Genomic DNA, 57,671 nt, shown 5'->3' on the forward strand with positions numbered 1-57,671 from the left:
GGCTTTCCCTAAATAACCAACCAAACTTTAAATTATGAAAAACCAATACTTAAAGTTAATAAGGGAACCACCCCTTATTTGATAACAAATTTAAAACAAAGCTTGAAATTAAAAATGCTTTTAACGTACTTTAACTATAGTCTTAACAGTATTTTATAGATTGGTATTAGAATTTTAATTTTTAATTAAGATTTGTATCATTCTTAAAGGGTGCCTCTCGCGGCCTGTTCTCTTTCAATCGCTTCAAAAAGTGCTTTAAAATTACCCACTCCAAATGACTGCGCCCCTTTACGCTGAATAATTTCAATAAATAAAGTGGGCCTGTCGACGATGGTTTTGGTAAATAATTGCAATAAATATCCTTCTTCATCTCTATCGATAAGAATACCGTGTTTTTTTAGTACTTCAACATCTTCATCGATATCTCCAACACGTTCTAGTAAATCGTCATAATATTCTTCTGGTACGTACAAAAACTCTACGCCACGATCTCGCATAGCACTTACCGTAGCCACAATATCATCTGTCGCCAAGGCCATGTGCTGCACTCCAGGGCCGTTGTAAAAATCTAAATATTCTTCAATTTGTGACTTCTTTTTGCCCTTTGCGGGTTCATTTATCGGAAATTTTATACGTCCGTTGCCATTACTCATCACCTTACTCATCAAGGCAGTATAATCAGTAGCAATATCATCATCTACGAACGAAACTATTTGTGCAAAACCCATTACTTCACCATAAAATTTACACCAGGTATTCATTTCATTCCAACCAACATTGCCCACCATGTGGTCTATAAACTTTAAACCTGTTGGTTCTGGATTATAATGTGATTCCCATTTTCTGAATCCTGGTAAAAAAATACCATTATAATTTTTACGTTCTACAAATATGTGCACCGTTTCACCGTAAGTATAGATACCTGAACGAACCACGTAGCCATTTTCATCTTCCTCTTTGGTAGGTTGCAAATAAGGTTTGGCCCCTCTTTTGGTGGTTTCTTCAAAAGCTTTGGCAGCATCTTCTACCCATAAAGCAACTACTTTAACCCCATCTCCATGTTCGTTAATATGTGCATTTATTTCTCCGTCTTTTAACAATGGAGTCGTCAATACTAAGCGTATTTTATCTTGTCTTAAAACATAGGACACCCTGTCTTTTACACCGGTTTCTAAACCGGCATAGGCCTCAGATTGAAAGCCAAAGGCCGTTTTATAAAAATGGGCGGATTGCTTTGCATTCCCTACGTAGAGCTCTACGTAGTCCGTACCAAGTAATGGCAAAAAATCCTCCGCCTCTTTGAATAATTTTTTTAAAGAATATTCTGTATTTTTTAAATCTTTTAAGTTTTTTATTTCTGCTGCCATGATGTTTTTTTGAATTAAATTTTAAGGATGTTTTGATGTCTTTTACATTTGTGGTATTAAGGGCCAATGCGACCTTACCACATGGCTCGAAGATGGGCTGTAATATCAACTCTACATTGTAACATGTTACAAATATCGTAATTAAAGTATGATTTTTCTGTTACTCTAATAGTAAATCCTTGAAAAAAACACTTAAAACCAATAACCAACACTAATAAATAAATTACCATCTGAACGTTCTGGGGACCACGAATAGTTAAATTGTACAGGCCCGATGAAAGATTCCCAGCCATAGCCTATTCCATAGCCTGAAAAATCAGGTGCGGTAAACCATTCTCCTGTTCTAAACAAATCATCATCTACATTGGCATAATTAGCTGCAAAAATTAGATGATGTTTTGGCACAAATTCATAATCTAATTTAGCTAATCCTTTTACAAAACTATTCCCAGGCAAACTAAGAAAGTCATATCCAAAAAAGGGTGTAAAGTTATTTATTTTAACTGCACCAAAACCTCCTAAAACAAAATCAAAAGAGGTCACGGGTGATGTTCCTAATTTAAAACCACCTTCTGTTTCTATGTTTAAAGAAATATTCTTAAATACTGGGAATGCTGCGCCCATTCTAGCTTGTGCCACAGAAAACTCCTTAAAATTATCATTAAAATCAGATGAAGCTAGATATAAGTGAAAATCGCCCTCAAAATACAGTCCAGTACTTGGGAAAAATTTATCATTATAGGTATCTAACTTTAACTTTCCATAGGTGCTATAAAAGCTGCTATTCTCAAAATACAGCCTGTCATTATTAAGGCCATTATTGGTGTTGGGCACACTAGGGTTCAACAATTGACCGATAGTTCTAGTGCTAAATTTTAATAATTTATGTTCAAGCCCTAAAGCAAAAGCAAATTCTTCTTTTATGACTGTTTGTGCGTAAATTTGATTGGTTAAATCTGATACATCTAAATTAATGAAATTGATATTCGGATCATTAGGCACATCAAAATTAGATTCTAATATGCGATAGTTTAGCCGCTGATTAAAACCCACAAACCTAGAATTAAAACCATAGCTCCAATAGCTTCCTTTGTCTATATAATATTGTAAATTATACCTTAAATTATCTCCAATAATAAAATCGAATGAAACAACATCATCATCTACTAGAATGTTTTTTTTTGTTAAATTTATAAGTCCTGCACTATTGAGGAGGTTATCATAGTGCACTCCCATCTTAATAAATGTTTTGTTTGGATTTTCATTAAGGTTTAAAATAAGATCCGTTTTGCCTTCGTTAGATTTTAAGGTATACCTGATACTTTTAAAACTGCCACTCGCAGATAAATTACTAAATCCTTTTTGTAATTTTTGAAATGAAATTACATTGTCTGACGGAAATCTTAGTTTGCCTTTAATAAAACCTCTAGAATAATTTTCGCTTCCATTGATGATTAAGTCATTAATCACTATAGTATCTTGAATTACTATAGCAGGTTTAGCGCTTGTTGTTCTATTTTGCTGAATGGCCAACTTTTTGAGTGCTGCATAATGTTCTCTAGTTGCCAATTCACCTTTGTTGATGATTTCATCAAACAAATTAAAATCAATTACGGAATATTTCTCAATATCTGGTTTTATATAAATATCTGTTTTTTCAGCCTTCGAAACCATGTCTTTTACGGTTCTATAATTATTTATTTGAAGTAAAATTTCTGTTGCTGATGATAGGTTTTCACGACTTGAAAGGCCATGTTGCACATCGATTCCTATAATATGAGTTGCCCCCATTTTAAGCACCCTATCTACAGGGTAATTATTGATGACACCGCCGTCGATTAAAATCTGACCATTTATTTCAGAGGGTTCAAAAAGGGAAGGAAACGTTCCACTAGCCATTATCGCTGCTGGTAAATATCCTTTATTTAACAATACTTCATCTCCAGTTTCAACATTGGTGGCAATACAAAAAAACGGAATTGGAAGCTTGTTGAAATCCTCTATTTCATGAACGTGATACAACATTTTTACCAATTTATTATAGATGTTTTGCCCACTAGATATCGCCGATGGAAATGATATTTTAAAATTATTAAAGGGTAATGTTAAGGCATATTTTTCTGAGTTTTCTTTCTCATAAAAGGTTTTTGCATCTCGGGGCAGATTGTCTTGAATGAGCTCGGTAAAATTTGTACTTCTAAAAATAGAATCTAACTGATTTGCAGAATATCCAGAAGCATATAAAGCACCGACGATGGCTCCCATACTAGTGCCTCCAATAAAATCGATCTCTATTCCAGCCTCTTCAATCACTTTTAAAGCACCAATATGCGCAAAGCCTTTAGCCCCACCACCACTTAAAACCAAGCCTACTTTTACAGGTTTATCGGTTTTATCGTTTTGAGCAAACGCACTCCAACTACACAAGGCATATAAGAGAAGAAATATTAATTTTTTATTGCACATAGTGTATCACTTAACGCTTTAATGAAAGGCATCATAAATTTTTTTTGCCCTTGCCATCCCTATTTCAGCAGACAAGTTTTCAAGGGAGGCTTCTTTGACCCTTTTTACCGATTTAAACTTTTTAAGAAGCTCATCAATTGTTTTTTCACCGACACCTTCAATAGTAGATAACTCTGATGTTATCGCCCCAGTACTTCGTTTATTTCGGTGTAGTCTAATCCCAAACCGGTGTGCTTCATTACGTAATTGCTGAATTATTTTTAAGCTTTCAGATTTTTTATCTAAATATAAGGGAATTGAATCACCTGGAAAATAAATTTCTTCTAATCGTTTCGCAATACCAATAATGGCAATTTTTCCTCTTAAACCCAAGACATCTAAACTTTTTAGGGCTGACGACAACTGTCCCTTTCCACCATCAATAACAATAAGCTGTGGTAACGGCTCCTCTTCTTCTAGCAATCTTTTGTACCGCCTAAAAACTACTTCCTCCATAGATGCAAAATCGTCAGGACCAACCACTGTTTTTATCGTGTAATGTCGGTAGTCTTTTTTAGATGGCTTTCCATCCTTAAAAACTACACAAGCCGCCACCGGATTAGAGCCTTGAATGTTCGAGTTATCAAAACACTCAATGTGCCTAGGTTCTTGGGATAAACGAATATCTTTTTTCATTTGAGCCATTAGCCTATTCGTATGCCGATCAGGATCTATAATTTTAATTTGATTAAAGCGCTCCTGCCTGTATAACTTTGCATTGCGTTCTGATAGTTCTAAAATTCTTTTTTTATCCCCTAATTTAGGAACAGTAACCTTTAAGTTTAAGTCTGTAACTACTTCAAATGGAACATATATTTCCTTCGAATCAGATTGAAATCTTTGGCGAATTTCTACAATAGCCAACTCCAGCAGTTCCTCATCTGTTTCATCGAGTTTTTTCTTTATTTCTAAGGTGTGAGATCTAACTATAGAGCCATGTGATAGCTGAAAGAAATTTATATAGGCAAAGGCTTCATCTGATATTATTGAGAATACATCAACATTATTAATTTTTGGATTTACGACCGTAGACTTCACTTGATAATTCTCAAGAACATCAATTTTTTCTTTGATGAGTTGCGCCTCCTCAAACCGCATATCGTCAGCCAAAGCCTTCATTTGATGTTTAAAATACTGTACCGATGATTTAAAGTTGCCCTTTATAATTTCTCGAATATCTGCGACCTGTTTTTGATACTCTTCTAAACTTTGATCACCTTCGCAAGGTGCTTTGCAATTACCTAAATGATATTCTAAACAGCGTTTATATTTACCCGCCTCAATTTTTTCTTCAGACAAGTCATAAGAACAAGTTCGCAGGGGATATACACTCTTAATTAAATCGAGTAAGGTACGCACGGTTTTCATACTGGTATAAGGGCCGTAATATTCTGAGCCATCCTTTATATGTCTTCTCGTTGGAAAAATTCTAGAAAAACGCTCGTTTTTTATGCAAATCCATGGGTAAGATTTGTCATCCTTTAATAAAACATTATAACGAGGTCTGTATTTTTTTATAAGGTTATTTTCTAACAACAAAGCATCGGACTCCGTAGGAACAATAATATGTTTTATAGCCTTAATTTTTTTTACCAACACACGAGTTTTGCCTGTGTCATGGTTTTTAGTAAAATAAGAACTTACCCTTTTTTTTAGATTTTTTGCTTTACCAACATATAAAATTTTATCATCCGCGTCATAAAATTGATACACCCCTGGGTTATCTGGCAGTGTACTCAGCTGTATTTGTAAAGAAGGTTCTTGCATTAATCAGGTTATAAAAAAAACAAAATTTGACTCCGTTAAATTACTGCGTTTTTATGAAAGGCGATAACTTTTAAGGCACTTTAACGTGAACTATTGAGGCTGAAACTAAAAAATAAATATTCCAAAACCTATGAAAAAGTATTGGGCACTTTCTTCAGAATGTCAAAGCTTAAAGATTTAATTTTTAAAAATTCCACAGGTCTACGTTTCACCTTGGCTTAGCTGCAAATTCAAGTTTTTAGTGTGTCTTTTACTGTTCTATAGTCTTAAAATTCATAAACTTTTGCTAAAAACGTGCATTTCAACGATTAAATGATGCACTTTGTAGATGTCTTATTGTTTTTTTATTTACATTTAGGTCAAATAAAATTACCCTTGCTATGGAAAATTATATCATTACTTTAGGAACTTATGTGATTTTAATGATTTTTTTTAAAATTTACGTTGCTGTTGCTGGAAAAGAATAAGCACATTGGCTATACCAACAAATTTTTAAATCATTATTTTTAAGCAAAAAATATGCTTAAAAAAAATCTACGCATAAACTTTTCTTCCTTACGCTCCGCCTTAACTCCTGAAAATATATCAGATCTAAGTATCGCTATTGCCAATAAAATACTCGACCTACCAATTTGGCAATTTACAAACTACCATATTTTTTTAAGCATTACAGAAAAAAAGGAAATTGACACTTCCTATCTCATGAGCATTTTACAGGGTAGAGACAAAAATATTATACTATCGAAAATGGTCGCTGATCAACAGCTAAAACATTTTTTACTCACCGATAATACCTTGATCAAAAAAAATAAATGGAATGTTCCAGAACCTGTAGATGGTTTTGAAATTGACGCAAACAAAATAGACGTTGTTTTTATTCCTTTGCTTGCTTTTGATGAACGTGGCCATAGAGTAGGCTACGGAAAAGGATATTACGATGCTTTTTTAGCAAGCTGCAAACCAGATGTCATCAAAATAGGGGTGTCTTTTTTCGAATCAATTTCTAAAATCGATGATGTTTTTGAGGCAGATATTCCCTTAGATTATTGTATTACTCCTAGTAAAATCTACTCATTTTGATCCTCTTCTTCGGACTTTGCGAAAGCTTTTTTATTAAAGACTAACAAAATACCTACCCCCGTACTTATGGCCATGTCAGCAATATTAAAGACGGGTTCGAAAAAACTAAAAGTTTTGCCTCCAAAGTAAGGCACCCAAGCAGGCCATATTGCATTTTCTATAAACGGAAAGTGAAGCATGTCGACTACTTTACCATGAAAAAGACTCCCATAAGGCTCATCGGAAAACATAGTGGCCACAGGACCTCCATAAACACTTTCACTAAAAATAGTTCCATAAAAAACAGAATCAATAATATTGCCGATAGCTCCTGCAAAAATTAAGGAGATAGCAATAGCTAAAGTCTTGGATAAATTTTTACGTACGGTGTCAAAAAGCCAATAGCCTATACCAATAACCGCAAAAAGTCTAAATACCGTTAATATCAACTTGCCAGTTTCTTCCGAAATTGGTAAAAAATCACTTAATTTAGTTCCCCAAGCGGCTCCAGAATTTTCTATAAACACAAACTTAAACCAAGAAAAAACCTCCACACTTTCATTCATGGTAAAGTGTGTTTTTACATAGATTTTACTTACTTGATCTATGACTAATATGATGGCAACAAGTATTAATGATTTCTTTAAATTCATCCCGTATTATAATAAAAGTTGTAAAAATAGGTATATTATTCGGTTTTATAAATATGTATATTTCCAGTAACAGAATTCAAACTATATTGATGTATACCGTTAGCAATTTTTTCTGAAATTACCTTTCCATATTTTGAAATCGCAGTTACACTTCCACTTTTAGTATATACTTCTATTGTTCCACTTTGGGTTGTTACTTGTGCATTATAACTAACATTCCTCAAGACACAATTTCCATCATTTAAAGCAATAGTAATATTTTGGTATTTTCCTGTAGCATTAACCGTACAATGAGTGCCATAGAGCTCAACTTTCATGTTTTCGGGAATAGTAATCTTTAAAGAAATTGAGAGTACTTTATGCGCTGCTAATTTATCATTAGGCAATTCAAATACGGGGCTAAATGAAGTATTCACCAATAAGGTTTTACCTTCTTCATGAACATTTAATAATAAATCATTGCTGTATTCCCCATCCATTTGGGCTTCTACTGAAATTTCATTGGTTTTAGCTGTGGTAATAGTTACTAAAAAACAATTATTAGCATTTATTTCAATAGCCGTATCCTGCGTATCAAAAATTGTTTTTTGCACTTTTTTTTGAGCATTCATTCCCTGAATACAGAAAAAAATAAAAAAAAGCACAAAACTCTTCATGGCTTAAAGCTTACATTTAGGTACAAAAAAAGATCTTTGAAAATACAATGCAAAGACTAAGCATTTATCATCAGAGATCTTTTTTGATTTAATTTATGAATTTATTGCATATTTTTTGCCTCAATACTAAGGGTAGCATGCGGTACTAATTTTAAGCGTTCCTTATTGATTAATTTACCAGTAACTCTACAAATACCATAGGTTTTGTTCTCAATACGCAGTAAGGCATTTTTTAAATCGCGAATAAACTTTTCTTGCCGAATAGCCAACTGCGTATTTGCTTCCTTACTCATCGTTTCAGAGCCCTCTTCAAAAGCCTTAAATGTTGGTGAGGTGTCATCTGTACCGTTATTACCATCATTCATATACGAGCTTTTCAAAAGCTCCAAGTGGCTTTTTGCCTTTACTATTTTTTCCTCAATAAGAACTTTAAATTCTGCTAAATCCTTATCAGAAAATCTAACTTTTAAATCATCAACCATAATCTTAATGTTTTTGAATAAACAATTTGGTATTCACATCATCAAAAGCAATATCCATACCATTTTCTAATTTCTCTTCGAAATTTAATTCTGCGGTTAGCGTTTCAGTTTTAATATACTCTATATTACTGGCAACGGCATCCTCTACAAAACCATCTTTCAAAATTTTAACGTCAATTTTGTCTGTGACTTCAAAACCAGAATCTTTTCTTAAATTCTGGATTCTATTGACCAACTCTCGTGCAATCCCTTCTTTTCTCAAGCCTTCGGTTATGGTAACATCTAAGGCAACTGTAATATTTCCTGAGCTTGCTACCAACCAACCTTCAATATCTTGAGAAGTAATCTCTACATCTTGTAACTGTAAAATACTACTTTTATTTTCAATTTCAATAGAAATTTCTCCCTCTTGTTCAATTTTTTGGATGTGTTCCTGAGTGAAATTTGCTACCACACTGGCTACCAGCTTCATATCCTTTCCAAATTTAGGACCTAAAACTTTAAAATTAGGCTTAATTTGTTTTACCAAAATTCCAGAGGCGTCATCTAAAAGTTGAATTTCTTTTACGTTTACTTCAGATTTAATTAAATCGGATACCGCTAAAATTTCTTCTCTCTGATTTTCATCTAAAATAGGAATCATTATCTTTTGCAATGGCTGACGTACCTTTATTTTTTCTTTCTGACGTATGGACAAAACTAAGGAAGAAATAGTCTGTGCTTTTGCCATTTTACTTTCCAATTCCTTATTTACAATAGTTGCATCGTAGACAGGAAACTCAGCTAAATGAACACTTTCAAAGTTTTCCTTATGTGTGGTATTGTTTAAGTCTTTATAAAGTCTGTCCATAAAAAACGGAGCAACAGGAGCTGACAATTTAGCTACGGTAACCAAACAGGTATATAATGTTTGATAGGCCGAAATTTTATCTTTTTGATAGTCGCCTTTCCAGAAACGTCTCCTGCTTAATCGCACATACCAGTTACTTAAATTTTCTTGTACATATTCTGATATGGCTCTTGTTGCGCGGGTGGGCTCATATTCAGCATACGCCTCGTCTACTGTTTTAATTAACGAATGTAGTTCCGATAAAATCCATTGATCTATTTCTGCGCGTTCCTGTAAAGGAATTTCTGCCTCTGTATATTGAAATTTATCAATATTGGTATACAGTGCAAAAAACGAATAGGTATTGTATAATGTTCCAAAAAACTTACGTTTTACTTCTGCAATGCCTTCAATATCAAATTTAAGATTGTCCCAAGGATTAGCATTAGAAATCATGTACCAACGTGTTGCATCCGCACCATGTTCATTCATCGTTTCAAAAGGATCTGCAGCATTACCTAAACGCTTCGACATTTTTTTACCTTCTTTATCCAAGACTAAGCCGTTTGAAACGACATTCTTATAGGCCACTGAATCAAAAACCATGGTTGCAATGGCATGTAAGGTGTAAAACCATCCTCTAGTCTGGTCTACGCCTTCAGCAATAAAATCTGCTGGAAAAGTTTTATTTTCATCAATTAAATCGCTATTCTCAAATGGGTAGTGCCATTGTGCATAGGGCATAGCTCCACTATCAAACCAAACATCGATCAAATCACTTTCACGTTTCATAGGTTTGCCAGACGCGGAAACTAAGGTAATTTGATCTACAATATTTTTATGCAGGTCTATTTTATCATAGTTTTCTTCGGTCATGTTCCCAACTTCAAAACTATCAAAAATATCATTTTCAAGAACTCCTGCCGCTATAGCTTTTTGCATTTCTGCTTTTAATTCAGCGACTGAGCCTATCATGATTTCTTCTTTTCCGTCTTCAGTTCGCCAAATAGGAAGTGGAATTCCCCAATAACGAGAACGTGATAAGTTCCAGTCGTTTGCATTCGCTAGCCAATTTCCAAATCTACCTTCTCCCGTGGCTTTAGGCTTCCAATTGATAGTTTGGTTCAGCTCAAACATTCGGTCTTTAACCTCCGTTACTTTTATAAACCAAGAATCTAAGGGATAATATAAGATAGGCTTATCCGTACGCCAGCAGTTAGGATAACTGTGTACATATTTTTCAACCTTAAAGGCCTTATTTTCTTCTTTTAGTTTAATGGCTATTTCTACGTCAATAGAACGTTCCGGTGCTTCGCCCTCTTCGTAATACTCGTTTTTTACGTATTTACCCCCAAATTCTTTTAATTCTGGTCTAAATTTACCCTGTAAATCAACTAAAGGAACTGGATTGTTATTGTTATCCAAAACCAACATAGGCGGAATTTCGGGTACTGCTTGTTTGGCTACAAAAGCATCATCAGCACCAAAAGTAGGGGCTGTATGTACAATACCAGTACCATCTTCGGTCGTTACAAAATCTCCGGCAATGACTCTGAAGGCATTTTGTGCGTTTTGGTAGGGCTGTACATAATCTATCAATTGTTCATATTCGATACCCACTAAATCTACACCCTTTGTTTCTGCTATAATTTTAAAGGGAATCTTTTTATCTTCATTTGAAAAGTTAGCAAAGTCATCTTCGGTTTTAGCTTCAAAAAACTTACCGGCAAATTGTTTTTGTACTAAATTTTTGGCTAATACCACGTGAATAGGATCAAAGGTATACTGATTAAATGTTTTTACCAACACGTAATCAATCTTTGGCCCCACCGTTAAGGCTGTGTTTGAAGGTAATGTCCATGGGGTTGTAGTCCAAGCAATGAAAAAGAAATCTTCCTCCAAGCCTTCTGCTGGAGGAGAAATTTTAAATGCTTTAAAAATATCGTTTTTGGTATCACCTTTAGGAGCTAGGCGACTTTTAAATTGGGCTGTAACTGTGGTATCGGTAACATCTTGGTAAGTACCAGGCTGATTTAATTCGTGCGAACTTAATCCTGTTCCTGCTTTTGGTGAATAAGGCTGAATAGTATAGCCTTTGTAGATTAAGCCTTTATCGTAAATTTGCTTTAGCAACCACCATACGCTTTCCATGTATTTAGACTTATAGGTAATGTATGGATCTTCCATATCTACCCAGTAGCCCACTTGCTCGGTCATTCTATTCCAAACATCCGTGTAGCGCATGACCGCTTTTTTACAAGCAGCGTTATAGTCTTCAACTGATATTTTAGTGCCAATATCTTCTTTGGTGATCCCTAATTCTTTCTCAACACCTAATTCAATTGGCAAACCATGGGTATCCCAGCCAGCTTTGCGCTTTACTTGAAAACCTTTCATGGTTTTGTAGCGTGGAAATATATCTTTGATGGTTCTAGCCATCACGTGATGAATACCAGGCATTCCATTGGCTGAAGGTGGCCCTTCAAAAAACACATAGCTTTGGTTACCTTCTCGGCTAGTGATACTTTTTTCGAAAATAGTATGTTCTTTCCAATAGTTTAAAACTTCTTCTGCAACTACTGGTAAATCTAATCCTTTATATTCCGCAAACTTCATAATTAACTGCTTCTGGTACTACATTTTAAGGCTGCAAAATTATAAATTTAGATTGAATAAATCGTCTTAAGTTTAAAATGATATGCATCGATGCATAAATATGATTTTTATTGCTTAAAAAATGGCAAAAATATAAAGCAAAATATTCACCATAAACGTAAAAAATCTAGACTACTAAAATGAGAAAAGTGATTGTAAACGCTACAAAAAGCTAGAGATAAGCTAAAACAATAGAGCTCTATTTCCTTCTACGAGTACTAAATACCGTCTAGAAATTAATGCTAGCGTATTTTAGAGCTTATTTTTAGTTCAATTTTTAAAATTTATATCCCAAGGCTAGTATTAAATTTCTTCCTGGTGCAACAATCCCCGAAGAATAACTGCGATACCGTTGGTTGGTAATATTTTCTATGCTTAATGAGGTATTTAAGGCATTAGAAATTGTGTAGTTTGAACGAAAATTTAAGGTATGCCATGCAGGTGAATATGAATTTCCATTCGCGTCAACCGCATACATGTAATCTTTACTCTGTTCGGACATCGCCAAATCCTCAGCGGCTATCTCTCCATTAAAATTTAGAAATAAGTCAGTTTTTAGCCTTTGATTTTTCCAAGTCAAATGCACGTCTCCAAAAGTAGGAGCTACATGCCTTCCTGGAGAATCGGTACCATCCTCTTCCTCCTCTATACCTTGGGTAAGGGTTAGGTTAGATCCTAAAGATATGCGTTCTGTAAAGTATACATCTATTCCAAACTCAAAGCCATATACATAGGCTTTAGCCGCATTTTGTATGGCCTGAACATTGCTTAATTCTCCATTATATTCAATTTCATTTAATCCATTAAACTGAAAATCTCTTCGCACTAAGGCATCTACTAAATAGGTGTAAAAAGTGGCTCCCTTTAAGGTGAGCTTATCTCTTATGTTTTTTTGAATTCCAAAATCCATATTATAGGCATATTCAGGCTCTAAATTTGGATTTGGCACTACTACTGACCCAGGTTCGGAATCGAATATTTTGCCAATATCGTCAATGTTCGGCGCTCTAAACCCAGTAGATGCATTTGCGGTAATCTGTAAATCTGCTTTGGGAAACCAACTTACACCTAAACTGCCCGTGAGCGCTCCCGTGCTTAAATCGGCATTATCGAAAGGAAAAGTATAAAAATCTCCTTGAAATTCTGCATCAACCCAAACATGACTGTAGCGAACTCCTGATAAAAGTGTTAAATTAGGTTGTATTTTATACGATGCATTTACATACCCAGCTAAGGTTTGCCAGGTTGCACCGTCGGGATATCTACTCGCTGTTGGAGCAGTGATATTTGTTTGTATATTTTTTTGAAATCCAGTGGAATAAACTTTATTAAAAATGTATTCTCCCCCGTAGTACAATTGTAAATCCCCAATTTTTTTATTTTCAAAATCAATATTTGTGGAAAAGGCATCTAGTTTTTCTTTAGTAGCGTACCGGATATCGTCTTGAAAATTACGGTCATTTCTACTTTCTTCAAAATGCTGGTAGGCCGTCGTTATTTTAAATTGGTCATAAAATAGATTTTTGCCTTTTTTATTAATTTGCAAATTACTCATCAACCACTTTTGAGGCCCATAAAACCATTCTGCTGAACGCAAACCGTCACCAGTTCTATCAGGACGAATTAAGCGGTCATACCTAGAGTAGTTCGATGTTTCTGAATAATAATTACTCCAATTAAATGCCCAATCAGAATTAGGTTTAAAGGCAATTTTCTGTAAAAGATTTATTTGATCATAGCCCGTAGGAACTTGCTTTAGGCTGTTTTCATTAGGCACTAGAGTATCTACACCGTCTATGGTCTGTACAAAATTATTTCTAAGATAAGAATCTGGACCAAATTTACCCATTCTTAAATCTCCAAAACTATTATAGCTGACACTAGTTAAAAAAGCCCATTTTTTCTTTCCAAAATTAAAATCGAAATGACCTGTATTTTCAGAATTTGCTGTTGATAATCGATAGTCAGCATTTCCTGAAAACTCAGAAGCATCGGTACTTGAAAATTGTGCTTTTTTTGTAAAAAAATTCATCACACCACCAATGGCATCACTACCGTAAATTACAGATCCTGGGCCAAAAATAATTTCTGTATTTTTAATAGTATAAGGATCTATTGAAATCACATTTTGAATATTACCGCCTCTAAAAATGGCATTGTTCATGCGAACGCCATCTACCGAAAGTAATAATCTATTGGTCGAAAAACCTCTAATCATTGGGCTTCCCCCACCTAGTTGGCTCTTTTGGACAAATACTTTTCCGCTCTGTTGCAGTAGATCGGCCGATGTTTGTGGATTTGCGAACGCTATTGTTTTAGCGTCAATACTTATAATTTTATTGGGAATTTCTTTTTTCTGTTGCTGCCATTTGGAGATAGACATCACTACCTCATCTAATTGTTGAGATAAGGGAATTAAAAATAAGATGTTCTTTTTTTTTAGTATGGCTTGTTTTGTAGTACGATACATTTCATACCCTAAATGCTTAAAAAAAATAGCTTCGTTAGGGTCAAAGGCCGATAAATCACAAGTGCCCTCAGAATTGGTTAAGGTGGTTTTTGTTTTGGCAGCATTAAAAACAGCTACATTCGAAATAGGATCTTTTGAATCAAAGTCTAAAACGCTAACTTCTTGAGCTACATTTAGCTGAAAAAAAAAGAAACATATACCAAATATAATTTTATACATGTCAACTAAAAACTTCATTTAAAACCATAAGAGATTTAGGCTTTCTAAATCCGTGCAAATGTAATTCATAATAAAGAACAAGCAAATTTAACAGCTCTTGTCTGTTTTTCTTGTTCATTTTTATAGTATGTACTGTATCAAAATTTATGCCTAAAAACTGTTTGAAATAATTTAAATTTTCTCCGGAAATTAAAGAATTTAATGATGGTGCCATAACGAAAGCTCCTTCTTGAAGATCAAAATAAGGAGCATTTAAATCAGAAGTCTCCGGATAAAAACCGAGATACTTGCTTAAAACAAGCAAAAAATAAATATGAAAATTTGAGATCTCATCATTGGTATCTAACCATTGCAGGGATGCTTCTAAAAAATTGAATAAATTTTGGTGGCTTTCTTCTTCCTGAAGACTATTGCTCAACATTTCTGCCAAAAAAAAAGTTAAGGCATTTTTTACAACATTCGTTTGTAAACTTTGATACTGATAATTTATTTTCGCCTCTCGAATCGTTTCTAAAGTACCCTTATTTTTATGATACGCCACAATTTCTAGTTGGGATAACAATTGAAAATAAGCAGTTTTCAATTTTCCTCGTCTTGATGCTAAAACGCCTTTTAGTAAGTAGCTTTTTATACCGTCAGAAGCCGTAAAAGCTTTTACAATTAAGCTTGTATCCCCATATTTTAAAGAAGATAACACAATGGCTTTGGTGGTGACTTGCATGTTGCCGGTTTAGGTTGCGGCAAAGATAGTATTTTGAATTTATGGACTATGGGATTTACTTTCTGGTTTCAAACAAAAAAAGCGAAGCTTCTTGACAGAAACTTCGCTTTTTATTTTTCTTAGGGTTTTTAACTTATATTACCCCTTGTGCTAACATAGCATCGGCCACTTTTACAAAACCGGCAATGTTTGCGCCTTTTACATAGTTGCAATAGCCATCATCCTCTTTGCCGTATGCAATACATGAATCGTGAATATCGCTCATAATATCTTTTAAACGACTATCTACTTCTTCTCTCGACCAGCTAATACGCAACGAGTTTTGAGACATTTCAAGACCAGATGTTGCTACTCCACCGGCATTTGATGCTTTGCCTGGAGCAAATAATATTTTTGCCTGATGAAATTCATGAATAGCTTCAGGAGTAGAAGGCATATTGGCACCTTCAGCAACACAAATACATCCATTTTTGATTAATGTTTTAGCATCTTCTCCATCCAATTCATTTTGCGTGGCACAAGGCAAAGCAACATCACATTTTACTTCCCAAGGATTTACTCCTTTGTGGAAGGTAGCGGATGTATATACCTCTGTATATTCAGAAATACGACCACGTTTATTGTTTTTCAAGTCCATCACAAAGGCCAACTTTTCTTCGTCAATGCCCTCTTTATCGTAAATATACCCTTGAGAATCTGAAAGTGTTAACACTTTACCGCCTAAATGCAATACTTTTTCTGCGGCAAACTGAGCTACGTTTCCTGAACCAGAAATAGTCACTGTTTTACCCTTAAAATCTTTTCCCTGTGTTTGCAACATACTATTTGCAAAATATACAGTACCGTACCCTGTTGCTTCAGGACGTATTAACGAACCGCCCCAAGAGCGCCCTTTACCTGTTAAAACTCCTGTAAATTCGTTTCTGATTTTCTTATACATACCAAATAAGAAACCAATCTCACGAGCACCAACGCCTATATCGCCCGCAGGGACATCGGTATTTGGGCCAATATGACGGTTTAATTCTAGCATAAAGGCATGGCAAAAACGCATCACTTCATCGTCTGATTTGCCTTTTGGATCAAAATCAGAACCACCCTTACCACCACCCATAGGCAATGTTGTTAAGCTGTTTTTAAAGACCTGCTCAAAGGCTAAGAATTTAAGGATACTGGCATTGACTGAAGGGTGAAAACGCAATCCACCTTTGTACGGTCCAATTGCAGAATTCATCTGTATTCTATAGCCTCTATTCACGTGAATATCGCCCTTATCATCTACCCAAGCGACTCTAAAAGAAATTAATCGCTCAGGTTCCACCATGCGCAATAAAATATTCTTACCGTTGTATATTTTGTGTTTCGCAATATACGGGATTACTGTTTCTGCTACTTCTTGTACTGCCTGAATGAACTCTGGTTCATGACCATTTCTAGTCTTTACCTCGTCCATAAATAACTTTATTTTATCCTCCATTAGTCTTGTTAAATGCTGTTAGTTTATTATTTAAAATAGGTGTTATTGTCAAATATAAAATATATGCACAAAATTATACTATTATGACAATTAAATTGTGTTTATATTATAAAAAATAGAATACGATTGTACGTTTTCTTTGAAAATCATCTAAAAAATTCCCAGTTATTTATTAATATTGAATTGGTTTTTTACTCCCCTAATGTCTAAAAGGCCCTTTTAATTGACTGATACCCTTTTCAAAAGAGGCTATTCCACTTTAGCCGTTCGAAAAAAAATAATTTTAGCATATAGTGCTACGCATTTCATTTTACTTTAAAGCCTGTTCTAAATCTGCAATGAGATCAGAAACGTCTTCAATACCAACACTTAATCTTATTAGGGCGTCAACCACACCTACTTTTTCTCGTTCTTCTTTGGGAATACTGGCATGAGTCATACTCGCCGGATGACCCACTAAGCTTTCGACGCCTCCTAAGGACTCTGCCAAGGTAAAAACATTTAAATTTTCTACAATTCTTTTTGCATCTGTATAAGTACTTCCTTTCGGGATAAACGAAATCATTCCTCCAAAAGCTTTCATTTGCTTTTTTGCTATGCTGTAATTTGGATGGTTTTCAAAACCAGGCCAATAGACTTTTTCAACTTTGGGATGCTCAGCCAGATAGTGAGCTATTATGGATCCGTTTTCACAGTGGCGTTGCATACGTACATGTAATGTTTTAATTCCGCGTAGTACCAAAAAACTATCCATAGGCCCAGAAACTGCACCACTTGCATTCTGAATAAAGTAGAGTTTATCTGCTAAATCAATATCGTTCACCACCAAGGCACCCAGCACCACATCGCTATGACCTCCTAAATATTTGGTAGCGGAGTGCATGACAATATCCGCCCCTAAATTTAAGGGTTGTTGTAAATAAGGACTGGCAAAGGTATTATCAACGGCCAATAGCAAATGGTGTTTTTTTGTCATTGCTGCTACGGCCGCAATATCAATAATATTCATCATTGGATTTGTTGGTGTTTCTAGCCAAATTAACTTTGTTTTAAGTGTTATTAGCGTTTCAATGGTATTGGCGTTTTGCATATCTACATAATGAAAAACTAAACCATACTTTTCAAAGATTCTATTAAATAAGCGATAACTCCCTCCATACAAGTCATTGGTAGCAATTACTTCGTCTCCAGGATTTAAAAGTTTAAGGACCGCATCGATGGCAGCTAAACCACTAGCAAATGCCAGTCCGTACTCCCCATTTTCTATACTTGCCAAAGACTTTTCTAAGGCACTACGTGTTGGGTTGGCGCTTCTTGAATAGGCATAGCCTAAATGCTCTCCAGGTGATTTTTGAGCATAGGTTGATGTCTGATAAATAGGAGGCATTACCGCCCCATAAGCTTTATCTGGCGCTTGACCTCCATGAATAACGATACTGTTAAATTTTAACTTATTTTCCTTCATATAAGATGACTTAACTATTCCATGTACGCTTATCTTTGTGCAAAAATCAGTAGTACATCAACGTTATATAATTACATTTCAAAATGAAGATACAAATACTTTTCTTACTTCTTTTAATCAGTGTCATGGGTTGTAAAAATAAAGAAGAAGTAGCTTACGTTCCCTTAAACTATGAGAGCGACCCGTGTATAGACTGTGCGACGGTAGCTATTGCTATTTTTGAGTTTAACAAGGAAACAGATTTAGGAATTGCAGTTAACACTGCGTTGCGAAAAGAAATTGTACGCCAATTAAATTTCGAAGGAAATGCAGAAAATGCGAGTATTGAAGAGGCCATTGCGGCGTTTAAAAAAGAGTTTCAGGATTTAAGGGATATGTATCCAGAAGAGAGCATAGATTGGGAGGCTATTATTAAAAGTGAAATAACCTATGAAAACAAAGATGTATTAACCATTCAATTAGACACTTATATTTTTACGGGTGGGGCTCACGGCCATTCTACATTGCGCTTTTTAAACTTTAATAAAAAGAAAAACGAATTGTTCGAAAATTGGGAGCTTTTTAAAGAAATAGATGATTTTGAGCATTTTGCCGAAACCAAATTTAAAATTCAAGAAGATATTCCACAAAATAGTGAAATTAATAGCACTGGTTTCATGTTTGAAGGTGAGCGTTTTTATTTGCCAAATAACCTAGGATTCACAAAAAAAGGGGTACAATTAATTTACAATCAATATGAAATTGCTTCCTATGCCGACGGCCCAATTTTTATGACCCTACCTTATACTGAGATTGAGTCCTTTCTTTCTGTAAAAATCCTTCCCAAGTCTTTATAAAAAAGACAAGAACCCATTCAACAAGTACAAATAGCCTGCAAAATGTTGTCAAAAAGGAGGCTAAATTATGATGTAGTAATCATCTTAAACAAAGATAAGATGGCGCCTAGATGAATGCCTTCATGATAAATATTAAAAGCCAAGGCGTCTTCAACAGTATCTAAGGTTATATTCACACTTGTAGTGTATGAATTAAAGGTCGTAAATTTTCCTTTTTCATAATCTTCTTGCGTCCATTCTATCGTCGAAAACAAAAAACCACTAATAGCTTCAAATTCCTCATCCGTAGCTGTCCCATCTGGCACCGTTCCCTTCATGAATTTATCCACTAATTCATTGGAAATACGCATCGGTAAACCACTTAACTTATAGACTAAAATTTGCTGAGTCACCACCACATGGGCAATGTTCCACCAAATATTATTTCTATAGCCCTCTGGGATTTCAAGTAATTGCGCTCTTGGTGTGTCTTTAAGAAATTTATACAGTATTTTTCTGTTCTGTAAGGTGATATTAAATAGCTTTTCCAATTGTTATAAATTTAATTCAGGGTTAAAAATAGAACATTTCCTTATAATTAGGTTTCTTTGTACTTTAAAATATTTTAAGTGTGAAAGCACGTACTTGCTCAAAATAAACGGGGTTAAAAAAAACAAGTGATACAGCTTATAAACGCTTACTTAAAATAATGACCCCCTAACCATCGAAATACAAATGAAAAAAATATACCATTTAAGTACATGTAATACATGTCAAAAAATTATTAAAGCCTTAGAACCTTTGGTCGATTTTGTATTTCAAGACATAAAAACAGAAGCTATTACTCCTGACCAATTAGAGGAAATGCATGCTTTAGCAGGTAGTTACGAAGCTTTATTCAGCAAAAGAGCTCGCTTATTCCGTGAAAAAGGACTTCATGAAAAGTCGCTATCCGAAGCTAATTACAAAGCATTAATTTTAGAACATTATACCTTTTTAAAACGACCTGTAGTCTTAGTAGATGATCAGATTTTTATAGGCAATAGTGCCAAAGTGGTAGCCGCAGCTAAACTTAAAATAAACGATTGAATCATAGAACGCTAGCTATAATAGCCGCTTTTTTTGCCACTTTAATCTATGGTTTAAACCACACGATTGCCAAAGAGGTTATGCCTACCTATGTGCAGCCTTTTGGATTTATTTTCCTTAGGGTTTCTGGTGCTGCCCTTTTATTTTGGGCCATCGCACCCTTTGCGCCCAAGCAAAAAATAGATCGTGGTGATTGGTGGCGCATCCTTGTCTGCTCCATCGCAGGTATGGTCATAAACATGCTAGCTTTTTTTAAAGGCCTACAACTGTCTACACCTATTAACAGTGCTGTTTTAGTGACCATTACCCCGATTATTGTCGTTGTCCTATCCGCATTTTTTATCAAAGAAAAAATAACCCTATCCAAAGGCTTTGGCGTTTTGTTAGGACTAATTGGCGCGGTAACCTTAATACTTTTTGGCGCAGAATCAAGGATAGATGCACCAAATATCCCACTCGGTAACTTTTTGTTTATCGTCAATGCTACATTTTATGGTACTTATTTAATTTTAGTTAAAAAATTAATTGAAAAATACCATCCCTTTGTGTTGTTAAAATGGTTGTTTACGATTGCTGTTATCATAAATTTTCCCATAAGTTTTTCTGAGGTAACTGCCATTGAATGGTCTGTTTTACCAGTACACATTATTGGTGCCATCTTTTTTGTTATTCTAGGAACAACCTTCGGAACCTATCTTTTAAATGCCTTTGCCTTAACACAGTTAAAGGCCTCTACAATTGGTGCATTTGTTTACCTACAACCTTTAATTGGAGTACTTTTTGCCTTATTTACAGGAAAAGATCAATTATCTGGCATTAAGATAACTGCCATGGGACTTGTACTTTTAGGGGTTTATTTAGCCAGTAAAAGACCTAAACCAGGTGCCTAGGTTTTTTTGAGAACTTACGGGTGTCTTCTTTTGTTAACATCCTAAAATTTTCTCCTTTTTTAATACTGCTTAAACTCTTGAGAAAGTCGCCCTTGAGTCCTGTTAAATTCCTAGTATTTAAATCCATCCAAGCGCCCATCATTTCACAATGGGCAAAATTGTTTCCTTGATAATCATATAAATTATGATGAAATTCAAAAAATTTACCATCCTCACTCATCCCCATAATCTCCAAAGAAACTCGTACTGGTTTCCCTAGAAAAGCCTCTTTAAAATAATAGATATGTTCGTAAAAGACTACTGGTCCTAGTTGATGTTCTGCTAAAGCCTTTTGGCTAAAACCTAGTTCCATTAAAAATGACATTCGCGTATGACCCATAAAATTAAGGTATGCCGAATTGGCCAAATGGCGATTTGCATCAATATCACTCCAACGAATTTCAAATTCTTTAAAATACATAGTATAATTTTTAGTATGCGTGCATAATAATCCCAAAAATACCATAGTTTTGATACATCAAGTGAAATTGTCTTAAAAAAAATGGCGTCAGTCTGGCCTTAAATGGCTTGAAAAGCATGCCATTTTCTAACATAAAAAACATACTATGTCTCAAAAAGCAAGCTTTATTAACGCGTTATCACTTCCAGTAGTGGCAGCACCAATGTTCTTAATTTCTGGTCCAGAGCTAGTTATCGAGTGTTGCAAAAACGGAATTGTTGGTACTTTTCCTGCACTAAACCAACGTACAAGTGAGGGTTTTGAAGAATGGTTGGTTCAAATAAAAACCACATTAGCCACATTTGAAAAAGAGACAGGAAAAAAAGCAGCCCCTTTTGGAGTTAATTTAATTGTGCATCAAACAAACCCAAGATTAGAGGCGGATCTAAAATTGTGTATAAAACATAAAGTGCCTTTAATTATTACCTCTTTGGGTGCTGTTTCTCAAGTTGTGGATGCCATTCATAGTTACGGAGGCTTAGTTTTTCATGATATCATTAAAAAAAGGCATGCGGAAAAAGCCGCAGAGGCTGGTGTTGACGGATTAATTTTGGTAGCTGCTGGAGCAGGCGGACATGCAGGCACAATAAACCCTATGACCTTAGTGGCAGAGATTAAAAAATTCTATCATAAAACCGTACTGCTCTCTGGTTGTATTAGCACAGGAAGAGATATCGCTTCGGCTGTACAAATGGGTGCAGACCTTGCCTACATGGGTACACGATTTATAAACACAAATGAAAGTAAGGCTACTGACGAATATCGAAATATGATTATCAAGGCTGGCGCAAGCGATATTGTGTATACCGCATCTATTTCAGGGGTGCACGCAAACTTTTTAGCTGCTAGTTTAATGGCCGCCGGGATCACAGCGGAAGATCTAAAGAAAGATGTAAAAATAGATTTTGGTAAAGAATTAGATACCGAAGCCAAAGCATGGAAAACTATTTGGTCAGCAGGGCAAGGCGTTGCAACTATTGACAATAGTATTTCGGTTACGGAGTTAGTTACTAGTTTAAAAGCTGAGTTTAAAACGGCTATTGAAGAGCAAGCCAAAGTGTTAAATACATTTCCGAAATAAATGCCACTTATTGCATCAAAATATAAACCTCCTCTTTTATTTAAAAATGGACATTTAAGTACCATTTATGCTGGTGTTTTCCGAAAGGTTGATGCCCTTGTTCAAAAAAGGGAGCGAATTACCTTACCAGATTCTGATTTTCTTGATTTAGATTGGAGTTTTGGAAATCTGCCATCGAAAAAAGTAACTATTATTTTACATGGTTTAGAAGGCAACGCACAACGCCCTTATATTGCAGGAAGCGCCAAACAGTTTAATCTTCATAATATTGATGTTTGTGCTGTTAATTTTAGAGGATGTAGTGGCGAAGCTAATCGTTTGTTTAGATCCTACCATTCTGGAGCTACAGAGGATTTAGAAGCCGTTATTCAACACATTTTAAAGACCAAAGATTATCAAGAAATTTACTTACATGGATTTAGTTTAGGTGGAAATTTAGCATTAAAATACCTAGGTGAACGCCAAATACTCCACCCAGCAATAAAAGGCGCTGTTGCTGTTTCAGTTCCTTGTGATTTGCATGATTCCTTACAACAGTTGTTACTTCCTAAAAATGCACTTTATGCCCATCGATTTAAAAAGCGTTTACTCGAAAAATTACATATAAAACAAGAATTATTTCCAGATAAAATTTCAATTACCGACATTTCAAAAATTAAGAATTTAAAAGATTTTGACGATGTTTATACGAGTCGAGCACATGGTTTTAAAAATGCTTTAGATTATTATACCAAGGCTAGTTGTTTGCCATTTTTGAAAAATATTAGTATTCCAACGCTTATCATCAACAGTAAAAACGATTCCTTTCTGGGTAAAGAATGTTATCCGTACAAGGAAGCAGCCGAAAATGACCATTTATTTTTAGAAATTCCTAAGTATGGCGGTCACGTTGGATTTTTTGGAAAAGACAATACAAGTTATACCGAAAAAAGAGCTGTAAATTTTTTATTTGAGCGCAACTTAAAGCACTAGAATTCGTATCTTAGTACTTTAACAAAAGATTGGATAGCATGAAAAAAATAATTGGAATTTTAAGTCTCAGCTTATTATTGGCAAGTTGTGGTGAAAAAAAAGAAGAGAAAAAAGCAGGTTTTGAAATGAACCGTGCCAAAACTGAAAAGAAGGCAACTGTTGAGACTAAGGTTGATGTTCCTGTGGACATGGACAATCAAGGTGTTGGTCCGTATAAAAACATTGAGTTTCCTACTACTATTGATGCTGATTTAGCAGCAAAAGGTGAAATTAAATACAATGCCGTCTGTACCGCTTGCCACATGCCAGAAAAACGCATGATTGGTCCGGCATTAGCTGGAGTTTACGAAAGAAGAAGTGCTGCTTGGGTAATGAATATGTTGAAAAATCCGGATGAAATGCTAAAAGAAGATCCGATTGCGAAGGCATTATTAAAAGAGTATAACAACGCCATTATGCTCAATAACAACTTAACAGACGATGAAACAAGAGCTGTTGCGGAGTATTTGAGAACACTATAAATAGGGCAACAATTTAGTTTTAAAACCGCTTTCAAGGCGGTTTTTTGTTTTTATTAAAGTTAGCGTCCAAGATTTTGTACCCTAAAAGCGTTTTATTTTAATTCTTGAAAAAATAGGCTGTAGACCTCAGTAGTAGTTTTTGTTTCTTTACCCGTAGCGTTTTTTATAAAATCTAGTACGCCATCCTAGTTCTAAAGTAACCAAAAGCTGAGCTGAAATTATTTAAAAGTAAGGTGAGTCTAAATCACTTTCACTACTTGAACCTATCCGCAACGACCTTATAGGTTGGATCTTCTAAAACATTGACATCAATAATGGCATCCGCATTTTCTAAGAGCTTTAAACAATCCTTACTTAAGTGCTTTAAATGCACCTTTTTATTGACTTTTCTGTAACGTTCGGTGAGTTTATTCAGGGCTTCAATACCAGACATATCTGCTACTCTGCTCTCTCTAAAATCAATAATTATTTCTTCTGGATCGTTAGGAACATCGAACTTTTCCGTAAACGCCGTGGTAGAACCAAAAAATAATGGCCCGTAAATTTCGTAAGTTTTAACACCGTTAGCATCTACACTTTTACGAGCGCGAATGCGTTTTGCATTTTCCCACGAATACATTAAGGCTGATATAATTACCCCTAACAAAACCGCGATAGCTAAGTTGTGCGTAATAGCGGTTATTAAGGTAACCAGTACCATCACAATAACATCAGAATTAGGCATTTTTTTAAATGTTTTAAAACTCGCCCATTCAAAAGTGCCAATGGCCACCATAAACATTAAACCTACTAAGGCCGCCATCGGTAATCGCTCTATTAAACTTGAACCAAACATGATAAATACCAATAACATGACCGCAGCTGTAATTCCTGATAAACGCGCTCTTGCTCCAGAGGAGGTATTGATTAAACTTTGACCAATCATGGCACAACCACCCATTCCTGATAAAAAACCTGAAAGTATATTGGCCGAACCCTGTGCTACACATTCTTTATTACCGCTACCGCGTGTATCTGTAATTTCATCAATTATATTCAGTGTCAATAAACTTTCAATAAGCCCTACACCCGCAACGATAGCCGCAAAGGGAAAAATTATTTTAAACGATTCAAAAGTCAAAGGAATATTTGGAATAGAAAGTGGTGGAAAACCACCTTTGATGGTTTGCCCTTCTTTCATAATTCCTGCCACGGTTAAAGTATCGATATTAAAGCCAATCACTAAGGCCGAAACTATCACAATGGCTACTAAAGTTGACGGAACCGCCTTTGTTAGCTTTGGCAATCCCCAAATAATAGCCATGGTAACAATGGTAAGTCCTAACATCATGAAAAATGATGGCCATGGCAATAAATCTGTGGTATCTTTTATATAAAAATTAGGGAATTGTGCCATAAAAATAATAATCGCCAACCCATTCACAAAGCCGAACATTACCGGATGTGGTACTAGCCGTATAAATTTACCCAAACGCAAAACACCTGCTAAAATTTGTAAAACCCCAGCTATAATAACGGTCGCAAATACATAATTTAAAATAGTTTCAGGAGTGATGCCCGGAAAGTTTCGTTTTAATTCTAAAATTAAACCTATAAAAATTACAGCTACCGCGCCAGTCGCACCAGATATCATCCCTGGACGACCACCAAATATCGAGGTGATTAAGGCCAGAACAAAGGCTGCGTAAAGACCTGTTAAAGGAGAAAAACCCGGTATTAATGCAAAAGCAATAGCCTCGGGAACTAAGGCCAAAGCTACCGTTAAGCCCGAAAGGATTTCGGTTTTATAATCTACTTTTTGTTTAAAATCGAATAAATTAAGGAGCTTTTTCACATGATTATTTTAAGCGCGCAAAAGTACGTTTTATTATTTTTATAAGCTGATTGCTTTACATTATTCCATATATCCTAATGTTAAGGATGAATAAAAAGAATATAAAATGTTTATCCCTACATAATTAGAGTATTTACAATAAGTATGCATTTAAGAGAAAAATTTATTGGTTAAGGCACTTCTAAATCTCACTTATACTGTAATTTCGCGAAAATTATAAACATGAAAATAAAAACTTTACTACTTATTAGTACGCTATTCCTATGTACCATTACGTCATGTTCACCCCGAATGGTAGGCACATGGAAGGTTACAAAATTTGAAACGATTAGCCCTGGAGAACAAAATGTAACACTGCAAAATATAGGTACGATAACATTTAAAGGGAATAATAAAGGTGAAAAAGAATTGAACTATGAGGTCATGGGAATTAAGCGAAATGACGTACAACCATTTACTTGGAACACGGCTGAAAACTATATTACGATAGACAGCAAAGATTCTGAAGTTGCAAAAACCTGGATTTTTATTGAAAACAAAAAAAAGCGACAAGTTTGGAAATCTACAGATGGTGGTAAAAAAATTCAAAGTCTCGTATTAGAAAAAAAATAGTAAACCTTACTTACCAAATAAGTAACCAAAGCGAGCTGCATCCCTATTTCATAAAAAATACAATAAGTAGAGGCTAAAATGGGTAACGTTTGTTTAACTAAAATAGTTGATATTATTTGACACATTCACTAGCCCTAGACATTTACAAAAAAACCGTTGCAAGTTTTGAACTTTGCAACGGTTACTTTTTAAACTGGAAAACTTCCTGTTTTATTTTTTCTGTCGTATAACGTTCATTATAGGGTTTTTAACCTTTATTCTCTTTTTAGATGATGATGCACCATCAGATTTTAAATATTGTATGTATCCCCTACCTTTAAATTCATAGGTAGTTCCGCTATTTGGGTGATACAATTCTACCGTGCTATCATTAATCACATACAACTCAAAATAATCGTCTCCGATAAAATCATAACTCAATGTTATGGTTTTTAGTGAAGCATCATTAGCTACATCAAATACTTGATAATCACCTTCAAAATCCCACTGTAAATTGTTTATTCCAGTTCCCGGTGAATCAATCGATGATCTAAAGAAATCGCCATTATCACCTGATAAAAATTGTAGGTAGTTTTCACTATCAAAATCGTTTATAGCCCCAATTTTGCTGGTATAGACTTTTTCCCAAACCGTATACTCTTGCAAAAAATATTGAATGTTGTCATAAAAAAGCATATCATAATCAAAATTACTTCTGCTAAATCCTTTTAGATAGTAGGAGGTATTTGAGCTGCTATCAAATAATTCTATGGTGCGATTATTTATTACAAAAACCTCTAACATCCAAACTCCGTCTACATCATGCCTAATTTCTACTGCGCCTCTTATGGGGGTATAGATTCCGGCATCGATACCAAAACCATTTCCATTTTTTCCTATTCCAGCAATATTGTTATTAGCGAATAAAGTACCTCGATCAAAAGTTACTGTAAAGGCACGTTGTAAAAACGGCACCTCTCCGTTTCCTTTGGTGGCATTAATGTCGACATACCATAATTCATGTGCGCTTAATACTTGATCCACAGAAAAAGCAGGTTCATCAAAAAACTCATCGCTTACCAAAACCTCAGTGTAACAAGATGAAGCTAATAATCCTATAAAAAGAAATCCGAATAGTAATCTTGTTTTCATAATTAAAAAGTTTAAAGTTCATTTAATAGCAAACAATTCTCGTGCCAAAATTATTAATTTATTGACTATCAGTATTTTACGATAAATATATTTTAGCTAATTTTGTATGATTAAAGTTAATTTTACTTTTTTTTGTAATACCCTTGAAGTATGAATAGAGCTACGAAATTTGCTGTTTTAGGAGGAGGAAGTTGGGCAACCGCCATTGTAAAAATGTTAACAGAAAACGTAGATACTGTTCATTGGTTTATGCGAAATGCAGATGCCATTGAACATATTAGAACCCAGGGACATAACCCAAACTATTTAAGTTCTGTAGAGTTTAACACCAAGCAATTGATCTTAACAGATGATATTAATACCGCTGTAACCGAGGCTGATATTTTAATTTTTGTAATTCCGTCTGCATTTTTAGAAATAGAACTTAAAAACTTAAGCGCTTCTTTAAAAGACAAAACCATTTTCTCTGCCATTAAAGGAATTGTGCCTGAAACAGGACGTATTGTAGGCGAACATTTTCACGAAAAATATGCCATTCCCTTTGAAAATATCGGTGTTATTACAGGTCCTTGTCACGCCGAAGAAGTTGCACTAGAACGTTTATCGTACTTAACCATAGCTTGTGCTGAAACCAAAAAAGCAGAAATAGTTGCCGAACATTTAAGTTGCGAGTATATAAAAACAAAGATTTCGGATGATATTATCGGCACCGAATACGCTGCCATGTTAAAAAACATTTACGCTATTGCTGCTGGAATTGCTCACGGCTTGGGTTATGGCGATAATTTTCAAAGTGTACTGATGAGTAACGCCATTCGCGAAATGAAACGCTATATAAAACGCGTACATAAAATGAAGCGTAATATTAATAATTCTGCCTATTTAGGTGATTTATTAGTTACGGGCTACTCGGTTTTTAGCCGTAATAGAATGTTCGGAAATATGATTGGCAAAGGCTACACCGTAAAAAGTGCCATGATGGAAATGAAAATGGTTGCCGAAGGCTATTATGCGACCAAAAGTGCCTATGAAATTAATGCACAGCGCAAAAAGAAATCTAAAACTCCAATTTTAGATGCTGTATATCAGGTGTTATACAATGAAAAAAATGCTAAAAAGGTATTTAAAGCATTAACAGAGGAATTAGATTAGGAGACACTATTTTTTTCTATACTTAAGTAGCTAATTAGTCAACAACTTTCATTTCTTCAGGAACTCTCGGATTCATAATTTTAAACCAGAGTGGCGGCAGAAATGAAAGGACCATAGAGGTAGGGTAGCCAAAAGGCATTTGTGGTGAGATATCGTGATAATCGAGAATCTGGTACTTTTTGGATGATTTAAAATGGTGATCGCTATGCCTAGTTAATTCATACAGTACAATTCTTCCGATAACATGGTTACTATTCCAAGAATGAATTTCACGCACCCGCTCATACCTGCCAGAGCTTATTTTTTTACGTAACAGTCCGTAATGTTCAATATAATTCACGGTTTCTAGCATCAAAAACCCAACAATTCCACTACAAACGGCGAAAACTACCCCTATTAATCCGAAAAAATTAAAGAGCATAACAACATAAAGCAGTTGAAATATGCTGTACCATAACATATCGTTTTTTAAAGCGAAAAAGCCTTTTTCTTCTGCTAATAACAACTTAGATTGTAATTTCCAAGCACTAAAATATTGTCGAAATACAGAGCTAAGCCAAAAAGAATATACGCTTTGGTTATAAGCTGCTGTAGCTGGGTCTTCGGTTGTAGCTGCTTGTGCATGATGCCCAAAATTATGCTCTATATAAAAATGCATGTAAAAAGAAGGCAAAAGCAATAGTTTAGCTAAATAACGCTCTTTCGTTTTTTGTCGGTGCCCTAATTCATGAGCCACATTGATTCCATTGGTGCCAAGGACAATTCCCAAACTTAACACTAAACCAACAAGTTCATACGTTTTATAGGCATGAGTCGTAATATCGAAAAGAAGATAGCCTAAAAGGCCAAAAATTATGGGAATATTCAAATAAAGCATCCAATCAAAAAGCTTGCTTTTTTCCTTTTCTATCCGTTCTTCCCCCTCATGGTTCGAGGTGTCGTGTGGAAGCAATACTTCTAAAATAGGAATCAGAACAAAAGCATAAAAAGGGGTAAAATAACTAAAATAGCCCTTAAAATAAATACTAATAAGTGCAGATAACGGTAAGGTTAATGCAGCGAGATATTTTAAATCTTTCATTTGCTATTTTCTTAAAAAACAAGAGCGCTAGTTGACATAGCTCTATGCTCATAAAGGCAATTATTTATATAGAAAATTAATGAATCTTTTTGATTAAAGCAATATGTTGTACACTGTAAGCACGAATGTAGTTAAAACTCAACGAACCCAATGGCTGCGAATTAAAATCGAACTACACAGCATTTGCATGACGTTGGCGCATTTCCTTAGCATCGCCTTTTAAAAATAGGTATAGCACCAAGCACCTCGAATATCAAAAAAGTAAAACAAACTATATTTTACTGATGATATGCTGTGTTATGTACTAATGCAGTACCACAGCTATTACAATTACCAGCAGTTCCAGAACCTCCAGAACAACCTTGACTACAGCTGTAATGCCATATACCGGCTGCATTTTGGCTAGGTCCAGGTAAAGCAGGAGTGGTTTGATTGGCAAAAGGTGATGATGTAGCCGGGGTAGGATTGGCATTTGCATGATACGCTGCGTTATGTGCTAAAAGGCCTCCACAAGTGTTACAATTACCTGCAAGACCGGCCCCTCCGGAGCAACCTTGACTACAGGTATAGTGCCAAACGCCTACTGCATTTTGCGGAGCTTCAGCAGTATTTGGATTTGGGACAGCTGCCCTTGATTGATTCGCCCACTTTTCAAGATCTAGTGGCTGTAAGGTTTCTTCTTTTGGTACTTTAGGCGCTTCTTCTTTACAGGAAGATAAATAAAGCACTGAACTAACTAATACTAGGGCAATTAATTTAAGGTATTTCATTATTGAATTTTAAAATTACAAGGAATTGTAGTGATGCTTTTTTACTTCGTTTTTTTTCCAAAGTATAGTTCATTATGCAAACGTAGCTTTCTATTTTTTAGTATTTAGGTTCTTTGAATTGTATTAAAAACTTAGATCAAGATGCTAATTTTGCTGTTGAAACTTAGTGTTCTATGGATTTCTATAAAAAGTGACCCGATAGAAAACATACAATCACTCTACGGTAATCGAAATTTTAGCTTCGTTCCCTAATTCATCTACTACTGAAATTGTTTGTACGCCAGCATCCGGTAATAAAGCTACTTCATGAAAGTTTTTGGTTTCTTTTACGAATAAACTATTGAGATACCAAAATACTTTGGTTTCTGGTTTGGCGTGAGCCAATTTAAAAATAAGTTCGTTTTTATAGCCTTCGAAATTTTTAGCCAAGATAATTTTACTGCCATTTTTTGGATAGATAAACTCCATTGTCAGCGTATTTAAGGCGATACAATCATTTCGAAATGGCGGTAGTGCCTTATACAATGGGTGGCTTTTTTTATAGTAAAATTCTTGTAAGGGTGGTAAAACAAACCAAGATTCCGCAAAGGTTTGGGACAGATCTTCACAAGAAGAATTTACCCGAAATTGCTTGTTTTTATCTAATTGAATGGTTTGGTGAAAAGCGCAAGCAGGCACATAATTCTGCTTCTTAGGAATATCAATCTTTTTTTTTGGACAAATAGGGCTTGCTAAAAAACCACTCTCAGCACAGACCTCAACAGACACAAATTCATCTAAAGGTTTTAGAAACCAGTCCGATTCTGGTAATACATCAAACACCTCAAACAAAATAGGGGCTGCACTAGCTACCCCTGTAACACTAGGCCTACCTTCACCATCAGCATTTCCCACCCAAACACCAACCACGTAATCATTAGTAATGCCTATTGCCCAGGCATCTTTATTGCCAAAACTGGTGCCTGTTTTCCAAGCAATTTGTTTGCTTGAATCGTAAAACTCCCAAGATTCGTTACCTTCGGGCCGGTTTACTTCTTTCATGGCTTCAAAAGTCAAGTAAATACTCCCCGCATCAAAAACAGTTTTTTCGGTAGATGTTAAACCGAAATCTATAGTCTCGTTCTGCAACCACTTAGGATGGGTAAATTCATTTTTATAATATTCACTGGAACTGGTATTAAAATGACGTACAGTCGAGGCTAAATTAGCGTAGGTTTTGCATAAGTCCCATAGGTTACTTTCTGCGCCCCCTAAAATTAGGGTTAGTCCGTAATGATCTGATGATTTTGTTAACCCGCCTAGTTCAAAAATATCGAGTTGATCCCTAAATTTTTGCAAACCGTAGGATTGTAACAAACGCACCGCAGGTATATTTAAAGAACGTGCTAAAGCTTTTTTAGCTTCTATGGCGCCACTGTAATCTTCATTAAAATTTTCAGGGGTATACCCTGCAATTTGGGTTGGAACGTCAGGCACTAACATATCAGGGAGCAATTCACCTTCATCTAACATGGCGGTATATAACAAGGGTTTTATGACGCTTCCCGTACTTCGGTTAGCGCGCACCATATCCACATCTTTCTCATGAAATTTATCCGTCGGAGAATTGCCAACATATGCTAAAACTTTTCTCAATTGTACGTCTAGTACCAAAACAGCGACATTATGTACTTGATTTTCTTTCAAAATATCATAATTCTTTTTTACAATGGCATTTACATTTTGCTGCAAGTTTTGATCTAATGTCGTTTGTACGCGTTCTCCTTTTTTTTGTTTGGCGATGAATTCTACAAAATGAGGGGCTGCATCGGGTATTGCAAATGGTTGTTGTGGCAATGTTTCGAGCAAGGCCAATTCGTAAGTCGTTTTATCAATGCTATTTTCTTCAAGCAACTTTTTTAATAAGCGATTTCTTTTTTCTAAAAGCCGAGCTTGGTTTTTTCCTGGATAAATTAAACTGGGTGCGTTTGGCAAAACAGCTAAGGTGGCCGATTCAGCCCAGGAAAGTTGCTTGGGTAACAAACCAAAATAGCGCCAAGCTGCCATTTCTAAACCCACCACATTACCACCATAAGGTGCATGACTCGCATAGAGTTGTAGAATTTTATCTTTTGAATACCGCAGTTCTAATCGGGTCGCTAAGAGTAGCTCGATGAATTTCTCGCCATAAGATCGTTTTTTGTTACCCCTAGAGAGTCGAATAACTTGTTGTGTAATGGTACTACCACCACGAACCGTTTTACCTGCTTTAAAATTAGACCCTATTGCCTTAAACATTGAAATAGGATTAAAACCAGGATGCTGATAAAAATAAGCGTCTTCAAAATTTAATAAACAAGTATTGAATTTATAAGGAACACTATCAATTTCTGGAAAACGCCATTGCCCATCATCAGCTATTTTTGCGCCTATTAAACTTCCGTTTTTACTTTCTATTACCGTTGCCGTAGGACTATCAAAAAGTGGTTGGGGAAGACAAAAATAATAGGCGATTAAAAGCGCAAAAATTAAGAAACTTTTTTTAGGGTTATTTTTGAAAAAATTTAAAATCTTGTCCTTCAACCTTTGTGATGCTTATTTATTAAAATCGTATTCCCGTTCTACGAAACAAATGCGAACTTTATAGTTTTTGTACCACTCTTTAATGCCTTTTTGCTGTGCTATTAAATGATCCGTGTTTTGTTTCCATTGAGCAATCGCATCTAGACTTTCCCAATAACTTACGGTGATTCCTATTGCTTCACGTGCGCTTTCTAAACCTAAAAACCCCTCTTGTTGTTGGGCTAAATTTTCCATTTGTTGCGCCATTTCTGCATAGCCATGATCAGCATCAGTTCTAATGGATGTAAAAATTACAGCGTAATAAGGTGGTTTAGTGACCATTTTACTCAATATACTCTTTCTCTACAAAATACGTGACAATCGCTTCTTTCATTAACACAGACTGTTCCCCTGCTTTTAACGGCGGTAGTTCTTCCTTAACGATATAATGCGGCCAGCCATCTTCATCAAAATAATCAAAAACATAAAAGCCGTAGGGCTCTAATAACCTGCAAATGGCAATATGCATCAAATCTAATTTTTCATCTTTTTTATAGGTATTATGAATTTTCCCAAGCTCTTGTACACCGACTAAATAAATAATCGCATCTAACTCTAAGGTATCCCCATCGGCAAATTGGATAGATAGTTTTTCTACCAAAATATCCCAACGCTCTTTTAATTGTATATCTCTTGACATTGTAGTTTTATTAATCTAATAAATAGCGGTTGAAACACCACTATTTCAAATTCTTTCAAAGGTACAAATCAAAGTTCTATATTTGTTAAAATTAGTCAGCCATGAATTTTTTAGACATTATTTTAGGTTTGCCCCTAGTTTTTGGACTTTATAGAGGCTTTAAAAATGGATTGTTTGTAGAACTTGCCTCCCTTATTGCATTAATTGCAGGTATTTATGGCGCTATTCATTTCTCATATCTCACAGGAGAATATTTAGCACAGCATATGCAATGGGATGAAAAATATATGAACATTGCCTCGTTTGTCATCACTTTTATCATCATTGTAGTTGTTGTCAACTTATTAGGAAAACTGTTTACTAAAATTGCCGATTTTGCTATGTTAGGGGTATTAAATAAAATTGCAGGTAGTATTTTTGGTGCCTTAAAAGTAGCCGTAATGTTAGGTGCTATTTTAATTTTTTTTGATAGTGTAAACCAAACCACAAGCTTGATTAAAGAGGATACTAAAACCGATTCGATACTTTACGAACCTATTAAAGAAATTGGTGCTTTTATATTTGAAAAGGTATTAATTTTTGATACGGATCCCTATATAAAATAAAAGTAAGACCGCTTCGCCATAAGCATCAAGAACCAAGACTAGAATATTTTAGTGTCTTGGTTCTTGATTTTAAAAGCTCTTTACCTTAGATAAAAATCGATTTAACATATTCATTATTGAACCACTTTAACCCATTGTCCTTTTGTTCTTGCCGCATAATCATTATCATACATGGCTTCCGCTTGAACACCTGGTAAATAATAAGTGCCTAAATAGGATGCGTTTAATAATATGCTTAGCGTTTTGGTTTCGTTCTTCTTCATATCAAAATAAAAGTGTGCTCTGTCATCGCGCAAATCGGTATGCGTAACATTATTTTGAGCAAAATCGCCAAAATCAGTAAAACGTGTGTTTACAATTTCCCATCCACTAGGGAAAATTTGCGTTAAGGCAATATTTTTAATCGTACTTCCGGTTGTGTTTGTCAAGGTTACCTCGGCCACAAAATCTGTTCCTTGCATCATGTTTGTCACATCAATTATAGAACCATCGCGCCCTTTAAATTTAGTCTGAACTGCAAAATTACGTTGGTACTGTTTTTCTTGACCCACGGGTAAAATTCCGTTGCTGATAAGGCTTGCGTATAAAACAGTGCCTTCTTGATTTTTAAGCTCGATGGTATTGCTTCCTTGTTTTATTGCTAGCGCTCTACTGGCTAAAGTTTTTGACGTACTCACACTTTCAGATGTACCATTTACAGATACCAATGCTTTTACGCCTTTTCCGCCTACCATTTCAGCAAATTTACCCATAGCTAATAAACTATACGCCGTGCTTTGTGTACTCATCCATTTCTTTTCGTTTAAGCTTGCTGCCACTCTTTTGGCTAATTCTTGTGCTTTCGCCTTATCTTTTAATAACACAAATGTTTCTAAAGCCATGGCGGTATTTCTTTCTGCAGAACCATAGGTATAAGAATGGTAACTATCTTCTTTAAAAGCTATTTTAGCGGTATTTAAAATTTCTTTTGCAACATTCGCTTGCCCAATTAAACCATAGGCCGCAGCCAACCTAAATTTTGCATCGTTTGATATCCCATTTGTTTCTCGTAAACGGTTCATGGATGCTACATCTGCATTAGCTGAAAGTGCCAAAGTATATAAACGATACGCTTGTACTAGGTCTGAATTTGAATTACCAGAACGCCATTGTTTCGCTACATTTTGTTGGTATTTTACCCAATTTGTTTTAAAACCAATAGGCATCACATAGCCTTTTTTCTCTGCCTCTAACAAAAAGTGACCCGCATAGGTCGTACCCCAATCATCCGCATTGTTTAATCCTGACCAATACGAGAATCCTCCGTTTGGTCGTTGCATTCTACCAATATTCTTAATGCCATTTTCAATATTCTTTTGAGTTTCTGATTTTTTCTGTGCTGTTAAATCAAAAATATCATTCAAATACAATTGTGGAAATGCGGCTGATGTGGTTTGCTCTACACAACCATGCGGGTATCGAATTAAATAGTTCATTCTACCATCAAAATTCATAGGTGGTAGGGTTGAAAATTCTACGTGTGCCGAATTGCTTCCTGATATTCCAAAAGTTTCTAAGTTAATGGTTTGATTCGCATTAGCTTCTAAAATAAAATCTTGTTTTTCTGAACTCATCGGGTTCGGGTTCACCACATCAATCGGAATTTCAAAAGTAGCAGTTTCTCCGCCACCAGAAGCTTCAACCCTCACTTTTCCAATACCTTTAAAATCAGCCACTTCCAAATCAAAATATACCATTTTTTCATCAGGTTGACTAAAGGTTAACGATTTTGTGGCTTCGCCTAAAACGGTAAATGCTTTATCTTTTTTAATTCTTATCGTGACGTTTTTTACCTTGTTTTCCATGGCAAATACGGTCACAGGCAGGGTCACTTTTTCACCTGGAGTAATTTTTCGAGGTAAGGATGCTAAAATCATTAATGGCTTACGAACTGGTGTTGTCTTCTCTGCCAAACCATAAGCTTCTTTTTCTGCATTACCCGCAATGACCATGGTTCTAACAGCACCTACATATTTAGGGATTGTGATTTTATGTGTATCTGTTTCACCTGTTTTTAATGTAAAAGGCCCTAAATGCATCACCATGGGCTCAAACCTATTGGCTTTCTTATTTTTAGCACCTGCAAGTTCATCATCACCGCCAATAGCAAAGACTTGATCTATTCTGCCACCAAATGCACCAATAACATCGTCATACATATCCCATGTTTTTACGCCTAATGCCTCTTTGGCGTAGAAAGAACGCCATGCATCTGGTGTTTTAAAACGGGTTAAATCTAACAAACCTTCATCAACAATAGCGATGGTATAAGTCATTGCCTTTTTATTTTTCTCTGAGACTCTTATGATGATGCTTTCTTCTGGACGCAGCACATCTGGCATGCTAATTTCAGGCGCTAATTTTGTTTTGGGATTTTCGACACCTATACCAACAATACCATACATGCGAATAGGAGCATCGTTTAGCGTAGAGGCATGTGGTTGTAATAGCGCAATATTGATATAGATATTCGGTGTAAATAATTCTGTAATGGGCAACTGAAATTTCGTTTCGCCTTTGGTCGTTTCTACCCATATCGCTTCTAGTACTTCACTTCCGTTTTCTACCGTCACCAGAGCTCTGCCCCCTTCTGAACTGGGAAAAGTAACTGTAGCCTTTTCGCCAACGCTATACTTTTCTTTATCGGTTGAAAACTGCAGCATAGTCGCTGCCGAGGGATCATTTTTACGGGATTTTCCTGCCCATCCTGGCCAATCAATATACACCGTTGTACCAGTTGAATGACCTCCATCTGTATCTTCAACCAGCACTAAATACCGACCCCAATCTGGATATTGTAATTCGAAATTAAAACTGCCTTTTCCATTTGAATTGGTGTTGATGGTTTCTTCAAAAACTTTTTCACGGTATTCGCTGCTGCTGTAGGATGATAAATTGTCGGCAGCGTTGTCCCACCACCATCTCCAACTTACTTTAAGAATCGAGACTTTTACATTGCTTGATGCTTTTGGCTTTCCATTTTCATCAACAGTAACCACTTCAAACGTATTTTGCACATCAGTCAACAACATACCTCTATTTTTATCGCCTTTTGGCACATTTAAACCTACATAGGTGTTAAAAGGAGAGTAGGGTTTAATAAATACATCGGTACTAAAATCGCCTCCATTTTCGTAAACTTTAGTCACAAAGGCTGCATTTAACATGCCAGCCGCTTTGCCTTTTAACTGTGGATTAATGCTAAAATTAGCTTTGCCTTCCTCGTTAAGTTTCCCATTAAAAACTACTTGTTCTTCGGTAGAAAAACTACGTGTTGGATCATCAAAAATATATCCTGGAAACGATTTAAACGATGTGGTTGTGGGGTTAAATTTAGCGGTAATATCTGCCCTTAAGTTTTTAGCAATTGCGCCATGAAGCCATTTTACTTCCATTACTCCCTGAATGGGCTTTGAAGCATCTAAAATTTCAGCGCCAAAATCGGTGTTAATTTTTAATCGATTTGGTTTAATGGTTTCAATTTTTAATGTTTTTGTAAACGATGCACCACCAACCGATAGTTTAGCCATCCAGTTTCCTGTTGGCGCATTTTCGTCGGTTTTTAAATCAAAATGATAAAAATTATCTAATCCGTTTGTTTTTATTTCTTGATGCACCACTTTATTATAAGGATCTAACAACTCCAATTTTACAGGGTGATTTGCAGGTAATTTATTGGCATTATCATTCAACATAAAGGATAGGAATATGTTATCGCCTGGTCTCCAAACACCACGTTCCCCAAAAATAAAGCCTTTAATCCCTTCTTGTAAGGCAACACCAGAAACATCAAACTTACTTACCGAAAGCACATTAGCGTCGTTAAGTTTTAGGTAGGTTTTTTCTCCATTATTTTCAACGACAACAAAATACGCTTGGTTATTTTCTGCATCGAAGAAGGTCGTTCCTTTTACATCTGTCGTAATAGAGCCAACTGGTTGTTGCTGATAATTATAAAAAGTAACCTTTGCCCCCGCAATAGGTTTTGTGCTAATCATATCGTTAACTGCAATAAAATAGCTTTTGTTGAGTCCTTTTTTTACGGTCACCCCTATGTCTGAGGCTAAAACGTTTATCCCTATTTTTTTATCGTAATAGTAAGACGAATGACATGGATTTTCACGTTCGTTCCAATCATAGTCATCATAATTATCTTCGTAATAGTAGTCTTCAATACCATTCCAAGAACTATCTTCGGTTTCTTCGTCATAATTGTCACCTTGAGCTTGGGTATTCTCAAAATTAGTAGACCTACACTTGTATGAACTATAAGACGGTTTAAAGGAAAATTCTACTCTATATAGTGCCCCTTTTTCTGGTGTAATGAGAGATTTTAAGTCTAAGGCATGCGCTGACCATTTACCGTTATTTACAGATAAATTATTTTGTAATTCTAATTTTTTTGTTGCAATTGGTCTGGCGACGCGTTTTAAATTATAGTTGCCATTTAGATTATTGTCCTGTAAAAACTGCATGACATTATTTTGGTAGATTTTCACTACTGAAACATCGACATATTTTAAATTTACAGCCTCAAAATTTATTTTTAAATTGCTTGAAGATGGTAAAATAGTTCCGTTTGACAACCATCTAACTTGGGGTAAAATCTGTTCAAAGGCGACGCTCTCTTCATATTTATTTTTAAGCTTGTAACCATCTACACTTTGAATGCCGTCAAAAACCTCAAGTAATGCCGTTCCTGTAATTTCTATGGCAGGATATACTTTTAAAGAATTACCATCAACGCTATATTTTACATTAGTATCACCTTCTAGAACTACTAAACCCTTAAAATTCTGACCTTTTTTCAGTGGATCAGAAAAATTGATGCTCAGTAAAGGCCTCTCTGTATTTTCAACCACAACATCTAAAATGGTAAAGTTGTTTTTTCCTGGAATACGCAAGGTGTTTGTTCCTTGACTACTAATATTAAACTTTGCACCATCCCAAGAAATTTCTAAATCTGTATCCTCTTCAAAACGTTGAATATTTTCTATTTTAAATTGGAATAAAGTTCCTTCTTTAACCGTCCCATCAAATTTTACTGGAATTTCTTTTCCCTTTTGTTTAACGCTAAGTAATTGCTCTGCTATTTCTAATGGAAGTATGTCTGAACTGCGCAACTGTCCTTCAATAAATTGTTTGTCTTTAGCATAAGATTGTAAGGCATTCGTATAAATACTAAACTGTTGTTCTAGTATTTTTACACTAAAACTTAAGGATTTCAACTCTTTAGGCACGTCTTTTATAATATCCCCTAAAACCAAAGTAAACTGATATTCTGTATTCTGATTAAATTCTTTTTCAGGAACAAAAGCAATAGTTCTGCTATCTAAGGCCACAACCTTTCCTGCTACATTAGGCGTAACCTTAAAAAGTTGTTTATCTAATACCTCATTGGAGTTCCATGCTACTACTGGATTGGTAAGCACTACACGAACATCACTCTTAGAAGAAATGATTCCCTGTGTTACCTCCGTAATATATTCTTGATACTTATTTAGGTTATCTGATGGATTTTTTAGTTCATTATCCTTGTCTTTACAAGAGTAAAAAAACAGGATACTGGCTAGAATTAGATATTTTAGGTTCATGTTCGGATATTTCTTTAAGTAAATATACTATGTTTCTTAGGATAAAGACGAATGCCTAACAGTGATGTTATAGAGCAAGATACTAGCTATTAGTGGGTACTATTTTTTAAAAATGTGTAGCTTATATGTGGTGTTTTATGTAAGGTTATTTTTAATTTTGTAATACATACACCACAAGTCTTAAAAAAAGATGTATTTCATCGAAAAATGATGCCCACTTGCGGATTACAAGCATATTTTTAATAATCTTACAGTATTGGAATTCGAGAACCAAAATTACCCTAGAAATCCCCTTTTCTACCGCTTCCTGCTTGCAAATAGAACATTATGAAAATGAGAATGCACTATGCAATCTTAGTTTTATTTGTATTAACGATTAGCTCTTGCGGTAAAGAGTCAATAGAAGATACAGTTACAATAGAATCTGAGAATGTAGTTTTGATTGAAAATGAAGTACTAAAATTAGTAAATAACTATAGAGGCTCTAAAAATTATAATACTTTAGAATTTAGCCCAGTAGCGTATAAATATGCCAATGTACATACAGAGTACATGATTGCTAAAGGAAACATAAATCATGATAATTTTACATCAAGAGCTTCTGGAATTGCTTCTGAAATAAATGTTTCAGAGGTTGCCGAAAATGTAGCTAAAAATTATAGTACTGCTTTGCAAGCTTTTGAAAATTGGATGAAAAGTACCGATCACCGTAAAGCAATAGAAGGAAATTATAGTCATACTGCCGTAAGTGTTAAAATGGATAAAAATGGGAATTACTACTATACCCAGTTATTTTTCAGAAAAGCTCAGGATTTAAATTAAATACCTACTGAGATAAGTAGTTCTTCATTGCGGCACGCATTATGTCAAGAGTTTTTTTTAACTTTCGTAAAAACTCAAAAACATGGCTATTGCACCTCCTTTTAATCTAACCAAATGGATTTCAGAAAATAGAGACCTCCTAAAGCCGCCAGTTGGTAATAAAAACTTATATACCGAATCTGGGGATTATATTGTGATGATCGTTGCTGGACCCAATGCGCGTAAAGATTATCATTATAACGAAACTGAAGAATTATTTTATCAATTAGAAGGCTTTATAAAAGTACATATACAAGAAGATGGTCAAAAAAAGACCATGGAACTTGGCCCTGGGGACATGTATTTACACCCTGCTAAAACACCACACTCACCTGAGCGAGGAGAAAATTCTATAGGTTTAGTCATCGAAAGAAAAAGAAATCACCTTAAGGTCGATGATGGTTTACTTTGGTTTTGTGACAACTGCAATCACAAATTATACGAAGCTTACTTTACTTTAAATGATATAGAAAAAGATTTCTTAGCGCATTTTAAACATTTTTATAATTCAAAAGAATTGCGTACTTGTGACAATTGTGGTGCTGTTATGCCTGTTGACGAACGTTTTATTGCTAAAGAATAATACTATGACCATTACATTAAATATACTGATTGGAAGTATAGCCCTTCTGCACCTATACTTTATGTGGTTCGAAATGTTTGCATGGACCACTAAAGGAAGAAAAGTATTTTATAAATTCCCAAAAGACCTCTTTGAACCCACCAAACAAATGGCTGCAAATCAAGGTTTGTATAATGGATTTTTAGCAGCAGGCCTGCTTTGGACATTTTTTATAGCTAATATGGAATGGAAAACTAATATTGCCCTATTTTTTCTAAGTTGTGTAGTAATCGCTGGAATTTATGGTGCGTATAGTGTGGAACGTAAAATATTTTTTATTCAGGCTTTACCTGCTATTTTAGCTATTCTTTTCTTATTCATTAGTTAATATAATTTAAGACGAGAGTTTGAGGTTTCAAGACTAAAATTCGTAAATTTGAAATAAATATAACAAAACAGAATAAAAACGTTACAAAATGTCAAAAATAGCTGCAGATTTCGGTATCAATGAAGCTCTTAAAATTTTAGGAGTTAAAGAATTAAATCATGGTTCATCAACTGGATCGGATAGTTTTGGTTCAGGAGATGAAATTTCATCGTTTTCCCCTGTCGATGGTGCCTTAATTGCAAAAGTAAAGAGCACCACCCAAGCAGATTATGATAAAGTTATGGCATCAGCCACAGCAGCTTTTGCAACATGGAGAACGAAACCTGCACCTTTACGTGGCGAAATTGTGCGTCAGTTTGGTGATAAGTTAAGGGAATATAAAGAACCTTTAGGGAAATTAGTCTCTTACGAAATGGGAAAGTCGTACCAAGAAGGTCTTGGAGAGGTACAAGAAATGATTGATATCTGTGATTTTGCAGTTGGGTTATCACGGCAATTACACGGACTAACGATGCATTCTGAACGTCCAGGACATAGAATGTATGAACAATATCATCCTTTAGGTGTTGTTGGTATTATATCTGCTTTTAATTTTCCGGTGGCTGTTTGGGCATGGAATACGGCATTGGCATGGATTTGTGGTGATGTTTGTATATGGAAACCTTCAGAAAAAACACCTCTATGTGGTATCGCTTGTCAAAATATAGCTGCCGAAGTATTTAAAGCAAATAACTTACCAGAAGGTATTTCTTGTTTAATCAATGGGGACTATACGGTTGGAGAAATGATGACGAAAGATACAAGAATACCATTAATTTCAGCGACAGGTTCTACAAGAATGGGGAAAATAGTAGCGCAAACTGTTGCAGGTCGTTTAGGTAAATCACTCTTAGAATTAGGCGGTAATAATGCCATTATTGTTACGCCAGATGCCGATATTAAAATGACGGTAATAGGTGCTGTTTTTGGCGCCGTTGGTACCGCTGGCCAACGCTGTACCTCAACACGGCGTTTAATAATACACGACAGTATTTATGACCAAGTAAAAGATGCATTAGTTTCGGCGTACCAACAACTTAGTATTGGCAATCCTTTAGATGAAAATAATCACGTGGGCCCAATAATTGATAAAGATGCCGTTGCCAGTTATGAGAAAGCTTTAGCCTCGGTAGTTATAGAAGGTGGCAAGTTTATTGTAGAAGGTGGTGTGTTATCAGGAGAGGGCTATGAAAGCGGTTGTTATGTTAAACCAGCCATTGCAGAAGCTAAAAATTCATTTGCCATTGTACAACACGAAACTTTTGCTCCTGTACTTTACCTTTTAAAATATTCAGGTGAAGTAACAGATGCGCTTGCCATACAAAACGGTGTAGCTCAAGGATTATCATCAGCTATTATGACAAATAATTTAAGAGAAGCTGAACTTTTTCTTTCTACAAATGGAAGCGATTGTGGAATTGCCAATGTAAATATTGGTACTTCAGGTGCTGAAATTGGTGGTGCCTTCGGTGGTGAAAAAGAAACAGGCGGTGGAAGAGAGTCCGGATCTGATGCTTGGAAAATTTATATGAGAAGACAAACCAACACCATTAATTATACCACAGAACTGCCTTTAGCGCAAGGCATTAAATTTAATTTATAAGTATATTTTCCGTTAGTGAGAAACCACGTTAAACTAAAATAAAACTAGTCTTAACGTGGTTTTTTAACTAATCAAAAATACTCCTAAAAAAACCTATGTTGTACACCTTGTCTTTATCAAGGGAAAAAAGGTTTTAACCTAACGCTTCTTAAAGGTGGTCAATAACCATCTTCTGTACAAGCAACATCTTATAGACGGTACGGAAAAATGTATAAAATGCATTTAAACCAGTTCTAGGCTATTTTTCACTTCCTAGTTTTTAATCATTAGCTAAGCTACATCTAGTATTTAATCCTCTAATAATTAACAACTTAAGAATTTTTTTAATACTTTAGGTATCCTAAGCAAATAACTCAGCGCTTCAGCAGCATTATTTTAAAAGATTTTAAGGTTTAAGAAGTACTTTAAGCTAATATTTCAAAAGTACTTTTAGAGAAATTTGAGAGTATCTCGTGGTGCTGAATTATTTAATGTGATAAAAAAATTACATTCTTAAGCCTAGTTAAAATAAATTTTGTAGTGTTCAAAAAAATCAACTAACCAATAAATACACATAAAAATGAACTTTGAAAATTTGACTATTTGGCACTGGATTATTCCAATTTTAATTGGGGTTCTTTCTACCTTCCTAGGGTACTATTGGGGTCTTGCCAGCAAAAAAACAATGGATCACGATGGTGAATTAAAACTATGTCAAGATAAAGTATCTAAATTAGAAAAAGATTTAAGAGATTGCAAGGAAACATTATCGACACCAGCCCTTAAAACAACTGTAGCATCTGGTACTGCTACAAAAGCAACAAATATTTCAACGAATGCTTTCAATGCTGGAGCTGCAAAAGCGATTTTAGGTAAAACTATTAAAGAAAATGATTTAAAAGTAGTCGAAGGTATTGGTCCAAAAATCGAAGCCATGTTTAAAGATGCTGGTATTAACACTTGGCAAAAATTATCAGACACCAAGGTTTCGGATTGTCAAAAAATACTAGACTTAGGCGGAAATCGATACAAAATTCACGACCCTTCATCGTGGCCAATGCAAGCTAAAATGTGTTATGAAGGCAAATGGGCACAACTTCAAAAATGGCAAGTTGAGCATAAATCCGGTAAATTATAAAGTGTTCCTTTTATAAAAAAATAAGAGACCAGCAATCTGCTGGTCTCTTATTTTTTATAGTCCCTGAAATCAATGATGTATTAAAACCTTCCGTTGGCCTCAACCCATTTAAATTGGTATTGATCGTCAGGAAATTTCATTCTCGTAGCTATGCGCTCTAAACGATCTGGCAATTTCATTAAATAATCTCTAGCACGTTCGGCATCATCGTTAAGTGCTCTTATGTTATCTAATTCCCAATAAGCGTTTAATTTTTTCAAAATGTCAATATAATCTAAAGCCGTGTAGACCCCTAAACGCTGTGCACAATTTGAAAAATTCTCAAAAGCAGTGCCTATGGTTCCTCCTGATTCTCTTAAAAAATGGGCAGGCATGACAATTTTTTTCTTCATCATATCGGCAAAAGCCAACATCATTTGACTTGGGTCCTGATCAAAGATTGATTTCACAAACTCTCGGTATGCCAAATGGTGACGCATTTCATCACCCGCTATAATTGTACACATTTTACCTAAAAGCACGTTGCCTTTTTTCTTCGCCATTTGCCCTACCCTTTTATGAGAAATATTCGTGGCTAACTCTTGGAAAGAAGTGTATATAAAATTCTTATAAGGGTCTCTATCCGTACCTATATCAAAACCATCTGCTATCAAGTGTTGTGTAGTCATTTCGACTTCACGCATATTAACACGTCCAGAAAGGTATAAATATTTGTTTAGCACATCACCATGACGGTTTTCTTCAGCAGTCCAATGGCGAACCCATTTAGACCAACCGTTTTTATTTTCGCCATGTTGATCGATTCCTTCAACATCCATCAACCATGATTCATAAGTTGGTAAAGCCTCTTCTGTAATCGTATCAGCAACCATGGTTACCCAAAAGTCATACCCGAGCTCTTTAGATTCTTCTTGAATTTGCTTCACAGCATCTAAAAAACCATCGCTTTGAGAATCTGGCAAAAAATCTGTTGGCTGCCAAATTTCTTCCGTAGGAATAAGATACTGGTCTATAAAGCCATTAACTTTGCCCTCAATAGCTCGCATAACCTCTATTCTAATATTCTTTGCTGACATATTTTTGTTTTTTACAAATTTCGTAATAATACTTATAAGTTTTCTTAAAACTGAATCAAATTTACTAAAATCAGTTTCTTCCTAGTTCACTGGGATAAAATGTATGCACCGGATCACTCTGCCAAACCTGTTTTGTGACTACGTCTATGATTGATAGTGGGCCTTTAAATGCCGCTCCAGTGTCAATATTCCATACATTCGCAGCATTTTGGGGTGTTGTTTCTCCAATCCGTGTTACTGGGGTGTGCCCAATATATATTTCAGAATAATGTAATAATCGCTTTGGATAAAATTGATCATTCTTTTTTAAACCAGGATTCATCGAAAGAACCAATTCCCAAAGCGTTCTGTCCCAATAAAAGTTTTTAGAAAAATACTCATATTCAATACCCTTTAAGTTAGTGAATCCTGCGTGAAGAAACAAACGATTTTGTGGATCTAGGTAATAATTTTCTAATTTTTCATAAAACTCAAGATGTACATTTATGGTATTGCCATTGGTTTTACCATAGGATTTTACGGTGGCCTCCCCACCGTGTTGGTACCACAGTGGGTTATCTTTCCCTTCTTTTAACCACAAATAACACAATTCATCATGGTTACCGCGAATAAAAGTACATTGGTGGCTTTTGTTTAGTTCAATTAAAAAATTAATTGTTTCAACGGCCTCACTCCAACCATCTACATAGTCTCCTAAAAAAATAAGGTGATCTTCGGTCGTTAATTTTGCTTTGTATAAAACTTGCTGTAAAGCTTTCAATCCTGAATGAATATCTCCGATAACTAATGTTCTCTTCATTTAGCAAAAATCGCAATTACTGTTATGATAAGCACAATAAAAAGCACTAAAAAGAATATTTTCCAGAAAGAATAAGGTCTAACACCACTAATACTGCCTGTTTGGCCATTGATATAAAAATTGTAGTTTTTGCCATTAAAAAAGTATGAGCTAATAAATACAGGCACTAGTATATGTTTAAATGTTTCGTTAGATAGTTTTATGTCGGCATGATCTATTCGCTGAGTATCGCCTCCTATATCTTGCCGAATCCAAGCATAGGCAATATTTTTGGCTTCTTGAAAAGACTGATGATGGCCTTCTTTTAAAGAAATGGTATATTTCTCAGTAACAAAACCCGATAAATATTTTGAATTAAAACCTACCATTTCCTTCAAGTTCCAAAAGGCAACTTTACTCGGAATATGGTGGCTTTTTTTTTCCGATGCATTGATTAAAATATCATCAATAAAACCATCCACTGATCCAGAGGCACTTCGCCATCTTGTTTTTCTTACTTGTCTAGTTTGTGTTCCTTTTTTAGTTCTGTAGGTTTGTGTTTCGTAATAATAATCCCCTCTTTGTCCTTGGTACTTTGCATCTAGATGCGCATCAAAAGTCCAATAAGGCACATACAAGCCATGCAGCCCTTCCGCATCTAAAGCTGCTTTTTTTAAATTATCAGGCGCAAACCAAAGGCTTTTTACCCAATTTGTAAAAATCTGTTTCGCCTTATTCGCATCCATTTGAAAAGGCACCAATGCACCTGGTAGAATCCAACCTTCTTTTTGAATGTCTTCTCTAATTAATGGCTCACCGCAATAAACACAGCCAAGTGATTTATAATGTTCTTCAACGTGTTGATTCGCACCACAATTTTTACAATGGAGCAATGCTATAGTTTCGGTGTATGCATTGGCGCCCACCACTTTTAAATAGTGTTGTAGTTCTAACTCTTCGAAACTCGACTTTTCTTGCTCAATAAACTCTTCATACCCGCAATAGTCGCACTTTAACTGGTGCGAACCGGGCTTAAATTTTAGTTCTGCCCCACAATTAGCACATGCTTTTTTAGCTTCTGATGAAAAGGTTTTTTCCATTGACGAATGTTGTAGCCCAAGACGGACATTAACAAAAAGATAGGTCTAAACAATTTAAAAAATTGAAAAGATATTCTGTTTAATTAGTTTGTGTTCTGCTATTGTGGTAGTGGTGGTGGTGTGTTACCCCCTAAAAAAACCTTTAACTCCTCAATTTCTTGCAATGCCATCCAATTTGTCATGCCTTGCTTCCAAATTAAAGAATCTTTATTGATGGTTCTATTAGCAAATAACTCTTTTAATTTATTGAGATTTACAGGTCCCATTTGCGTGCCATTCGATGCGTAATGATACATTATTTGTACTGGCATTGGCGGCGGAAAAGCCTGTGTTTGTGCTGGCTGACCTTGACCCATTTGTGGCTGCATAAGCCCACCCATTTGTTGGGCCAATACAAAGCCCATACCCATACCCATACCAGCTCCGGCAGTACCGCCTTCATTTTTAGCAGCTTCTTCAATAGCTTTAGCCGTTTTAAATTGGGTAAGTTTAGCCATATCTAACTTGTCAAGCCTACTGTACTCAAAAATTTCCTTTTTGAGTTCTTCGGGCATCGATACATTTTCTATATAAAATTTCTCCAATTCAATACCAACACGACCAAATTCAGGTTGCATTACTTCTTGACAAGCCTCAGATAATTCTGAGGTATTTGCAGCATATAATTCAATAGGTAATTTAGCCTCTCCAACGGTATCCGTAAAGCGAGTGACAATTAAACTTTTTAAATGTTCGTTAATTTCATAATTGGTAAAATTACCATCGGTACCTACAACATTAATTATAAACTTACCCGCATCAGAAATTTTAAAACTATACGTTCCAAAAGCCCGAATTTCCGTGAGCCCGAAACGTTCATCATTTAATATTATGGCATTTTTAGTTCCCCATTTTTCATCCGTGAAGAGGCGTGTACTTACAAAGTAAACTTCAGCCTTAAACGGACTATCAAAGCCATATTTCCAACCTTTTAGCGTGGATAAAATAGGTAAGTTTTGAGTGCTTAAGGTGTGGGTTCCTGGTTTAAAAACATCGGCCAATTGCCCTTCGTTGATAAAAACTGCAACTTGTCCTTCGCGTACAATAAGCTGGGCATTATTTTTAATTTCATTTTGGTAACGCTCAAAACGATGTACAATGGTTTCATTCGTAGTATCTAGCCATTCTATGATATCTATAAACTCATTGCTTAGCTTCTTTTTTATTTCATCAAATAGTCCCATTTTCGGTTTGTGTTTTTATAATGAGTAAGAAGGTAAGGATTTCTTTAGAAATGGCAAAATACCCCATTTTGTTTTTTAAGAGATTTCTGAAACAACGACTACTTTTTAACAAGCACAGCTAGCCATAGCTTAAAATTCGAGTGTAAAAAAACCACTACTTAAAGATTTCCTAGGAATAGTCAAAAACTTCTGGTGCCTAAAGAAAAAGATTGTGGCTCTTCGAAATGTGGTTAATCAAAAACCTTGTAAGAAGCTAACCGCATAACAATGCCTATAGTTGTAGCAAGGTTTTTCTTTTTCTTTCTTGTCCAAAAAATACGCTACCGGTTTTAGATGGTATCTGCTCCAATTAGCCCAGAAATACAAAGCTAATTGGGGCTCTCTTAGCGCAATTCTAGGTGTAAGCTTGTAAGAGTTTCCCATTGATTATTGGTATTATAAAAGATTTCTAAGTACTTTAGACTTTCCCTAATTAAATAGCATGAAAAAAGTATTTTGTGTCGGTGAACTTCTCATCGATTTTGTTGCTGAAAAGCAAGGCAGTGATCTTTCTAAAGCAAAAGAATTTACAAAAAAAGCAGGTGGTGCACCTGCTAATGTGGCCTGTGCTATAGGGCGTTTAGGTGGCGCAAGTTCATTTATTGGCTGTGTGGGCGATGATCCTTTTGGAAATTTTTTAGCAGGTATTTTAGATCAAATTAAGGTCGATATTTCATTCTTACAACGCTCTAAAACCTTTACTACCCTCGCCTTTGTTTCGTTAGCCGAAGACGGTGAACGCGATTTTGTTTTTAACCGAGGAGCCGATAAAGAATTAGGCTATGACAAAGCCCTGAAAAATAGTTTTAAAAATAACATGCTGCATTTAGGTGCTGCGACTTCATTTTTAGGAGGCGCGCTTGAAGACACGTATTCACGTTATTTTCGAGATGCCATTCAGGCACAAACCTTTATAAGTTTTGACCCAAATTATAGGCTTGATTTATGGAAAAATAATGAAGCTACTTTTATTAAAAAGTGCTTGCCTTTTATAGAAGGCTCCCATTTGTGTAAATTTAGTGCAGAAGAAGCGCAACTTATTTCTGGTAAAGAAAACCTAGAAGAAGCTTGCGATAAATTGCATCAAATAGGCACTCAAATTATTACCATAACCCTAGGTGCTGGAGGCACCTTATTAAGCACACCAAGTAGCAAAAAAATAATCCCTAGTATAAAAGTTTCTCCTGTAGATACAACTGGCGCAGGGGATGCTTTTATTGGATGCCTATTATATCAAATTTCAAATTTACCAAACTTAGATACCATTTTTAAGGACAAAAACATCCTTGAACATATGGTACTTATAGCCAATAAAGCGGGTGCTATAACCACTACAAATTATGGCGCTATTGAATCTTTACCCACTTTAAGTCAATTAGAATCTTAGTGCTATGAATCAAAATTCGTTACACCAACTGTTAGGAAAATCTAAATTTAAAAATTTAGATAAAGCCGCTTTAGATGATCTTTTTGAATTGCGATTAGCCACCAACAGCACCCTGATAAAAGACCTGTTTTTTTCCTTATATCCTGAGGAAAACCATATAGCAGACTTTAAAAAACTACTCTCTTTATTACCGCAACTATTTAAAAACAGGCCCATTGATTTAAAAAAACAAGATATAGAACGACTGCAAAAAGGAACTTGGTACCAATCTGAAAAAATAGTTGGTATGCAATTGTATGTAGATCATTTTAACAAAGATATTAATGGTCTTTCTGAAAAACTACATTACTTTGAAACCTTAGGCGTTAATTTTTTACACTTAATGCCCATTACTACCAGGCCTAAAGAAGAAAATGATGGCGGTTATGCCGTAAACAGCTATACGGAGGTTGATAAAAAATACGGCACAAAAAACGATTTACTGAATTTGACTCAAAAATTACGTAAAAAGGGTATGTTTCTCATGCTTGATTTTGTAGTAAACCATACTTCAGATGAATTTTCTTGGGCTAAAAAGGCTCAAAAGGGCGATTTAAAATACCAAAACTACTATTACACCTATCCTGACCGCAAGATTCCTGATGCCTTTGAACGGTCACTTCCAGAAGTTTTTCCTAGCTCATCACCTGGCAACTTTACCTATAATCATGACATGCAAAAATGGGTCATGACCGTTTTTAATTCATACCAATGGGATTTAAATTATAGCAATCCAGAGGTGTTTTACGAAATGCTGACCAAGCTTATAAAACTTGCTGATTTAGGAGTAGATGTCGTTCGATTTGATGCATTGGCCTTTCTTTGGAAGAAAATAGGTACGGACTCTCAAAACTTACCCGAGGCACATGCCTTAATAAGTTTATTTAGAATGTGCCTCCAAATAGTAGCTCCTGGCGTCATTCTTTTAGCAGAAGCCATTGTTTCACCTTATGAAATCATGAAGTATTTTGGGGAAAAGCAGTACAAAGGAAACGAATGTGAAGTAGCCTACAACGCTACCTTAATGGCCTTATTATGGGAGGCGATCGCCACTACAAAAACACAGTTGTTGTATAGAAGCCTACAGCATTTACCCCAAAAACCTAAAAGTGCTACATGGATAAATTACGTTCGATGCCATGATGATATTGGTTTAGGATTTGAAGATCAAGAGGTGTACAACCTAGGTCTTGATGCGCGACAACACCGCTTATTTTTGTTAAATTATTACACTCGAAAATTAAGCTGGTCACAAGCAAGAGGTGAAATGTTTATGTACAACCCCAAAACAGGGGATGGCAGAATTACAGGCAGTACCGCTTCATTACTTGGTTTAGAAGCTGCCTTAGCTAAAAATAAGCCTGAAGATATAACAACCGCCATCAAAAAAATTAAAATGATGCATAGCATTATTTTGGCCTATGGTGGTATTCCTTTAATTTACGCAGGAGATGAAATTGGCACCCTTAATGACTACTCCTATAAAAGTGATCCTAATAAAAAACAAGACAGCCGTTGGGTGAACAGACCGCAACAAAATTGGGCTACTATCGCAGATTTAGAAAAGAAAAAAACACCAGAATCTGATATCTATTATACCCTAAAAAATTTGATAGAAATTCGTAAAAATAATCCGGTATTTGCAGATCATAACAATTTTAGGCTACACCAAAATGAAAATCCTCATCTTTTAATTTTTGAACGATACGCTGAAAAAGAGCGCATTTTGATTATTTGTAATTTTGATACGCACCCACAAAGCATTGATAGGTCTTGGTTAGACCATATCGAATTTTGGATCACTGAAAAAACGATAGATCTAATTAGCAATACCTCTTTGATTCTTAAAAATAATACACTTGAAATTGAAGCTTACGCCACGTATTGGATGCTCAAAAACTAAATTAAAACCAATGAAAAAACAACAAATTTTTATTTTAATATTGATAACCAGCATCTTACTAACGGGCTGTCAAAAAAATATAACGAATCTTAAGCTTAATTCTCCTGATGAAAATATTTCAGTCGATTTTGCACTTTCCTCTAAAGGACAACCCTTTTATGTAGTGCACTACAAAGACAAAAAAATTATTGACACTTCTTATATGAGCTTTGATTTTAAAGACTTAGCTTCTTTAAAAGACAATTTTAAAATTATCAATACGGCTACCGCCGCTGTTGATGAAACTTGGGCTATGCCTTGGGGAGAACAAGAGCAGGTAAGAGACCATTATAATGCTTTAATTATTAATTTAGAAGAGCAATCTGATTTAAAAAGAAAACTAAGTATCCATTTTAAAGTGTTCAATGATGGTATAGGGTTTCGCTATGAATTTCCCGAGCAATCTAACTTAGAGGAAATACTGATCACAGCCGAGAATACAGAATTTAATTTAACAGGAGACCATACCGTTTGGTGGCTGCCAGGCGATTGGGATAATTACGAACATTTATATAACGAAAGTTATTTCTCGAAAATTGATGCATTATCAAAACGTGACAATCCCGATTTAGCGGCTACCTATATTCCTGAAAATGCCATAAATACTCCTGTTACTATGAAAACTGCTGATGGTTTGTATTTAAGTTTTCACGAGGCTGATTTAACGAACTATTCTGATATGACCTTGAAAATAGACCCCGAAAATTTGGGGATGACAAGTGAACTTGTGGGATCTGAAATTTTAGGAGGAAAAGCAGAAGTTAAACTACCTTTCAATACACCTTGGAGGTCGATTCAAATAGCAGAAAAGCCAGGTGCTTTAATCGAATCTAAAATGATTTTGAATCTTAATGATCCCAATATAATTGGTGATGTTAGCTATTTTACACCAATGAAATACGTAGGTATTTGGTGGGAAATGCATATTGGAAAATCTACTTGGGACTTAGAGGGTAGTCAAGATATGAACACCTACACTACAGGAAAAAAAGGATCATCAAAACATGGTGCTACTACAGAAAATGCTAAAAAATATATTGATTTTGCTTCTGAAAATGGTATTAAAGGGCTTTTAGTAGAAGGCTGGAACACGGGCTGGGACAAATGGATCAATACGGATGATAGAGAGGGTGTTTTTGACTTTATGACGCCTTATCCTGATTATAATTTTGACGAAGTAATGGCTTACGCTAGTGAAAAAAATGTTGAGGTAATTATGCATCATGAAACTTCCGCTGCTCCACGAACTTACGAAAAGCAAATGAATGAAGCTTACGATTTTATGAAAGCCAACAATATGAACTCGGTTAAGACGGGTTACGTAGGTAAAATTATTCCAAAAGGAGAATACCATCACGGGCAGTGGATGGTGAACCATTATCACCATGTTTTAGAAGAGGCTGCCAAAAAAGAAATCGCTATAAATGCTCATGAACCCATTAAAGATACTGGAAAAAGAAGAACTTACCCAAATGCCATTTCTAGAGAAGGTTTACGAGGTCAAGAATTTAATGCCTGGGCTAGTGACGGTGGTAATCCACCAAATCACTTACCTACGATTGCTTTTACGAGAATGTTGGCCGGACCAATAGATTTCACGCCAGGGATTTTTAACATCAAATTTAACGAGTATAAAACAGAAAATGAATTAAATACTACTTTGGCACACCAATTAGCACTCTATGTAGTTATTTACAGTCCAATACAAATGGTAGCCGATTTGCCAGAGCATTACATGGAAAACGGACAAATACACCCGGCTTTTCAATTTATTAGCGATGTTGGCGTAGATTGGCAGAAAACAAAAGTATTAGACGGTGAAGTTGGAGATTTCGTAATCATTGCTAGACAAGAAAAAACATCTGGTAACTGGTTTTTAGGGGGTATAACCAACGAAGATACTAGAACAGCAAACTTGAGTTTTGATTTTCTTGAACCCAACGAAGCCTATAAAGCTGTCATCTATAAAGATGCTCCTGATGCCCATTGGGATACCAATCCAGAAGCTTATGAAATTGATGAATTAGAACTCAATACAACCTCTACATTAACTATTCAATTAGCACCCGGTGGTGGTTTTGCTATCAGTATTATGAAGAAGTAGCGTATTAAATTATTAAAGATATAGCTGCAAGGTTAATTTTTAACTATACTTTACTTTTCTCAAAATTCGCAAAGAATCCTTAAAAGCTTGATATACTTTTGCGTGATGCGCTTTTAACACGGGGCCTGCCTGTTCTAAATGGTCTTTAGCTTCTTGGAAACCATTTAAATAACAAATAAGGTAGGTTGCTGGTAAATTAGTTACATCTATTATTTCTGAGGGTGATAGTCGTGATTTATTTTCAAGTTTTTTTAATAATGAATTATTGGCATTGTAAATATGATGTAGTACTTTTTTATCGAACTGAGGGGCTTCAAACAACAATTCACTTTTAATTTGATAGGTGCCATTGGCTTCAAAAGTAATCACTACTTTTTCCAAAGGATAGTACTGTTGTTGCCCACCAAGTCCTAGTTGCACATATTCTACGGTGCTAAATGAATCGTCATCAATACGTATAATAATTTCATCTAAAGCAGAATAAAAAAGTTTTACTTGCTCATTAATTAACTCAATATCTACACGTGAATAATAGGTCTCATTAGCTACCTTTTTTTTATGACCCGCCCAACAGATTACAAATTGTTCTTTAAAGACTTTATAATTACTGGTTAAATCTTTATGCCGATGATTAATAAAGTCGATAACACCGTCTAAGGTGAGTTCAATATTGTTTCGTGCATGAAGCTCAATAGTCGCAACGGCTTCAGAATTTATATCTTTTAATTCAACGTTGTAGGCTTTTGGTAAACTAATGCTACCTTCTCTAAAAAAGACAGATCCGCCATAGTATTTCCAAATATTCTTTTTAAGAGAACATACTTTTCCATTAGATTTTATGGTAACTAAACCCACTACCTTGCCTTCTGGCAAATGAGGAAATGGGATGTTTTCGTAAGCAATTAAGGGTGGGTTTTCAAGATAGGCATTTACCAGATTTTGTATTTTACTATCATCAAAAAAATCAACTCCAACAATTTTATTGTCCTCGTCCTCAACGCCAATAACGATGAACGAATTATTACTTGGATTGCTGTTCGCTAAAGCACAAACATGTTTTAAAAACTTGGCCTTACCCTCCCTTCGACCTATATCTACAAAACGCTTTTTATCATAAAAACTATTCTCGTCATTATGGGCTAGAAGATTTTTTACAAGTAAGCGTTTATTAATCATGAATTTCTCTTCAAAATAGTAGCACTCGCCTGGGCAGTGGGCATCACAATTAAATCAGCGATATTTACATGATAAGGTCGGGTGACTACAAAATGAATAATATCCGCAATATCCTCTGGCTTTAAGGGCTGAAAGCCTTGGTATACATTTTCTGCTCGAGAGGTATCGCCTTTAAAGCGCACATCGCTGAACTCAGTTTCTACCAAGCCAGGATTAACCGCACCGACACGAATTCCGTAAGGGTTCAAATCAATCCGCATCCCTTGATTAATGGCATCAACCGCGTGTTTACTGGCGCAATATACATTCCCTTTAGGATAAACTTCTTTACCTGCTGTTGAGCCAATATTAATAATATGACCGGATTTTTTAGCGATCATTTTAGGTATAATAGCTTTAGAAACGTACAATAAACCTTTTACGTTAATATCTAACATGGCGTCCCAATCGTCAGTGCTCCCTTCATCGATAGTATCTAAACCGTGTGCATTCCCTGCATTATTGACTAAAATATCGATATCAGAAAAAGCTTCTGGCAACGAATTTATGGCATCAAAAACATCCGATTTATTGCGGACATCAAAAGTTAAGGTGTGTACTTTTGTTTGTTTACTCAATTCGCTTTTTAAAATATCAAGTCGATCTTGCCTTCTACCACATAGGACCAAATCTATTCCGTTAGCAGCAAACAAAATGGCTGTGGATTTTCCGATGCCACTAGTGGCCCCAGTAATAAAAGCTATAGGATTTTTAATTGTCATGTTTTTAATTTTTTATACCACTGCCGTGGATCTTTTTTTAAATAATTTTTATCGTAAAGCTTGCAAAGCCTTTGGGCTATTTTATGCCACCTCGTGCCCATTGCTAGCTTCTAAAAGTAGAAACCAATCTTGCAGGTCTAATTTTATTTGAATTGCCGCTACACTAGCTGCCAAACGTTTAGGATCTGTGGTACCTACTACTGGAAAAATTTTAGATGGATGTTTTAAAATCCATGCTAATAGTAGTTGGTCCTCAGTGGCATTATATTTATCTATCAACGAAGTTAAAGTTTTTTTAACCCGTTTTGTTCGTATCGTATTTTCGTTAAAATAAGCCCCTAATGGACTCCATGCCATGGCCATTCGATGATGGGCGATACAATCGTCCAAAGTGCCATCATGCATCACATGATTAGCCGTTAATGAGTATTCTATTTGATTTGCGGCCACCGGAATTACCGTTTCTAAGAGCGCTATCTGTGAAGGCGTAAAATTCGATACCCCAAATTTTTTGATTTTGCCACTATCCTTAAGGGTCAATATCGCCTCAGCAATTTCATCAGGTTGCATTAACGGACTCGGCCTATGGAGCAGAAAAACATCTAAATAATCGGTGTGAAGCTTTTTAAGGGATTGTTCAGCTGACCAAATAATGTAGGCTTTATCATACTGATAATGCTTTACTACATTTTGTCTTCCAGAAGTCATTTGAATACCACATTTACTTATAAATTGAGCCTTTGTTCTATCTATTTTAGAATCTAAAAATGCGTTGCCAAAATGAGCTTCATTGGTATAATCCCCGTAAATATCAGCATGATCAAAAGTAGTAATTCCTAAACTTAAACAGTGCTCAAATAAAGATGCCATTTTTGTGCTGGAGAGCTTTTTTCCCCAACTTCCCCAAGTCATAGTTCCCGCAATAATTTTCGAATAATTTGTAAGATTTCCCATAGGAATGTGAAATTATAAAATAAATCCCTTAAAAGCTTCATAAATGTTTGGCTTAATATCATTTTTTAACCAATTGTTAACAGCGGTTATCTAAATAAATTTTCAATTTGCGTAGCAATTTGTTAGCTTGTCCAATTAAATAAAAAATATGGAAGAAAATACTTCAATCGATATCAGTGCTATCAACGAAAAAATTGCTCAAGAAAGTGCTTTTATAGATTTATTAATGTTAGAGATGAACAAAGTCATTGTTGGTCAAAAACATATGGTG

47 protein-coding genes (1 of these 47 only partly in view) are annotated in these 57,671 nt (G+C 35.3%); 19 read left to right on the forward strand and 28 right to left on the reverse strand.

Annotated elements, in window-relative coordinates; genetic code table 11:
- Positions 1–203: 203 nt before the first annotated feature.
- The 3 genes from hppD to uvrC form a co-directional block, all read right to left on the reverse strand.
- Positions 204–1,367, reverse strand: a complete 1,164-nt coding sequence (gene hppD, locus GQ45_RS09420; RefSeq protein ID WP_047417150.1) for a 4-hydroxyphenylpyruvate dioxygenase — start codon at positions 1,365–1,367, stop codon at positions 204–206.
- Positions 1,368–1,559: 192 nt separating this feature from the next.
- Positions 1,560–3,833: a patatin-like phospholipase family protein gene (locus GQ45_RS09425; protein ID WP_047417151.1), complete on the reverse strand. Its 2,274-nt coding sequence runs from the start codon at positions 3,831–3,833 to the stop codon at positions 1,560–1,562.
- Positions 3,834–3,851: 18 nt separating this feature from the next.
- Positions 3,852–5,639, reverse strand: a complete 1,788-nt coding sequence (gene uvrC / locus GQ45_RS09430) for an excinuclease ABC subunit UvrC (RefSeq protein ID WP_047417153.1) — start codon at positions 5,637–5,639, stop codon at positions 3,852–3,854.
- Between the two features lie 519 nt (positions 5,640–6,158).
- Here uvrC and GQ45_RS09435 point away from each other — a divergent pair.
- Complete coding sequence (locus GQ45_RS09435) at positions 6,159–6,719, forward strand: 5-formyltetrahydrofolate cyclo-ligase (RefSeq protein WP_047417155.1); 561 nt, start codon at positions 6,159–6,161, stop codon at positions 6,717–6,719.
- On the opposite strand, the gene GQ45_RS09440 is transcribed toward GQ45_RS09435, so the two are convergent.
- The 8 genes from GQ45_RS09440 to GQ45_RS09475 all read right to left on the reverse strand — a co-directional run bounded on the left by GQ45_RS09440 (position 6,707) and on the right by GQ45_RS09475 (position 18,325).
- A complete protein-coding gene (locus tag GQ45_RS09440) occupies positions 6,707–7,351 on the reverse strand; it encodes a lipoprotein signal peptidase (RefSeq protein WP_047417157.1) in 645 nt (214 codons plus the stop codon). The two genes, GQ45_RS09435 and GQ45_RS09440, sit on opposite strands and share 13 nt — an antisense overlap.
- A gap of 35 nt (positions 7,352–7,386) precedes the next feature.
- Positions 7,387–7,944: a hypothetical protein gene (locus GQ45_RS09445; protein ID WP_156125397.1), complete on the reverse strand. Its 558-nt coding sequence runs from the start codon at positions 7,942–7,944 to the stop codon at positions 7,387–7,389.
- A 164-nt stretch (positions 7,945–8,108) separates the two neighbouring features.
- Positions 8,109–8,489, reverse strand: coding sequence for a TraR/DksA C4-type zinc finger protein (locus GQ45_RS09450; protein ID WP_047417160.1), 381 nt, complete (start codon positions 8,487–8,489; stop codon positions 8,109–8,111).
- Between the two features lie 4 nt (positions 8,490–8,493).
- Positions 8,494–11,934 (reverse strand): isoleucine--tRNA ligase, encoded by a 3,441-nt coding sequence (gene ileS / locus GQ45_RS09455; RefSeq protein WP_047417162.1) that lies wholly within the window; start codon positions 11,932–11,934, stop codon positions 8,494–8,496.
- 316 nt (positions 11,935–12,250) lie between these two features.
- Positions 12,251–14,680, reverse strand: a complete 2,430-nt coding sequence (locus tag GQ45_RS09460) for a TonB-dependent siderophore receptor (RefSeq protein ID WP_047417165.1) — start codon at positions 14,678–14,680, stop codon at positions 12,251–12,253.
- Positions 14,664–15,383, reverse strand: coding sequence for a DNA repair protein RecO (recO, locus tag GQ45_RS09465; RefSeq protein WP_047417167.1), 720 nt, complete (start codon positions 15,381–15,383; stop codon positions 14,664–14,666). Before recO ends, GQ45_RS09460 begins: the two co-directional genes overlap by 17 nt.
- 133 nt (positions 15,384–15,516) lie before the next feature.
- A complete protein-coding gene (gene gdhA, locus GQ45_RS09470) occupies positions 15,517–16,860 on the reverse strand; it encodes an NADP-specific glutamate dehydrogenase (RefSeq protein WP_047417170.1) in 1,344 nt (447 codons plus the stop codon).
- 310 nt (positions 16,861–17,170) lie between these two features.
- Positions 17,171–18,325 carry a cystathionine gamma-synthase gene (locus GQ45_RS09475; protein WP_047417173.1) on the reverse strand — a complete coding sequence of 385 codons (1,155 nt, stop codon included), beginning with the start codon at positions 18,323–18,325 and terminating at the stop codon, positions 17,171–17,173.
- Between the two features lie 83 nt (positions 18,326–18,408).
- Between GQ45_RS09475 and GQ45_RS09480 the strand changes: the two genes are divergently transcribed.
- Positions 18,409–19,161 (forward strand): DUF3298 and DUF4163 domain-containing protein, encoded by a 753-nt coding sequence (locus tag GQ45_RS09480; protein WP_047417175.1) that lies wholly within the window; start codon positions 18,409–18,411, stop codon positions 19,159–19,161.
- A 65-nt stretch (positions 19,162–19,226) separates the two neighbouring features.
- Here GQ45_RS09480 and GQ45_RS09485 read toward each other — a convergent pair whose 3' ends face one another.
- Entirely contained in the window at positions 19,227–19,691 is a 465-nt protein-coding gene (locus GQ45_RS09485) for a DinB family protein (RefSeq protein WP_047417178.1), read from the reverse strand.
- A gap of 184 nt (positions 19,692–19,875) precedes the next feature.
- Here GQ45_RS09485 and GQ45_RS09490 point away from each other — a divergent pair, with 184 nt between their 5' ends.
- Both GQ45_RS09490 and GQ45_RS09495 read left to right on the forward strand, forming a co-directional pair.
- Positions 19,876–20,229 (forward strand): arsenate reductase family protein, encoded by a 354-nt coding sequence (locus GQ45_RS09490; RefSeq protein ID WP_047417180.1) that lies wholly within the window; start codon positions 19,876–19,878, stop codon positions 20,227–20,229.
- Positions 20,226–21,119, forward strand: a complete 894-nt coding sequence (locus GQ45_RS09495) for a DMT family transporter (RefSeq protein ID WP_047417183.1) — start codon at positions 20,226–20,228, stop codon at positions 21,117–21,119. The genes GQ45_RS09490 and GQ45_RS09495 overlap by 4 nt, the downstream gene beginning before the upstream one ends.
- Here GQ45_RS09495 and GQ45_RS09500 read toward each other — a convergent pair.
- On the reverse strand, positions 21,103–21,579 hold the full coding sequence (locus tag GQ45_RS09500; protein ID WP_047417186.1) for a thioesterase family protein: 477 nt from the start codon (positions 21,577–21,579) through the stop codon (positions 21,103–21,105). The genes GQ45_RS09495 and GQ45_RS09500 overlap by 17 nt on opposite strands.
- Positions 21,580–21,724: 145 nt before the next feature.
- Between GQ45_RS09500 and GQ45_RS09505 the strand changes: the two genes are divergently transcribed.
- The 3 genes from GQ45_RS09505 to GQ45_RS09515 are packed head-to-tail and all read left to right on the forward strand — an operon-like array spanning position 21,725 to position 24,192.
- Complete coding sequence (locus GQ45_RS09505) at positions 21,725–22,699, forward strand: nitronate monooxygenase family protein (protein WP_047417189.1); 975 nt, start codon at positions 21,725–21,727, stop codon at positions 22,697–22,699.
- Positions 22,700–23,671 (forward strand): YheT family hydrolase, encoded by a 972-nt coding sequence (locus GQ45_RS09510; protein WP_047417192.1) that lies wholly within the window; start codon positions 22,700–22,702, stop codon positions 23,669–23,671.
- 38 nt (positions 23,672–23,709) lie between these two features.
- Entirely contained in the window at positions 23,710–24,192 is a 483-nt protein-coding gene (locus GQ45_RS09515) for a cytochrome c (RefSeq protein ID WP_047417194.1), read from the forward strand.
- A gap of 253 nt (positions 24,193–24,445) precedes the next feature.
- Here the strand turns inward: GQ45_RS09515 and GQ45_RS09520 are convergent, their stop codons facing one another.
- Positions 24,446–26,026 carry a SulP family inorganic anion transporter gene (locus GQ45_RS09520; protein ID WP_047417198.1) on the reverse strand — a complete coding sequence of 527 codons (1,581 nt, stop codon included), beginning with the start codon at positions 26,024–26,026 and terminating at the stop codon, positions 24,446–24,448.
- A gap of 222 nt (positions 26,027–26,248) precedes the next feature.
- Between GQ45_RS09520 and GQ45_RS09525 the strand changes: the two genes are divergently transcribed.
- Positions 26,249–26,638: a lipocalin family protein gene (locus GQ45_RS09525; protein WP_156125399.1), complete on the forward strand. Its 390-nt coding sequence runs from the start codon at positions 26,249–26,251 to the stop codon at positions 26,636–26,638.
- Between the two features lie 210 nt (positions 26,639–26,848).
- Here GQ45_RS09525 and GQ45_RS09530 read toward each other — a convergent pair whose 3' ends face one another.
- Positions 26,849–27,769 (reverse strand): hypothetical protein, encoded by a 921-nt coding sequence (locus GQ45_RS09530; RefSeq protein ID WP_047417202.1) that lies wholly within the window; start codon positions 27,767–27,769, stop codon positions 26,849–26,851.
- Positions 27,770–27,919: 150 nt separating this feature from the next.
- Here GQ45_RS09530 and GQ45_RS09535 point away from each other — a divergent pair, with 150 nt between their 5' ends.
- A complete protein-coding gene (locus GQ45_RS09535; protein ID WP_047417205.1) occupies positions 27,920–28,921 on the forward strand; it encodes an NAD(P)H-dependent glycerol-3-phosphate dehydrogenase in 1,002 nt (333 codons plus the stop codon).
- 34 nt (positions 28,922–28,955) lie between these two features.
- Here the strand turns inward: GQ45_RS09535 and GQ45_RS09540 are convergent, their stop codons facing one another.
- The 5 genes from GQ45_RS09540 to GQ45_RS09560 form a co-directional block, all read right to left on the reverse strand.
- A complete protein-coding gene (locus tag GQ45_RS09540; protein ID WP_047417207.1) occupies positions 28,956–30,002 on the reverse strand; it encodes an alkane 1-monooxygenase in 1,047 nt (348 codons plus the stop codon).
- Positions 30,003–30,280: 278 nt separating this feature from the next.
- Positions 30,281–30,772 carry a hypothetical protein gene (locus tag GQ45_RS09545; protein WP_047417210.1) on the reverse strand — a complete coding sequence of 164 codons (492 nt, stop codon included), beginning with the start codon at positions 30,770–30,772 and terminating at the stop codon, positions 30,281–30,283.
- A 213-nt stretch (positions 30,773–30,985) separates the two neighbouring features.
- Positions 30,986–33,334 (reverse strand): penicillin-binding protein 1C, encoded by a 2,349-nt coding sequence (pbpC, locus tag GQ45_RS09550; RefSeq protein WP_047417213.1) that lies wholly within the window; start codon positions 33,332–33,334, stop codon positions 30,986–30,988.
- Between the two features lie 12 nt (positions 33,335–33,346).
- A complete protein-coding gene (locus GQ45_RS09555) occupies positions 33,347–33,655 on the reverse strand; it encodes an antibiotic biosynthesis monooxygenase (RefSeq protein WP_047417217.1) in 309 nt (102 codons plus the stop codon).
- A 1-nt stretch (position 33,656) separates the two neighbouring features.
- Positions 33,657–34,013, reverse strand: coding sequence for a hypothetical protein (locus tag GQ45_RS09560; RefSeq protein ID WP_047417219.1), 357 nt, complete (start codon positions 34,011–34,013; stop codon positions 33,657–33,659).
- A gap of 101 nt (positions 34,014–34,114) precedes the next feature.
- Between GQ45_RS09560 and GQ45_RS09565 the strand changes: the two genes are divergently transcribed.
- Positions 34,115–34,618: a CvpA family protein gene (locus GQ45_RS09565; RefSeq protein ID WP_047417222.1), complete on the forward strand. Its 504-nt coding sequence runs from the start codon at positions 34,115–34,117 to the stop codon at positions 34,616–34,618.
- A 113-nt stretch (positions 34,619–34,731) separates the two neighbouring features.
- Here GQ45_RS09565 and GQ45_RS09570 read toward each other — a convergent pair whose 3' ends face one another.
- Positions 34,732–40,251: an alpha-2-macroglobulin gene (locus tag GQ45_RS09570; RefSeq protein WP_047417225.1), complete on the reverse strand. Its 5,520-nt coding sequence runs from the start codon at positions 40,249–40,251 to the stop codon at positions 34,732–34,734.
- 327 nt (positions 40,252–40,578) lie between these two features.
- Here GQ45_RS09570 and GQ45_RS09575 point away from each other — a divergent pair, with 327 nt between their 5' ends.
- From GQ45_RS09575 to GQ45_RS09595, 5 genes are all read left to right on the forward strand, one after another.
- The gene (locus GQ45_RS09575; RefSeq protein ID WP_047417228.1) at positions 40,579–41,073 is read left to right on the forward strand and encodes a CAP domain-containing protein; all 495 of its coding nucleotides are present in this window, start codon (positions 40,579–40,581) and stop codon (positions 41,071–41,073) included.
- An 82-nt stretch (positions 41,074–41,155) separates the two neighbouring features.
- Positions 41,156–41,695 carry a 3-hydroxyanthranilate 3,4-dioxygenase gene (locus tag GQ45_RS09580; protein ID WP_047417232.1) on the forward strand — a complete coding sequence of 180 codons (540 nt, stop codon included), beginning with the start codon at positions 41,156–41,158 and terminating at the stop codon, positions 41,693–41,695.
- A gap of 4 nt (positions 41,696–41,699) precedes the next feature.
- Positions 41,700–42,062, forward strand: coding sequence for a DUF1304 domain-containing protein (locus GQ45_RS09585; protein ID WP_047417235.1), 363 nt, complete (start codon positions 41,700–41,702; stop codon positions 42,060–42,062).
- An 88-nt stretch (positions 42,063–42,150) separates the two neighbouring features.
- Entirely contained in the window at positions 42,151–43,704 is a 1,554-nt protein-coding gene (locus tag GQ45_RS09590; RefSeq protein ID WP_047417238.1) for an aldehyde dehydrogenase family protein, read from the forward strand.
- Between the two features lie 559 nt (positions 43,705–44,263).
- On the forward strand, positions 44,264–44,821 hold the full coding sequence (locus GQ45_RS09595; RefSeq protein ID WP_047417240.1) for a hypothetical protein: 558 nt from the start codon (positions 44,264–44,266) through the stop codon (positions 44,819–44,821).
- Positions 44,822–44,901: 80 nt separating this feature from the next.
- Here GQ45_RS09595 and GQ45_RS09600 read toward each other — a convergent pair whose 3' ends face one another.
- The 4 genes from GQ45_RS09600 to GQ45_RS09615 form a co-directional block, all read right to left on the reverse strand.
- A complete protein-coding gene (locus GQ45_RS09600) occupies positions 44,902–45,897 on the reverse strand; it encodes an acyl-ACP desaturase (RefSeq protein WP_047417245.1) in 996 nt (331 codons plus the stop codon).
- Between the two features lie 70 nt (positions 45,898–45,967).
- On the reverse strand, positions 45,968–46,696 hold the full coding sequence (locus GQ45_RS09605; RefSeq protein WP_047417248.1) for a metallophosphoesterase: 729 nt from the start codon (positions 46,694–46,696) through the stop codon (positions 45,968–45,970).
- Entirely contained in the window at positions 46,693–47,775 is a 1,083-nt protein-coding gene (locus GQ45_RS09610; protein ID WP_047417249.1) for a hypothetical protein, read from the reverse strand. Before GQ45_RS09610 ends, GQ45_RS09605 begins: the two co-directional genes overlap by 4 nt.
- Positions 47,776–47,873: 98 nt before the next feature.
- Positions 47,874–48,998: an SPFH domain-containing protein gene (locus GQ45_RS09615; RefSeq protein ID WP_047417251.1), complete on the reverse strand. Its 1,125-nt coding sequence runs from the start codon at positions 48,996–48,998 to the stop codon at positions 47,874–47,876.
- A gap of 481 nt (positions 48,999–49,479) precedes the next feature.
- Here GQ45_RS09615 and GQ45_RS09625 point away from each other — a divergent pair, with 481 nt between their 5' ends.
- The 3 genes from GQ45_RS09625 to GQ45_RS09635 are packed head-to-tail and all read left to right on the forward strand — an operon-like array spanning position 49,480 to position 54,509.
- Entirely contained in the window at positions 49,480–50,424 is a 945-nt protein-coding gene (locus GQ45_RS09625) for a carbohydrate kinase (RefSeq protein ID WP_047417257.1), read from the forward strand.
- A 4-nt stretch (positions 50,425–50,428) separates the two neighbouring features.
- The gene (locus tag GQ45_RS09630) at positions 50,429–52,366 is read left to right on the forward strand and encodes an alpha-amylase family glycosyl hydrolase (protein ID WP_047417260.1); all 1,938 of its coding nucleotides are present in this window, start codon (positions 50,429–50,431) and stop codon (positions 52,364–52,366) included.
- A gap of 10 nt (positions 52,367–52,376) precedes the next feature.
- Complete coding sequence (locus GQ45_RS09635; protein ID WP_047420253.1) at positions 52,377–54,509, forward strand: glycoside hydrolase family 97 protein; 2,133 nt, start codon at positions 52,377–52,379, stop codon at positions 54,507–54,509.
- 39 nt (positions 54,510–54,548) lie between these two features.
- Here GQ45_RS09635 and GQ45_RS09640 read toward each other — a convergent pair whose 3' ends face one another.
- The 3 genes from GQ45_RS09640 to GQ45_RS09650 form a co-directional block, all read right to left on the reverse strand.
- Entirely contained in the window at positions 54,549–55,685 is a 1,137-nt protein-coding gene (locus GQ45_RS09640) for an ATP-binding protein (protein ID WP_047417263.1), read from the reverse strand.
- Entirely contained in the window at positions 55,682–56,446 is a 765-nt protein-coding gene (locus GQ45_RS09645) for an SDR family NAD(P)-dependent oxidoreductase (RefSeq protein WP_047417265.1), read from the reverse strand. The genes GQ45_RS09640 and GQ45_RS09645 overlap by 4 nt, the downstream gene beginning before the upstream one ends.
- 81 nt (positions 56,447–56,527) lie before the next feature.
- Positions 56,528–57,400, reverse strand: coding sequence for an aldo/keto reductase family oxidoreductase (locus GQ45_RS09650; protein ID WP_047417267.1), 873 nt, complete (start codon positions 57,398–57,400; stop codon positions 56,528–56,530).
- Between the two features lie 148 nt (positions 57,401–57,548).
- On the opposite strand from GQ45_RS09650, the gene GQ45_RS09655 reads away from it, so the two are divergent.
- Positions 57,549–57,671 carry the 5' portion of a MoxR family ATPase gene (locus tag GQ45_RS09655; protein WP_047417270.1) on the forward strand. Its footprint extends 879 nt past the window's final position, so the window shows 123 of its 1,002 coding nt (coding positions 1–123); it begins with the start codon at positions 57,549–57,551; the stop codon falls past the right edge of the window.

Origin of the sequence: Cellulophaga sp. Hel_I_12, from assembly GCF_000799565.1 — a bacterium.
Taxonomy (GTDB): Bacteria; Bacteroidota; Bacteroidia; order Flavobacteriales; family Flavobacteriaceae; genus Cellulophaga.

What these genes read in the sequence shown, in the direction of transcription:
- hppD (WP_047417150.1), bottom strand. Translation starts at nt 1,367, where the DNA reads ATGGCAGCAGAAATAAAAAACTTAAAAGATTTAAAAAATACAGAATAT.
- GQ45_RS09425 (WP_047417151.1), bottom strand. Translation starts at nt 3,833, where the DNA reads ATGTGCAATAAAAAATTAATATTTCTTCTCTTATATGCCTTGTGTAGT.
- uvrC (WP_047417153.1), bottom strand. Translation starts at nt 5,639, where the DNA reads ATGCAAGAACCTTCTTTACAAATACAGCTGAGTACACTGCCAGATAAC.
- GQ45_RS09435 (WP_047417155.1), top strand. Translation starts at nt 6,159, where the DNA reads ATGCTTAAAAAAAATCTACGCATAAACTTTTCTTCCTTACGCTCCGCC.
- GQ45_RS09440 (WP_047417157.1), bottom strand. Translation starts at nt 7,351, where the DNA reads ATGAATTTAAAGAAATCATTAATACTTGTTGCCATCATATTAGTCATA.
- GQ45_RS09450 (WP_047417160.1), bottom strand. Translation starts at nt 8,489, where the DNA reads ATGGTTGATGATTTAAAAGTTAGATTTTCTGATAAGGATTTAGCAGAA.
- ileS (WP_047417162.1), bottom strand. Translation starts at nt 11,934, where the DNA reads ATGAAGTTTGCGGAATATAAAGGATTAGATTTACCAGTAGTTGCAGAA.
- GQ45_RS09460 (WP_047417165.1), bottom strand. Translation starts at nt 14,680, where the DNA reads ATGAAGTTTTTAGTTGACATGTATAAAATTATATTTGGTATATGTTTC.
- recO (WP_047417167.1), bottom strand. Translation starts at nt 15,383, where the DNA reads ATGCAAGTCACCACCAAAGCCATTGTGTTATCTTCTTTAAAATATGGG.
- gdhA (WP_047417170.1), bottom strand. Translation starts at nt 16,860, where the DNA reads ATGGAGGATAAAATAAAGTTATTTATGGACGAGGTAAAGACTAGAAAT.
- GQ45_RS09475 (WP_047417173.1), bottom strand. Translation starts at nt 18,325, where the DNA reads ATGAAGGAAAATAAGTTAAAATTTAACAGTATCGTTATTCATGGAGGT.
- GQ45_RS09480 (WP_047417175.1), top strand. Translation starts at nt 18,409, where the DNA reads ATGAAGATACAAATACTTTTCTTACTTCTTTTAATCAGTGTCATGGGT.
- GQ45_RS09490 (WP_047417180.1), top strand. Translation starts at nt 19,876, where the DNA reads ATGAAAAAAATATACCATTTAAGTACATGTAATACATGTCAAAAAATT.
- GQ45_RS09500 (WP_047417186.1), bottom strand. Translation starts at nt 21,579, where the DNA reads ATGTATTTTAAAGAATTTGAAATTCGTTGGAGTGATATTGATGCAAAT.
- GQ45_RS09505 (WP_047417189.1), top strand. Translation starts at nt 21,725, where the DNA reads ATGTCTCAAAAAGCAAGCTTTATTAACGCGTTATCACTTCCAGTAGTG.
- GQ45_RS09510 (WP_047417192.1), top strand. Translation starts at nt 22,700, where the DNA reads ATGCCACTTATTGCATCAAAATATAAACCTCCTCTTTTATTTAAAAAT.
- GQ45_RS09515 (WP_047417194.1), top strand. Translation starts at nt 23,710, where the DNA reads ATGAAAAAAATAATTGGAATTTTAAGTCTCAGCTTATTATTGGCAAGT.
- GQ45_RS09525 (WP_156125399.1), top strand. Translation starts at nt 26,249, where the DNA reads ATGAAAATAAAAACTTTACTACTTATTAGTACGCTATTCCTATGTACC.
- GQ45_RS09530 (WP_047417202.1), bottom strand. Translation starts at nt 27,769, where the DNA reads ATGAAAACAAGATTACTATTCGGATTTCTTTTTATAGGATTATTAGCT.
- GQ45_RS09535 (WP_047417205.1), top strand. Translation starts at nt 27,920, where the DNA reads ATGAATAGAGCTACGAAATTTGCTGTTTTAGGAGGAGGAAGTTGGGCA.
- GQ45_RS09540 (WP_047417207.1), bottom strand. Translation starts at nt 30,002, where the DNA reads ATGAAAGATTTAAAATATCTCGCTGCATTAACCTTACCGTTATCTGCA.
- GQ45_RS09545 (WP_047417210.1), bottom strand. Translation starts at nt 30,772, where the DNA reads ATGAAATACCTTAAATTAATTGCCCTAGTATTAGTTAGTTCAGTGCTT.
- GQ45_RS09555 (WP_047417217.1), bottom strand. Translation starts at nt 33,655, where the DNA reads ATGGTCACTAAACCACCTTATTACGCTGTAATTTTTACATCCATTAGA.
- GQ45_RS09560 (WP_047417219.1), bottom strand. Translation starts at nt 34,013, where the DNA reads ATGTCAAGAGATATACAATTAAAAGAGCGTTGGGATATTTTGGTAGAA.
- GQ45_RS09565 (WP_047417222.1), top strand. Translation starts at nt 34,115, where the DNA reads ATGAATTTTTTAGACATTATTTTAGGTTTGCCCCTAGTTTTTGGACTT.
- GQ45_RS09570 (WP_047417225.1), bottom strand. Translation starts at nt 40,251, where the DNA reads ATGAACCTAAAATATCTAATTCTAGCCAGTATCCTGTTTTTTTACTCT.
- GQ45_RS09575 (WP_047417228.1), top strand. Translation starts at nt 40,579, where the DNA reads ATGAAAATGAGAATGCACTATGCAATCTTAGTTTTATTTGTATTAACG.
- GQ45_RS09580 (WP_047417232.1), top strand. Translation starts at nt 41,156, where the DNA reads ATGGCTATTGCACCTCCTTTTAATCTAACCAAATGGATTTCAGAAAAT.
- GQ45_RS09585 (WP_047417235.1), top strand. Translation starts at nt 41,700, where the DNA reads ATGACCATTACATTAAATATACTGATTGGAAGTATAGCCCTTCTGCAC.
- GQ45_RS09590 (WP_047417238.1), top strand. Translation starts at nt 42,151, where the DNA reads ATGTCAAAAATAGCTGCAGATTTCGGTATCAATGAAGCTCTTAAAATT.
- GQ45_RS09595 (WP_047417240.1), top strand. Translation starts at nt 44,264, where the DNA reads ATGAACTTTGAAAATTTGACTATTTGGCACTGGATTATTCCAATTTTA.
- GQ45_RS09600 (WP_047417245.1), bottom strand. Translation starts at nt 45,897, where the DNA reads ATGTCAGCAAAGAATATTAGAATAGAGGTTATGCGAGCTATTGAGGGC.
- GQ45_RS09605 (WP_047417248.1), bottom strand. Translation starts at nt 46,696, where the DNA reads ATGAAGAGAACATTAGTTATCGGAGATATTCATTCAGGATTGAAAGCT.
- GQ45_RS09610 (WP_047417249.1), bottom strand. Translation starts at nt 47,775, where the DNA reads ATGGAAAAAACCTTTTCATCAGAAGCTAAAAAAGCATGTGCTAATTGT.
- GQ45_RS09615 (WP_047417251.1), bottom strand. Translation starts at nt 48,998, where the DNA reads ATGGGACTATTTGATGAAATAAAAAAGAAGCTAAGCAATGAGTTTATA.
- GQ45_RS09625 (WP_047417257.1), top strand. Translation starts at nt 49,480, where the DNA reads ATGAAAAAAGTATTTTGTGTCGGTGAACTTCTCATCGATTTTGTTGCT.
- GQ45_RS09630 (WP_047417260.1), top strand. Translation starts at nt 50,429, where the DNA reads ATGAATCAAAATTCGTTACACCAACTGTTAGGAAAATCTAAATTTAAA.
- GQ45_RS09635 (WP_047420253.1), top strand. Translation starts at nt 52,377, where the DNA reads ATGAAAAAACAACAAATTTTTATTTTAATATTGATAACCAGCATCTTA.
- GQ45_RS09640 (WP_047417263.1), bottom strand. Translation starts at nt 55,685, where the DNA reads ATGATTAATAAACGCTTACTTGTAAAAAATCTTCTAGCCCATAATGAC.
- GQ45_RS09645 (WP_047417265.1), bottom strand. Translation starts at nt 56,446, where the DNA reads ATGACAATTAAAAATCCTATAGCTTTTATTACTGGGGCCACTAGTGGC.
- GQ45_RS09650 (WP_047417267.1), bottom strand. Translation starts at nt 57,400, where the DNA reads ATGGGAAATCTTACAAATTATTCGAAAATTATTGCGGGAACTATGACT.